This is a genomic window from Sneathiella limimaris (genome assembly GCF_012932565.1).
GTDB classification, from domain to species: Bacteria; Pseudomonadota; Alphaproteobacteria; order Sneathiellales; family Sneathiellaceae; genus Sneathiella; species Sneathiella limimaris.
Genome location: NZ_JABBYJ010000002.1, coordinates 115344 through 173014, shown reverse-complemented (window position 1 = coordinate 173014; position 57671 = coordinate 115344). Strand labels below are relative to the sequence as shown.

51 protein-coding genes (2 of these 51 cut by a window edge) are annotated in these 57671 nt (G+C 46.7%); 39 read left to right on the top strand and 12 right to left on the bottom strand.

Annotation, left to right across the window (positions count from 1 at the left end; translation table 11 throughout):
- The 4 genes from HH301_RS17505 to HH301_RS14420 form a co-directional block, all read left to right on the top strand.
- On the top strand, window positions 1-390 hold the 3' portion of the coding sequence (locus HH301_RS17505; RefSeq protein ID WP_206378348.1) for an ATPase, T2SS/T4P/T4SS family. The gene continues 1527 nt to the left of window position 1, outside the view; the window shows 390 of its 1917 coding nt (coding positions 1528-1917); the start codon falls outside the window, past its left edge; the stop codon is at window positions 388-390.
- Entirely contained in the window at window positions 390-1391 is a 1002-nt protein-coding gene (locus HH301_RS14430) for a type II secretion system F family protein (protein ID WP_169569731.1), read from the top strand. Before HH301_RS17505 ends, HH301_RS14430 begins: the two co-directional genes overlap by 1 nt.
- A 9-nt stretch (window positions 1392-1400) precedes the next feature.
- Window positions 1401-2372: a type II secretion system F family protein gene (locus HH301_RS14425; RefSeq protein ID WP_169569730.1), complete on the top strand. Its 972-nt coding sequence runs from the start codon at window positions 1401-1403 to the stop codon at window positions 2370-2372.
- A 107-nt stretch (window positions 2373-2479) separates the two neighbouring features.
- Window positions 2480-2836 (top strand): Hpt domain-containing protein, encoded by a 357-nt coding sequence (locus HH301_RS14420; RefSeq protein WP_169569729.1) that lies wholly within the window; start codon window positions 2480-2482, stop codon window positions 2834-2836.
- A gap of 70 nt (window positions 2837-2906) precedes the next feature.
- On the opposite strand, the gene HH301_RS14415 is transcribed toward HH301_RS14420, so the two are convergent.
- Together HH301_RS14415 and HH301_RS14410 are read right to left on the bottom strand one after the other, a co-directional pair.
- The gene (locus HH301_RS14415) at window positions 2907-4886 is read right to left on the bottom strand and encodes a tetratricopeptide repeat protein (protein ID WP_169569728.1); all 1980 of its coding nucleotides are present in this window, start codon (window positions 4884-4886) and stop codon (window positions 2907-2909) included.
- Window positions 4887-5003: 117 nt separating this feature from the next.
- Complete coding sequence (locus HH301_RS14410) at window positions 5004-5417, bottom strand: hypothetical protein (RefSeq protein ID WP_169569727.1); 414 nt, start codon at window positions 5415-5417, stop codon at window positions 5004-5006.
- Between the two features lie 129 nt (window positions 5418-5546).
- Here HH301_RS14410 and HH301_RS14405 point away from each other — a divergent pair, with 129 nt between their 5' ends.
- From HH301_RS14405 to phoB, 8 genes are all read left to right on the top strand, one after another.
- On the top strand, window positions 5547-6290 hold the full coding sequence (locus tag HH301_RS14405) for an SIR2 family NAD-dependent protein deacylase (protein ID WP_169569726.1): 744 nt from the start codon (window positions 5547-5549) through the stop codon (window positions 6288-6290).
- Between the two features lie 66 nt (window positions 6291-6356).
- A complete protein-coding gene (locus HH301_RS14400) occupies window positions 6357-7766 on the top strand; it encodes an ATP-binding protein (RefSeq protein ID WP_169569725.1) in 1410 nt (469 codons plus the stop codon).
- Window positions 7767-7865: 99 nt separating this feature from the next.
- Window positions 7866-8897 (top strand): substrate-binding domain-containing protein, encoded by a 1032-nt coding sequence (locus HH301_RS14395; RefSeq protein WP_169569724.1) that lies wholly within the window; start codon window positions 7866-7868, stop codon window positions 8895-8897.
- A 60-nt stretch (window positions 8898-8957) separates the two neighbouring features.
- Window positions 8958-10196: a phosphate ABC transporter permease subunit PstC gene (gene pstC / locus HH301_RS14390; protein ID WP_169569723.1), complete on the top strand. Its 1239-nt coding sequence runs from the start codon at window positions 8958-8960 to the stop codon at window positions 10194-10196.
- Window positions 10189-11499: a phosphate ABC transporter permease PstA gene (gene pstA / locus HH301_RS14385; protein ID WP_169569722.1), complete on the top strand. Its 1311-nt coding sequence runs from the start codon at window positions 10189-10191 to the stop codon at window positions 11497-11499. The genes pstC and pstA overlap by 8 nt, the downstream gene beginning before the upstream one ends.
- An 18-nt stretch (window positions 11500-11517) precedes the next feature.
- A complete protein-coding gene (gene pstB / locus HH301_RS14380; RefSeq protein ID WP_206378347.1) occupies window positions 11518-12318 on the top strand; it encodes a phosphate ABC transporter ATP-binding protein PstB in 801 nt (266 codons plus the stop codon).
- Window positions 12319-12345: 27 nt separating this feature from the next.
- A complete protein-coding gene (phoU, locus tag HH301_RS14375; RefSeq protein WP_169569720.1) occupies window positions 12346-13092 on the top strand; it encodes a phosphate signaling complex protein PhoU in 747 nt (248 codons plus the stop codon).
- Window positions 13089-13769 carry a phosphate regulon transcriptional regulator PhoB gene (gene phoB, locus HH301_RS14370; RefSeq protein WP_169569719.1) on the top strand — a complete coding sequence of 227 codons (681 nt, stop codon included), beginning with the start codon at window positions 13089-13091 and terminating at the stop codon, window positions 13767-13769. The genes phoU and phoB overlap by 4 nt, the downstream gene beginning before the upstream one ends.
- A gap of 34 nt (window positions 13770-13803) precedes the next feature.
- Here phoB and HH301_RS14365 read toward each other — a convergent pair whose 3' ends face one another.
- Window positions 13804-14445 carry an MlaC/ttg2D family ABC transporter substrate-binding protein gene (locus tag HH301_RS14365; protein ID WP_169569718.1) on the bottom strand — a complete coding sequence of 214 codons (642 nt, stop codon included), beginning with the start codon at window positions 14443-14445 and terminating at the stop codon, window positions 13804-13806.
- 19 nt (window positions 14446-14464) lie between these two features.
- A complete protein-coding gene (locus tag HH301_RS14360; RefSeq protein WP_169569717.1) occupies window positions 14465-15325 on the bottom strand; it encodes an MlaA family lipoprotein in 861 nt (286 codons plus the stop codon).
- A gap of 289 nt (window positions 15326-15614) precedes the next feature.
- On the opposite strand from HH301_RS14360, the gene HH301_RS14355 reads away from it, so the two are divergent.
- From HH301_RS14355 to HH301_RS14335, 5 genes are all read left to right on the top strand, one after another.
- Entirely contained in the window at window positions 15615-16568 is a 954-nt protein-coding gene (locus HH301_RS14355; RefSeq protein WP_206378346.1) for an ArsR/SmtB family transcription factor, read from the top strand.
- Between the two features lie 24 nt (window positions 16569-16592).
- A complete protein-coding gene (gene metF / locus HH301_RS14350; protein WP_169569716.1) occupies window positions 16593-17519 on the top strand; it encodes a methylenetetrahydrofolate reductase [NAD(P)H] in 927 nt (308 codons plus the stop codon).
- Window positions 17520-17565: 46 nt separating this feature from the next.
- Window positions 17566-21261 carry a methionine synthase gene (metH, locus tag HH301_RS14345; RefSeq protein ID WP_169569715.1) on the top strand — a complete coding sequence of 1232 codons (3696 nt, stop codon included), beginning with the start codon at window positions 17566-17568 and terminating at the stop codon, window positions 21259-21261.
- A gap of 70 nt (window positions 21262-21331) precedes the next feature.
- On the top strand, window positions 21332-21781 hold the full coding sequence (locus HH301_RS14340; protein ID WP_169569714.1) for a YHS domain-containing (seleno)protein: 450 nt from the start codon (window positions 21332-21334) through the stop codon (window positions 21779-21781).
- Between the two features lie 69 nt (window positions 21782-21850).
- Window positions 21851-22783: an ornithine cyclodeaminase family protein gene (locus HH301_RS14335; protein ID WP_169569713.1), complete on the top strand. Its 933-nt coding sequence runs from the start codon at window positions 21851-21853 to the stop codon at window positions 22781-22783.
- Here HH301_RS14335 and HH301_RS14330 read toward each other — a convergent pair.
- A complete protein-coding gene (locus tag HH301_RS14330; protein ID WP_169569712.1) occupies window positions 22780-23940 on the bottom strand; it encodes an adenylate/guanylate cyclase domain-containing protein in 1161 nt (386 codons plus the stop codon). The two genes, HH301_RS14335 and HH301_RS14330, sit on opposite strands and share 4 nt — an antisense overlap.
- Window positions 23941-24083: 143 nt before the next feature.
- Here HH301_RS14330 and rfbA point away from each other — a divergent pair, with 143 nt between their 5' ends.
- A complete protein-coding gene (gene rfbA, locus HH301_RS14325; protein ID WP_169569711.1) occupies window positions 24084-24953 on the top strand; it encodes a glucose-1-phosphate thymidylyltransferase RfbA in 870 nt (289 codons plus the stop codon).
- Window positions 24954-24985: 32 nt separating this feature from the next.
- Here the strand turns inward: rfbA and cysN are convergent, their stop codons facing one another.
- On the bottom strand, window positions 24986-26881 hold the full coding sequence (gene cysN / locus HH301_RS14320) for a sulfate adenylyltransferase subunit CysN (protein WP_169569710.1): 1896 nt from the start codon (window positions 26879-26881) through the stop codon (window positions 24986-24988).
- Window positions 26881-27789 carry a sulfate adenylyltransferase subunit CysD gene (gene cysD / locus HH301_RS14315; protein WP_169569709.1) on the bottom strand — a complete coding sequence of 303 codons (909 nt, stop codon included), beginning with the start codon at window positions 27787-27789 and terminating at the stop codon, window positions 26881-26883. The genes cysN and cysD overlap by 1 nt, the downstream gene beginning before the upstream one ends.
- Window positions 27790-28057: 268 nt before the next feature.
- Here cysD and HH301_RS14310 point away from each other — a divergent pair, with 268 nt between their 5' ends.
- The 5 genes from HH301_RS14310 to HH301_RS14290 are packed head-to-tail and all read left to right on the top strand — an operon-like array spanning window position 28058 to window position 33220.
- Window positions 28058-28699: a paraquat-inducible protein A gene (locus HH301_RS14310; protein ID WP_169569708.1), complete on the top strand. Its 642-nt coding sequence runs from the start codon at window positions 28058-28060 to the stop codon at window positions 28697-28699.
- Window positions 28696-29331 carry a paraquat-inducible protein A gene (locus HH301_RS14305; protein ID WP_169569707.1) on the top strand — a complete coding sequence of 212 codons (636 nt, stop codon included), beginning with the start codon at window positions 28696-28698 and terminating at the stop codon, window positions 29329-29331. Before HH301_RS14310 ends, HH301_RS14305 begins: the two co-directional genes overlap by 4 nt.
- Entirely contained in the window at window positions 29324-31036 is a 1713-nt protein-coding gene (locus tag HH301_RS14300) for a PqiB family protein (RefSeq protein WP_169569706.1), read from the top strand. Before HH301_RS14305 ends, HH301_RS14300 begins: the two co-directional genes overlap by 8 nt.
- Before the next feature lie 2 nt (window positions 31037-31038).
- The gene (locus HH301_RS14295; protein ID WP_169569705.1) at window positions 31039-31668 is read left to right on the top strand and encodes a PqiC family protein; all 630 of its coding nucleotides are present in this window, start codon (window positions 31039-31041) and stop codon (window positions 31666-31668) included.
- A gap of 22 nt (window positions 31669-31690) precedes the next feature.
- Window positions 31691-33220, top strand: a complete 1530-nt coding sequence (locus HH301_RS14290) for an alkaline phosphatase family protein (protein WP_169569704.1) — start codon at window positions 31691-31693, stop codon at window positions 33218-33220.
- Here HH301_RS14290 and HH301_RS14285 read toward each other — a convergent pair.
- Both HH301_RS14285 and HH301_RS14280 read right to left on the bottom strand, forming a co-directional pair.
- Window positions 33217-34185: a 2-hydroxyacid dehydrogenase gene (locus HH301_RS14285; protein ID WP_169569703.1), complete on the bottom strand. Its 969-nt coding sequence runs from the start codon at window positions 34183-34185 to the stop codon at window positions 33217-33219. The two genes, HH301_RS14290 and HH301_RS14285, sit on opposite strands and share 4 nt — an antisense overlap.
- A 21-nt stretch (window positions 34186-34206) precedes the next feature.
- Window positions 34207-35076 (bottom strand): alpha/beta hydrolase, encoded by an 870-nt coding sequence (locus HH301_RS14280; RefSeq protein ID WP_169569702.1) that lies wholly within the window; start codon window positions 35074-35076, stop codon window positions 34207-34209.
- Window positions 35077-35222: 146 nt separating this feature from the next.
- On the opposite strand from HH301_RS14280, the gene HH301_RS14275 reads away from it, so the two are divergent.
- The 8 genes from HH301_RS14275 (at window position 35223) to HH301_RS14240 (ending at window position 44676) form a co-directional block, all read left to right on the top strand.
- Complete coding sequence (locus HH301_RS14275; protein ID WP_169569701.1) at window positions 35223-35687, top strand: MaoC family dehydratase; 465 nt, start codon at window positions 35223-35225, stop codon at window positions 35685-35687.
- 28 nt (window positions 35688-35715) lie between these two features.
- Window positions 35716-36636, top strand: coding sequence for an SDR family oxidoreductase (locus tag HH301_RS14270; protein ID WP_169569700.1), 921 nt, complete (start codon window positions 35716-35718; stop codon window positions 36634-36636).
- 140 nt (window positions 36637-36776) lie between these two features.
- Window positions 36777-37397 (top strand): TetR/AcrR family transcriptional regulator, encoded by a 621-nt coding sequence (locus HH301_RS14265; RefSeq protein WP_169569699.1) that lies wholly within the window; start codon window positions 36777-36779, stop codon window positions 37395-37397.
- A 138-nt stretch (window positions 37398-37535) separates the two neighbouring features.
- Entirely contained in the window at window positions 37536-39776 is a 2241-nt protein-coding gene (locus HH301_RS14260; RefSeq protein ID WP_169569698.1) for an ATP-binding protein, read from the top strand.
- Between the two features lie 156 nt (window positions 39777-39932).
- A complete protein-coding gene (locus tag HH301_RS14255) occupies window positions 39933-41300 on the top strand; it encodes a glutamine synthetase family protein (RefSeq protein WP_169569697.1) in 1368 nt (455 codons plus the stop codon).
- Window positions 41301-41335: 35 nt separating this feature from the next.
- A complete protein-coding gene (gene pdxR / locus HH301_RS14250) occupies window positions 41336-42790 on the top strand; it encodes a MocR-like pyridoxine biosynthesis transcription factor PdxR (RefSeq protein ID WP_169569696.1) in 1455 nt (484 codons plus the stop codon).
- Window positions 42791-42918: 128 nt separating this feature from the next.
- Entirely contained in the window at window positions 42919-43773 is an 855-nt protein-coding gene (locus HH301_RS14245) for a TauD/TfdA dioxygenase family protein (protein ID WP_169569695.1), read from the top strand.
- 42 nt (window positions 43774-43815) lie between these two features.
- Window positions 43816-44676 (top strand): type 1 glutamine amidotransferase, encoded by an 861-nt coding sequence (locus HH301_RS14240; protein ID WP_206378345.1) that lies wholly within the window; start codon window positions 43816-43818, stop codon window positions 44674-44676.
- Window positions 44677-44680: 4 nt separating this feature from the next.
- Here HH301_RS14240 and HH301_RS14235 read toward each other — a convergent pair whose 3' ends face one another.
- Window positions 44681-45439 (bottom strand): DeoR/GlpR family DNA-binding transcription regulator, encoded by a 759-nt coding sequence (locus HH301_RS14235; RefSeq protein WP_169569694.1) that lies wholly within the window; start codon window positions 45437-45439, stop codon window positions 44681-44683.
- Window positions 45440-45700: 261 nt separating this feature from the next.
- Between HH301_RS14235 and HH301_RS14230 the strand changes: the two genes are divergently transcribed.
- Both HH301_RS14230 and HH301_RS14225 read left to right on the top strand, forming a co-directional pair.
- Window positions 45701-47092, top strand: coding sequence for an aldehyde dehydrogenase family protein (locus tag HH301_RS14230; protein WP_169569693.1), 1392 nt, complete (start codon window positions 45701-45703; stop codon window positions 47090-47092).
- A 13-nt stretch (window positions 47093-47105) separates the two neighbouring features.
- Window positions 47106-48284, top strand: a complete 1179-nt coding sequence (locus HH301_RS14225; protein WP_169569692.1) for an iron-containing alcohol dehydrogenase — start codon at window positions 47106-47108, stop codon at window positions 48282-48284.
- Between the two features lie 53 nt (window positions 48285-48337).
- On the opposite strand, the gene HH301_RS14220 is transcribed toward HH301_RS14225, so the two are convergent.
- Window positions 48338-49204, bottom strand: coding sequence for a DMT family transporter (locus HH301_RS14220; RefSeq protein ID WP_169569691.1), 867 nt, complete (start codon window positions 49202-49204; stop codon window positions 48338-48340).
- A 29-nt stretch (window positions 49205-49233) separates the two neighbouring features.
- A complete protein-coding gene (locus HH301_RS14215) occupies window positions 49234-50091 on the bottom strand; it encodes a LysR substrate-binding domain-containing protein (protein ID WP_169569690.1) in 858 nt (285 codons plus the stop codon).
- Window positions 50092-50509: 418 nt separating this feature from the next.
- On the opposite strand from HH301_RS14215, the gene HH301_RS14210 reads away from it, so the two are divergent.
- From HH301_RS14210 to HH301_RS14185, 6 genes are all read left to right on the top strand, one after another.
- Window positions 50510-51478, top strand: a complete 969-nt coding sequence (locus tag HH301_RS14210) for a putative 2-aminoethylphosphonate ABC transporter substrate-binding protein (protein ID WP_420821190.1) — start codon at window positions 50510-50512, stop codon at window positions 51476-51478.
- Between the two features lie 104 nt (window positions 51479-51582).
- Complete coding sequence (locus tag HH301_RS14205; protein ID WP_169569969.1) at window positions 51583-52689, top strand: putative 2-aminoethylphosphonate ABC transporter ATP-binding protein; 1107 nt, start codon at window positions 51583-51585, stop codon at window positions 52687-52689.
- Window positions 52686-54386, top strand: a complete 1701-nt coding sequence (locus HH301_RS14200) for a putative 2-aminoethylphosphonate ABC transporter permease subunit (protein ID WP_169569688.1) — start codon at window positions 52686-52688, stop codon at window positions 54384-54386. Before HH301_RS14205 ends, HH301_RS14200 begins: the two co-directional genes overlap by 4 nt.
- Window positions 54386-55771 carry a (R)-1-hydroxy-2-aminoethylphosphonate ammonia-lyase gene (pbfA, locus tag HH301_RS14195; protein ID WP_169569687.1) on the top strand — a complete coding sequence of 462 codons (1386 nt, stop codon included), beginning with the start codon at window positions 54386-54388 and terminating at the stop codon, window positions 55769-55771. Before HH301_RS14200 ends, pbfA begins: the two co-directional genes overlap by 1 nt.
- 133 nt (window positions 55772-55904) lie before the next feature.
- Entirely contained in the window at window positions 55905-57065 is a 1161-nt protein-coding gene (locus HH301_RS14190) for a 2-aminoethylphosphonate--pyruvate transaminase (protein ID WP_169569968.1), read from the top strand.
- Window positions 57066-57072: 7 nt separating this feature from the next.
- Window positions 57073-57671 carry the 5' portion of a Na/Pi cotransporter family protein gene (locus tag HH301_RS14185; RefSeq protein ID WP_169569686.1) on the top strand. 1108 nt of this gene lie beyond the right edge of the window, so only the first 599 of its 1707 coding nucleotides appear in the window; its start codon is at window positions 57073-57075; its stop codon lies beyond the right edge, outside the window.

The following is a 57671-nucleotide window of genomic DNA, read 5'->3' as shown; positions in this document are numbered from 1 at the left end:
CAGGCAATGAATACCGGCCATGATGGATCCTTGTCAACAATTCACGCCAACAGACCAAGGGAAGCCTTGACCCGTCTGGAAAATATGGTGGGGATGTCCGGAGTTAATCTACCCGCAAAAGCGGTTCGAACACAGATTGCTTCTGCGATTGATCTGATTGTACAGGTTAGCCGAATGCGCGATGGCGTGCGGAGGGTAACGTATATTTCAGAAGTTGTTGGTATGGAAGAAGATGTCATCACCATGCAGGACCTCTTTTGGTACGAATATAAAGGTGAAGACAAAGGTGGCCGCCTGATCGGTGACTTCAAGTCATCAGGTCTGCGTCCCCACTTTGCCCCGAGAGCCGCCTATTTCGGCCTGGATAAAATGCTAATAGGAGCAATGTGATGTTTGCAGGTGAAGACCAGTTGATGCTGATGTTAATTGTTGGCGGTGGAACCTTGTTCGTTACCTTAGTTCTGGGTTTCGCGCTGGTTGGCGGCGATAACGCGTCTGCAAATACCAAACGTCGATTGGCAAACTTGTCCCACGGACATGCCCCTGTTGCTCCAAAAGCCGGTCAGCGGAATAGTGCCCGGATTGATGACCGCCAGAGCAGCATCAAGGTGCTGGATACTTTGGCGCGGAAATTGATCCCAAAACCCGCTGAATTGAAGGCGCGGCTTGAAAAAACCGGTAAAAAATTGACGACTGCCGAATATGCCTTGATCTGCTTGGTGACAATGGCCGTTGTAATTGTCGTGATGCGCTTTGTTTATGATCTTACCTGGCTGCTGTCTATTCCTGTAGGTCTAACAAGTGGACTTATTTTGCCCCATTGGACAGTTGGATTTATGGGCGCACGCCGAGTGAACAAGTTCATGAAGCATTTCCCTGAAGCTATTGAACTAATGGTTCGAAGCCTGAGGGCAGGCATTCCGATCAGTGAAGCCATTGCAACAGTTGCTAACGATGCTCCTGAGCCAATTGCCACAGAATTTAAGCGGGTTTCAGATACTGTAAAGCTGGGTAAATCCGTAGAGGATGGTCTTTGGAAGGTTGCCAAAAGAATTGACCTGCCTGACTTCAAATTCCTGATTATTGCCATCTCCATTCAGCGTGAAACGGGTGGTAACCTGGCAGAAACACTGGCGGGACTTGCCAACATGCTGCGCAAGCGGCGTCAGATTAAGCTGAAAATTAAAGCTATGTCGTCCGAGGCCCGGGCCAGTGCCTGGATCATCGGATCACTGCCTTTCATCATGTTCTTCCTGCTGTGGTTGGCGAACGATGAATATGTGATGACATTGATTAATGACCCCCGCGGTATCTATCTGATAGGCGCAGGCCTGACGATGATTGCGAGTGGTGTCGGCGTTATGGCCAAAATGGTCCGGTTCGAGATTTAGGAGGGCGACATGGATATTACAACCTTACTCCCCGCCTGGATGAAATCAGAGGATATTCTGGCTCTTATTGCTGGCGGTGCTGCGTTTGTTTCTTTTCTGTTGATCTGGAATGCGCTGCTTGTCAAAGATACATTGCCAGAGCGTATTAAGGGACTGGATAACCGCCGCAAGGAATTGCGAGACGAGATTACCAAGAAAAATCCTCAGCGAAGCAACTTGGTCAAGAAAGAAAGCTTCATGCACCGGACGGTCAAGAAGCTGCAGTTGATGAAGGGCGAACGTGCCAAGGGCATTTCCGCACACCTGGCACAAGGCGGTTGGCGGTCTAAAGAGGCGTTGGCAACCTATCTGTTCGCCCGGATTTCATTGCCGATCTTGTTCGGCGGTCTTGGAATGCTATATTTCATGGTTAAAAATCCGTTTGATTGGCCCTTGATGGCAGGTTTTCTGGCGTCAGCAGGTGCCGCTTTCGTGGGGTACATGCTGCCAAGGATTATCCTGAAAAACCAGATCAGCAAACGTTACACTGCGATGCGGAAATCCTTACCGGATGCGTTGGACCTTCTGGTTATTTGTACGGAAGCGGGACTTAATCTGGATAGTGGTCTTGATCGGGTCTGTAAGGAGATTACAAACTCTTCCCCTGAACTGGCAGATGAGTTTGCGTTGACCTCTATTGAACTTGGCTTCCTGCCAGAGCGGAAAGAAGCATTGATGAACTTGGCTGCACGCGTTGACTTCCTTTCGATGAACACGCTGGTCAATACACTGTTGCAGACAGAAAAATACGGTACTCCGCTTGCTGTCGCATTACGTGTTTTATCCGCAGAGATGCGGGATGAGCGTTTGATGAAAGCCGAAGAAAAGGCTGCTCGATTGCCTGCTATTATGACCGTACCAATGATTGTGTTTATCCTGCCGGCTTTGTTTATTGTCTTGATCGGTCCTGCTGTTCTCAAGGCGCTGGACGCCTTCAGTTAATATTAGGCAGCTCTAAGTAGAAAATAAATTTATTTATTTAAGTTTACTTCTTAACTTCATTCATTAAGTTGGTTGCTAGATAAAATAAAACCAAAAAGGCATGGATTATGGGATTATTTGCGTCCGTTTCTGAAAAAATTGGAGATGATGACCAGCTTGCGGGACTGAAGAACGAGCTTGGTGACGAAGTCCTGGTAACGCTAGTGGATATGGCCCAGACTAACATGGAGACCGGGCTGCAGAAGGTTAAAGAGGCGCTGGATGCGGGCGATAGTACAATGCTACGTGAAGTCGCCCATTCCCTAAAAGGATCCACGAGTTCGTTATGCTCTTTGCGGTTCAGCGAGATGGCTGCTGCAATAGAGCAAAATTGCAATGAGATTGAACAGGTTAAAGAGAACTTTGATGAATTTGAGGCCGCCGGTCAGTCCACTATGGATTGGTGGCAGTCTAAACGACCTTAACCTGATTAACAGGAAACAAAAAAGCAGGCGATTATCGCCTGCTTTTTTATTGGGAATTTGGTCCTTGAGATTAATAGGCCACATACCCGGAGGCATAAACTTCTGCGCTTGCAGTATCAGTCGCTGTTGCGACTGATGCCGGCTCCTTTGGCGAAGGAACATCCGCACGCTTTTCTGAAGGGCTTCCTGTCGCGATCGCTTCACCGTCAATTTCAACTTGCTCTGTAACCAGAGGAAGGAAACAGTCGGTATTCCTGCTTTTGAGTGTAGTGCAGAGTTCAGCTGGCGCTGCTTTTTCTGCAAAACCACCAATTCTTACGCGATAGTATGTCCCTTTTTCCTCACCCAGGTCCGCAATTGTATAAACAGGCTTGAAGGACTTGAGGAGATCTTTATGCGCAGTCGTCAGCTCATCCCAGGCTTGCCGTGCCTTATCCAATGTCTGGAAGGAGGCAAGTTGGATGTAGTAAAGAGGCTGATCGACATCGGAAAGATGCTGAAGCCGGACATTTTCAAACTTGAACTGAGAAGCTGGCTCAGAGCTTTCCACTGCTGTTGTTGCATCTTCCGAAGTAATAGCAGCTGTTTGAATTGGAAGTTGAGTATATGTGGTGGTTACCGGCTCATGAGGGGTCGGCTCTGCTGACGCAGCCGGCATTACTTCCTGCTGGGCAGTTGTATCCGCACCAGTTTCAGGCATTTGTGGTTCAGCTTTGGCCAAAACCGTCGGTTCTTCGATTTCCACAACCACTGGCTCAGCAGCTACCTTTGCAACCTCTGGAGTTGTTTCCGGCTTGGCTTCAGCGACAACATTGGTGTCTTCTTTTGGCTCGGAAGTTTTAATCTCTCCAGCATCTGCCATAGCTGAGTGGTAGGCAGGCTCACGCTGGGAATTAATCAATTCAGCTAGCTCTGCCAAAGGCGTTTTCTTTTTCTCGGACTTAGCTGCAGCAGTAGTGCTCAACTCCTGAGTAGCGCTTTTCGCTGCAACAAGAGTTGTTGGCTCTGAAGTTGATTGCATGCCTCGTTCAAGATTGGCCATTTCGGCGGCAGAAGCCAGCGCGGTCGGCTCGGCAGCTGCCGGCACAGGATTCGTGCTGATGTCGGTTGTTTCCTCACGCGCAACGATTGGTGTGTAAGGTTGGCGACTTGTTGCAGGATCGCGTCTGGCGATATTTTCAGCGGATTTCGCAGAGGTTTCCGCTAGGCCGTTGATTTTCGCAGTCGCGACATCATTCGGGGTTTCGTTCAACGCCTGGAAATAAAGGGCATTGTTACGAGCATCCCGTTCGCTAAGATCCATCCGAGAATATTTCATGGCTTCCGCAGATTTACCGGCCATTCCATAGACTAATGCCAGGTTCTGACGATGTTGTGCCGTTGCTTTGGGATGGGCTGTAATAATCTCCAACATGGCAATTGCCTGCTCCAGCCGACCGACAAGCGCAAGTGAGAGAGCCAGGTTGTTCTGATATGTCAGGTTATTCGGGTCAGATTTGATCGCCTTGCGATAGTGGTCATGAGCTTTGTCATGTTCACCAGCTGTATCCATGGCGAGAGCAATGCCACCTAAAGCCTTTGAATTGTTTTCTTCAAGGGTCAAAGCCATTTCAAAGGACTTGGTTGCGAGATAAGGCTTGTCCTGAGACAGGTGAAGATATCCAATTCCATTATGAACTTCCGCTTCATCCGGGAATTTGGCGACAAGTTGCGTGTAGAGTTCTTTTGCCGCTTCAATCTTCTTGGTTTTCCGAAGAATTTCTGCGATTTCCAGAACTGGTTTTGGATTCTTTGGATCTTTGTCGCTAGCCATTGAATAGAAGCGAATTGCCGTTTTTGCATCCCCGCGTTGCCAAGCCCGATCCGCCATCCGCATAATCCGTTCAGCATTAAACGTATTATCCATTTGGTCGGTTTCTTTTGCCACTTGGATTGGCGCAGTCGCAGAGTTGTCTTCCTGCATTGCTGTTCCGCAGCCAGCTACGATCAAGCTGGTGCTGAGAAGCAGCATCTTACGGTTTGCTTTTATGATCTGATCAATTTGGAGCACGGTCGGTCTCCCTCTCTGTTCTAGAACGTTTGGACTGACCGTATCCCATTCATCCTTAAAAACAGTTAAGAACTAGATTTGAATTAAAATAAAATTTTTATCAAAATACGGGTAAGTTTATATATTCATTCGCCTTTTTGGGATGCTGTTGTTTGAACTTGCGGAAGATGGGGGCAAGACATCCTCAGATGGCCCTGTATGAGGCGGGTTTGGGTGCTGAACCGGACTGCTTTGGGGTGGAATGAAATGACTGGGCACAGGGCCACCTCTGTTCACTGGTGCTGGTGGAGCAGCCCTTTTCTCCACAGCTTCATTAACATATCGATCAAAAGTTCCGGCCTGTATTTGGGCGGGAATGGCTGAAAATAGTTCGATTGCATTCTGCCGACCAATTCCGTTAACAAAATTAGCGATCGTGATGGTCAATAATCCAGTTCGCAATGTTTGCTCATCAACGGACTTGGACTTACAGTGAGCCATTGCACTGGAAATGGCATCCGCAACAGTTCGATTTGCTTGATCAGGGGTCATGTCGTGATCCTTTGATGTGTAAACCTGTTTAGTCTGGTTGGAGGACGTATGGCCGCGGAGTTTGTGACGACGGATGCTTTTCATGATAAAAAGTATTTCAAAAGGAAATAAGCAGGAACGGAGATCGGGATGGATGATCTGGAGCAATTGGCAAAGCTAATTGAAAGGAGCAATCAGATCGTTGTGTTTACTGGAGCAGGGATCAGCACTGAGTCGGGTATTCCGGATTTTAGGAGTCCAGGGGGACTATGGGAGAAAAACCGACCAATTGACTTCTCTGAATATATGGCATCTGAAGACGCCCGCCGGGAAGCCTGGCGCCGAAAGTTTGCCATGGACGAGGTGATGGGCAATGCAAAGCCGAATAAAGGGCATGAGGCGATTGCCAGGCTTTATGAACTTGGAAAGCTCAACTGCGTTATCACTCAAAATATAGATGGTTTACATCAGCAATCCGGAATTCCCGAAGAGGATGTCATCGAACTGCATGGCAACACCACATATGCAAAATGCTTGGATTGTCATGAGCGAATGAGTTTGGATGAGGTGCGGGAGATATTCCAGCCAGAAGAGACATTACCCATTTGCCAAAAATGTGGTGGCATTGTCAAAACAGCGACAATTTCCTTTGGCCAACCGATGCCAATACGAGAAATGCAGCGGGCTGAAATGGAGGCCATTGAAAGCGATCTTTTTCTGGCGATAGGATCTTCACTCGTTGTCTACCCTGCCGCTGATATCCCGGTTATTGCAGCCCAGCATGGCGCTAAGCTAATTATAATCAATAGAGAACCAACACAGGTGGACCCAATTGCGACATTAGTTCTCAATAAAGAAATCGGAGAAACTCTCGATCTTGTCACAAAATTGTAAGGCAGAAGGGTGATAGTGTCATACTTGACTAATTTTGTCATTTTTCTGCAATAAATGGGTTTGGGAATGAGCAATATCCAAGGCTTTTTGACAAAGCTATGCATATTTGTCCTGGTTATTACAGTACCAGTAGCTGTGGTTGCGTTTTGGATGGTTAGCCAAGATGTATTGAGCCTTGAATATGGAATTCTTCTGACACTCACACCCGTTGGACCTGCAGTCCTTGTTTTTAACAAGTTGATCCGGGAAATTTCATCTTTGACGCGGCGCATGGGGCATGCCATCGCTGAGCCGATGGAAGAGGTTCGTTCTGATGAAACGGATCGTGCTGGGTTGTTGCCGATAAATGATTTCCTGTTGACCATGCAACAGTATCAGCGGGTGCTGTCCAATCTGCTCGAAGAGACCAAGCTGCGACAAAGCGATACTGCCCAGCTTTTTGATATCTTACCAAACGCTGTGTTGGTTTTGGATGACCGGCGACGGATTGTTCAGCACAATCTTGCAGCTGCAGAGTTTTTTGGCCGCTCAGACATTAGCGGTGATCTCGTGTCTTACTTGCGCCATCCGTCACTGATCAAGGCTGTGGATGCAACGCTTGCGGGCGAGATGCAGGGTAAACGGGTTGAGTTTGCAATGGTGGGTGATGTATCCCGTTACATTGCCGCGAACATTGTTGTGTTCGATGGAGAAAAAAAGGGTGGGCTTCGGGTTGTTGTCACGCTTCATGATCTGACAGCTATCCGGAAAACCGAGCAAATGCGCGTTGATTTTATTGCCAATGCGAGCCATGAACTGAGAACACCACTAGCCATTCTTATCGGTGCCATTGAAACTCTGCTTGGACCTGCGGCAAATGATCCGGCTGCACAAAAACGCTTCCTGTCTATTATGGAGGCGCAGTCCAATCGAATGTCACAATTGATCAATGATTTGCTGTCACTTTCTCATATCGAAATGAATGAGCACAGCCGTCCTTCTGATCCATTGGATATTATCGAGGTTCTGAAATCGGTTGTACATTTGCTGTCTGGCAAGTCTTTGTCATTAAACAAAACCATAGATTTGGACGTGCCCGACAAACCCGTCATTGTTATAGGCGAAAAAGAGCAGTTATCCCAAGTGTTTACTAATCTTGTGGACAACGCGCTCAAATATAGTCATCCAGAATCAACGATTACTGTTCGGTTGCGTGAAGTAAACAATCAAGCCCGGATATCGGTGATTGATCAAGGGGAGGGGATTCCCTCGGAACATTTGCCGCGCCTGACAGAGAGATTTTACAGGGTTGATAGTGATCGAAGCCGGGAAATGGGTGGTACTGGCTTAGGCCTTGCGATTGTAAAACATATTGTGAGTCGTCATAGAGGACAGCTGGAGATCGACTCAGTGCTCGGAAAAGGATCTGTCTTTACCGTTAAACTTCCCAGCCAAACAGCGGAAAGTGCCGGTTTTAATAAGGTTTTATCGCTGTAACAATACTGTCATATAAGTGTAGTACTAGCGTCACTCGTAAGGGGCACTGTCCGCTCACCGGCAGGCATTGCTGCCGTAAGATATTACGGAGAAATTGACGTGTTTAAAAAGACTCTCGGACTGGCTGTCGTTGCAACGGTAGCCATTGCTTCTCAGGCAGTTGCTCGTGATCAGATCAGAATCGTGGGATCCTCAACTGTATTTCCTTTCTCTACAACTGTTGCTGAAACTTTCGGTAACAAGGGCGGTTTCAAAACGCCTGTTGTTGAAAGCACTGGATCGGGCGGTGGCCTGAAGTTGTTCTGTGCCGGTATCGGTGAAGAGCACCCAGACATTACAAATGCTTCGCGTCGCATTAAAAAGTCTGAAGTTGAAAAATGCGCCAAAGCTGGCATTACAGATATCACAGAAGTTAAGGTTGGCTTCGACGGTATCGTTGTTGCAAATTCTAAAGCAGTTAAGCCACTTAACTTGACTAAAAAGCAGATCTTCCTGGCTCTGGCGAAACAGATCCCAGTTGATGGCAAGATGGTCGACAACCCAAACAAAACTTGGAGCGATGTTGATCCGTCATTGCCAAATGTCGCCATTAAGGTTTTTGGTCCGCCTCCAACCTCTGGTACGCGTGATGCTTTTTCCGAGTTGGCTCTGGAAGGTGGTGCAAAAGCATTCCCAAGCCTGAAAGCTCTGCGTAAATCAGACAAAAAAGCTTTTAAAGCAATCGCTCACTCTGTTCGTGAAGACGGTGCATATGTTGAAAGCGGTGAAAACGACAACTTGATCGTTCAAAAGCTGGTTGCTGAACCAGATGCAGTTGGCGTATTCGGCTTCAGCTTCCTGGATCAGAATGCTGATCAGCTTCAGGGTGCGGTTGTTGGTGGCGTGGCCCCAACATTCGAAAATATCTCAAAAGGAGATTATGGTATCTCCCGCTCTCTGTACTTCTACGTGAAAAACGCTCACGTTGGTAAGGTTCCAGGTATCAAAGAATTTATCGCTGAATTCACAAGCGAAGATGCGTTTGGTGAATTTGGATATCTGACAGAAAAAGGTTTGATCCCACTTTCTGAAGAAGAACGTGCAAAAGTTCGCCAGGAAGCGACGTCTTTGACGAACCTGAAAATGATGTAAGTCACCATCAGGGTGGAGGGTTTCCTCCACCCATTTTTTTCTTGGGCACTGGGCATTAATATGAGTACTCTCCCACTGATCATCTTCCTGCTGGCACTCTGCTCTGTAGGATATTGGTTTGGCTCCAAAAAAGCTTTACAAGTATCCGCTGCAAGTGGCCAGGCTATGGGACGACCCCATCAGTTTGGCATGTATGTCGCCGCTTGGGGATTACTTCCCCCGCTTGCCCTTGCTGTTCTTTGGGCAGCTGTTTCGGTACTTCCCATGGACGCGGAAGGTGCCATTTCCCAGCAAGTCAATCAGGTGGTATTTCCTGCTCTCATATTATTGAGTGCAACTCTCGGACTTTATCTTTCTATTCGAAAAATTTCCCCAGAACTCAGAACTCGGAAAACGCTGGAGCGGATTGTCCTTGCAGTTCTGATTTTGGCCTCAACAATTTCCATTTTTACGACCATTGGCATCGTCTTCTCACTCCTCTTCGAGACAGTAAACTTTTTTGACAAGGTTCCTGTTCTGGAATTTTTGACTGGCCTGAACTGGAGCCCACAGACTGCGTTGCGCGCTGATCAGGTTGGATCATCTGGCGCCTTTGGTGCTGTTCCTCTGTTCGTTGGCACATTGCTGATCACTCTGATCGCTATGTTCGTTGCCATCCCCCTTGGCTTGATGAGCGCAATCTACATGACGGAATATGCGAGTGACAGGTTCAGAGCTACGGTCAAGCCAATCCTTGAAATTCTGGCGGGTATCCCGACAGTTGTTTATGGCTTCTTTGCCGCTTTGACTGTTGGCATTTTCTTCCGCGATCTTGGTGATGCGATTGGCATTGATATTGTTTCTGAAAGTGCTCTGGCTGCTGGCGTAGTGATGGGAATGATGATCATTCCGTTCATTTCATCTCTCAGTGATGACATTATTATGGCTGTGCCCCAAAGCTTGCGGGATGCGTCTTATGGGCTAGGTGCAACAAAATCTGAGACAGTTCGAAAAGTGATCCTGCCAGCAGCTCTTCCTGGGATCGTTGGCGCAATCCTACTCGCGGTTAGCCGGGCAATTGGTGAAACCATGATTGTGGTGATGGCGGCAGGCTTTGGTGCCAACCTGACCCTTAACCCGCTCGAATCCGTAACAACTGTGACTGTTCAGATTGTTGGCCTGCTTGTTGGTGATCAGGAATTTGACAGCGCAAAAACTTTGGCTGCATTTGCGCTGGCCATGGTTCTTTTCATTATCACCTTGTCCTTGAACGTCATCGCTTTGGTGGTGGTTCGCAAATATCGTGAAAAATATGACTGATACAGCACAATCATCACATTCAAGATCACTGGTTCGCGGAGAGCAGGAAACACCCCTGCTGGCGAAACGACGAAAAGCGGAAAAACGCTTCAAAGCGTTGGGTCTCACCGCAATTATTATTGCGTTGGCATTGCTGGCAATACTGTTCTACAGCATTGTTTCAAAGGGTTATTCTGCGTTTGCCTATACAAGCATGAAGCTTTCTGTGACGTTCAGTGAGCAAGTGATCGACCCAAAAGGCACACGGGAAGAAGCAGCGCTTAGAGGCGCCTCTTACGGGTCAATCCTTAGGGATGCCTTGCGCAAAGAGTTTCCGGATGTCAGCTCTCGCTCTGATCTACGAAAGTTATTTTCTCTTCCAAGTAAGGGTGCCGCGCTTGAGCTTCGGGATATGGTTCTCGATAATCCGGATCTGATTGGTCAAACGGTGACTGTTGAAATTACGGCAAATGATGATCTGGATATGTTCAACAAAGGCTTTATCAAGCGCGATGTGGCCGAAGCAGATCGCCGTATAAAAGATCAGGAAATTGCCTGGTTCGATCAACTGGATCAAGCCGGCGGCATTGAGCTGAAATTTAATAGCCGCTTCTTTACAAGTGGTGATAGCCGGGAGCCAGAACTAGCTGGTATCTGGGGAGCTATGGTTGGCTCGTTCTATACGTTGCTAACAACATTCCTGATTTCTTTTCCGGTTGGTGTCATGTCCGCCATTTATCTGGAGGAGTTTGCGCCGAAGAATAAATTCACTGACATCATTGAAGTGAATATTAATAACCTGGCTGCGGTTCCTTCGATTGTATTTGGTTTGCTCGGGCTTGCACTGTTTCTAAATGTTGCGCATTTGCCAAGATCGGCGCCAGTCGTAGGTGGTTTGACACTGGCTTTGATGACGCTACCAACCATTATTATTGCAGCACGTGCTTCCATTAGGGCGGTTCCCGATAGTATCCGCAATGCAGCGCTGGGGTTGGGGGCTTCAAAGCAGCAGATGGTTTTTCATCATGTGTTACCCCTTTCAATGCCCGGTATTATGACCGGTACAATCATTGGTCTCTCTCAGGCTCTGGGTGAGACAGCGCCACTTTTGATGATTGGGATGGTGGCATTTATCGTTGATATTCCAGGTGGATTTAACGATCCGGCTACTGTTCTGCCGGTTCAGGTCTTTTTGTGGGCTGATAGCCCTGAGAGGGCGTTCGTTGAGAAGACCTCAGGGGCTATTTTGGTTCTTCTAGGGTTCCTGGTTATTATGAATGCAATGGCGGTTGTTCTTCGTAAGAAGTTCGAACGTCGTTGGTAGTCTTGAGGATTTAGGGAAATGCAAATGCTGGCTGAAGTTGAAGCACCAGATGTCACAGACACAAAAGCGATTATCTCTGCCCGTGACGTCAGCGTCTACTACGGAGAGAAGAAAGCACTAAACGGTGTTAATCTGGATATTTTAGAAAATCAGATTACATCGCTGATCGGACCTTCAGGTTGCGGTAAATCTACGTTCCTGCGGTGCTTGAACCGCATGAATGATACTGTCGAAGGATGTCGGGTAGAGGGGACCATCACTTTGGATTGTCAGGATATTTATGCACCGAATGTGGATGAAGTCTTATTGAGGGCACGAATTGGGATGGTTTTTCAGAAGCCAAACCCATTTCCAAAATCAATCTACGACAATGTGGCTTATGGACCGCGTATTCATGGCTTGGCACGGAATAAGGATGAGTTGGACGATATAGTTCTTTCAAGTTTGGAAAAAGCCGGGTTGTTGGGTGAGGTTCGTGATCGCTTACATGCCACTGGTACGGGCCTTTCCGGTGGACAGCAACAGCGGCTTTGTATCGCCCGTGCTTTAGCGGTTCAGCCTGAAATTATCCTGATGGATGAGCCTTGTTCCGCACTAGACCCGATCGCAACCGCAAAGGTTGAAGAGCTAATCGAGGAACTTCGCCAGAATTATACGATTGTTATTGTTACGCATTCTATGCAGCAGGCTGCCCGTATTTCTCAGAAAACTGCGTTTTTCCACCTCGGTGAAATTGTCGAGGTTGGCGACACGGAGAAACTATTCACAAGCCCGAGCGATGAGCGGACACAAGGGTATATTACAGGCCGTTTCGGTTAACCGCGACCATTTATAGAGGACATAGAAATGAGTGGTGCAGGACATATCGTCAGATCCTTTGACGAAGAACTTCAGGAAGTCCGAAATACTATTGTGCAGATGGGCGGTCTTGCGGAGTCACAGTTGGAATTGGCAACGAAAGCGCTCGTCGAGCGCAACTCTGAACTGGCACAGACTGTCATTGATGGTGACAAGGAAATAGATCAGTTGGAGGTAGCCATTGATAACATGGTGGTTCGCCTTCTGGCGTTGCGCAATCCGGTTGCAGACGATCTGCGTCTGGTGATTTCGGGCTTGAAGATTGCTTCTATTCTGGAGCGTGTGGCAGATTACTCAGCCAACATGGCGAAACGCGTTATTGCTCTTAATCAGGGACCGCAGCTCGGACCAGTCTCAACTGTTCCTCGGATGAGTGAGATGGTCCGGCGGATGATCCATGACACTTTGACCGCCTACGCACAGGCCGACGCGATTCTAGCGCGAGAGGTCTGGCATCGCGATCAGGAGGTCGACCAACTTTATAACAGCATGTTCCGAGAGTTATTGACCTATATGATGGAAGATCCGCGAAGCATTACTGGCTGCACGCATCTGATTTTCATGGCCAAAAATATTGAGCGTATGGGAGATCACATGACCAATATTGCGGAAATCATCATGTATGAGGTTGAAGGCGAGGCACCAACGGAGCCTCGACCAAAAGGAGATAAGACCAGCATGACCATGTTGGACAGTGACGAATTATTGTCTGGAAATGAGGCGTCCAAAGAATGAACGTACTTATCGTTGAAGATGAACCGTCGATGGTGGAACTCCTCAGATACAATCTGGAGAGTGAAGGGTTTGAAGTAACCTCTGCTTCAGATGGTGAAGAGGCTATCCTCAGCATCGAAGAACAGAAACCAGATTTGGTGTTGTTGGACTGGATGTTGCCCAAATTATCTGGCATTGAAATTTGCCGTCGGCTCCGTCGGGATCAGGAATTTCGAAACCTGCCCATTATTATGATTACAGCGCGGGCTGAAGAAACTGACCGTATTCGTGGATTGGATGTTGGGGCGGATGATTATGTCTCCAAACCGTTTTCTCCAGCTGAGTTGCTGGCGCGGATTAGGGCTGTGCTTCGGCGCCATAATCCAAATCTGGGGCAGGATACGATTACCGTCGCTGATGTAACTCTGGATCTGGTGGCCTACAAAGTCAGCCGCGGTGGCCGGGATCTGCATCTTGGTCCAACAGAATTTAAGCTTCTCAAATTCTTTATGGAGCGGGCTGGCCGTGTCTTAACGAGAGAACAGCTGCTGGATGGTGTCTGGGGGCAGGGGGTTTATGTCGAGGACAGAACAGTTGATGTTCACATCCGTCGCTTGAGAAAAGCGCTGAATGACAATGAAGAAGTGGATTTAATCCGCACGGTCAGAGCCGTAGGATATTGCTTTGAAAAGGGCTGAGGCCCTTTTCTGTTTTACCCAAAAATAATCGGAATTAGTTGGAAGCTTCTGCGATGTGTGAGCGAAGCTTTTCAATTAGGGCTGCGACCTTACCACCGTTTTGGCTAATGACGCTTGTAAACTCATCCCGATGGGTGAGGGCCATGCTTACATTCTCAACCATTATATCAATGATTTTAAGCTCGCCGCTTTTGCTTTCGCGTACGCGCCAATCCAGGTTGATTTTTGGACCTTTGGGTCGAATGATTTCAGAATTGACCAAGTATTCTTTTTTGTTCAGCGGTTTGGATTTAATGATTTTCAGGTTTTCGCCTGAATATTCTCCAATACGCTTTTGGTAGGTCTTGATGATATAGGTCTGAAACAGATCCTGATATTCAGCTTTTTCATCATCAGAAGCTTTTCGCCAGTTTTTACCCAAAACAAACCGGCTGATGACATTCATGTCAAAATCGCGCTCAACTAAATACGCGAACTTATCCTGTTTCTCTGTATTAGACAGCGTCTTGTCAGAGAGAATGGAAACAGCCTCAGATCCTAGCTTTTCGACAAGATCAATTGCAGCAGTTTCCATTTTGCTGTCTGCATAAGCATATGAAACCTGAGGAGATACAATCGGAGCAGCAACTAAAAACGATCCACCAACTACAATAGCCATCAAAGTCCGGGACAACATCTGCTGCACTCCTGTTTGATTAATTAGTTTTGGTTGCTGATTTGTTTTCAGCAGAATCGTCGTCTTCGAAAAGAAGAGAAACACGATCTACTGTTGGTTTATCATCTTCAAACTCGAAGGAAATATCCGGAAGTGGAGTAACCGGAGCTTCACCATCGAGAATCAGATTCTGACGATTTTGCCGATAAAGGCTGCGGATGGCTGCATAAAAATCGATAGAGTTCTTTTCAATCTCGTCCAGTTCCTTCATCGACTGAGCGCGGAAATGGACAGCCGTTGCGCCGCCACGATAAAGTTCGAAATTATCAATGTCGTGATTTCGGGCAACTAGGTTGGCTGGATCAATGAAGTGTTCACCCACCATACCAACAGCTTCCCGTGTCGTGTTAGGTCCGAGGATTGGCAGAACCAGATATGGTCCTTCTCCAAAGCCCCAAACAGCGAATGTTTGACCAAGATCTTCCTCATCCGTATCGATTTGGGCAACATCGAACAAGCCGCCAAAACCAAGGAACGTATTGGTGAAGAACGCGCCCATGTTATCGCCGGCGCCATCAAAATCGCCCTGAGCGACATTGTTGAGGAAGTAGATCGGCTGAGACAAGTTTGTCAGGAAGTTTCCAACGCTTTCCTGCACTTTGTCCGGAAGGGCATCGCGGTAGATATGAGCAACTGGTTTTAAAGCAAGCTCATCAAGCGCTTTGTTTACATCGTGAAAGTATCTGTTGAGGGGCTCAATTGGATCACTAACTTCTGCGTTCATCACGCGGGCAGTTTTATCACCTTCAGCCGGAGGAGTTGCACAGGCGCCCAAAAAGCCAACCATAGCAATCGCTACACAACCATTCATCAATTTCGACTGAAACAATTTAGAAATCATATCAACAACCAAGCTCTTCTCTGACCCGCTCGAACAAACTGTACTTTTACACAGTAATCTTACCGAAGTCTTTATATTGTGCCAAAAAACTACACGCACTTATACTTTGATCCGTGTGACTCAACGCACTAGATATCCGGAAATTCATACCATAGCCGTTAAAACGTGACTAGTAACAGAAATTTGTCAGATATGCTTTCAGGGTGTGTGTTGCCAAAAAGTCGCGAAATAGATCTGTACAAAGATATAAATATATGTTTATATGATTTCGCAAAATGGTTACAGATTTATGAGCGATATGGAACAGCTACTTCAAGGGTTGCGGGCAGCGGGTGAGGAGACGCGATTGCGTCTTCTGGTTCTGTGTGGCCATGCGGAACTAACCGTTAGCGAGATCATTCAGATCCTTGGCCAAAGTCAGCCGCGTGTCTCTCGCCATTTAAAACTCCTTTGTGAAGCGGGATTGTTGGATCGTTTTCAAGAGGGAAGCTGGGTTTTCTATCGGTTGGCTTCAAAAGGTGAGAATGCACTTCTTGCAAGGTATTTGGTTGATTTGACCGAAGAGAATGACCCTGTAGTGGCGATGGACCTTGAGCGCCTCGCAGCCGTTCGAAAAGCCCGCCAGGACGTCGCATTTGCTTACTTCAAGAAGAATGCGTCGCGATGGAACGAAATTCGCTCATTGCATGTAGATGAGGGTGAAGTCGAGGCTCGGCTCCTAAAAGTTATAAAAGACCACAAAGCTAAAAAAGGCGCGCAAATTGTCGATTTTCTGGATATTGGAACCGGAACAGGGCGAATCTTGGAATTACTGAGCTCTGAAGCTGAATATGCTGTTGGTGTTGATAATAGTCGAGAAATGCTTGGGTATGCGCGGGCAGCCATTGAGGATAAAGGCCTTCGGAATTGCCAGGTTCGGCAAGGGGACATGTATACGCTGCCCTTTGGAAACAATAGCCAAGATCTGGTGGTCATTCACCAAGTGCTTCACTATGCGGATCGTCCCAAGGAAGTTCTCCAGGAGGCCCGCCGAGTTATGCGTCCAGGTGCGTTGTTGGTGATTGTTGATTTTGGTCCCCATAACGTCAAATCATTACAGGAAGAGCATGCTCATCAACAAATGGGATTTGCTGCAAAAGATATTGAACGAATGTGTAGCGAACTTGGTTTTTCAATCATTTCTACGGAAACCCTGAGCGGGAATCCATTGACCGTAAATATCTGGTCGGCTGAAGCCACCTAAATATCCGAATTTGAGGAGTTCACTATGTCCCCCACGACCGAGTCGCTGAACGAACGGGTCGCCCACGGTTCACTTGAAATCGGGAGTCCGTCTAAGTTGCGAGTGTCTTTCGAATTCTTTCCGCCCAAAACGGAAAAAATGGAAACTGCTCTTTGGCAGACAGTAAAACGTTTGGAGCCACTGGATCCAACTTTTGTTTCTGTGACTTATGGTGCCGGCGGTACAACAAGAGAGCGGACCCACGATGCCGTTTCCAGAATTCGTCAAGAAACAAGCCTTGAGCCAGCGGCTCACCTAACTTGCGTTGGTGCGTCTGTTGCCGAGATCGAGGAGATTGCCAACTCTTACTGGGTAAGTGGCGTGAAGCACATTGTGGCCTTGCGAGGCGACCCGCCAGATGGAGAAAGCGCTTTCACGCCACGAGCAGATGGGTTTGCCGGTTCAGTCGAACTTATTGAGCATCTGAAGAAGATGCATGATTTTGAAATTAGTGTGGGCTGTTATCCGGAAATTCACCCAGAAGCAGCTTCCAGCCTTGCAGATCTGGACTATTTGAAACGAAAGGTTGATGCGGGTGCCACGCGCGCGCTAACCCAGTTTTTCTTCGACCCGGAGACTTACCTCAGGTTTTTGGAGCGAGCGAGAGCCCATGGGATTGATATTCCGATTATTCCTGGCATTTTACCGGTCACGAGCTATTCCAATATCAAAAAGTTCAGCGCGCAGTGCGGAATGCAGGTTCCAGCCTGGCTCACTCACTTGTTTGAAGGTCTTGAAGATGATGCTCCAACACGGAAGCTTGTTGCCTCCATGGTTGCGTCAGAGCAATGTCGGATCTTGCAGCGAGCAGGTGTGACTGATTTTCATTTTTACACTTTAAATCGTGCGGATTTGGTGTATGCGGTATGCCATTCCATGGGTGTTCGTCCAAAACTTGGAAATGGCCAGTAACCCTCTAGTTTAAACAACAATGACATCCAATTTTGGTGCTGAAGTTATGAAAAAATCTGCCACATATCCCCAAATTGAGGCCGCCCTGAAAGATCGAATCCTGGTTCTTGATGGTGCCATGGGAACGATGATTCAATCCTTCAATCTGACGGAACAGGATTATCGTGGGGAAGACTTCAAAGACAGTGCGATCGACCTGAAAGGCAATAGTGACCTATTAAGTCTGACACGGCCGGATGTCATTGAAAATATTCATGATCAGTTTCTGGCTGCAGGGTCGGATATTCTTGAGACGAATACGTTTAGTGGCACGTCTATCGCGCAGGCAGATTACAAGCTGGAGAGCGAAGTCTATCGGTTGAATAAGGCGAGTGCAGAACTTGCCAGAAAAGTGGCAGATAAATGGACGGCGAAGACACCAGAAAAACCGAGGTTTGTTGCCGGCGTTCTTGGCCCAACCAACCGGACGGCCTCCATTTCACCAGACGTGAATGATCCTGGTTTTCGGAATATTACGTTTGATCAGTTGGTCGAGGCCTATCACGAGAACCTTCGGGGCGTGATCGATGGCGGTGCGGATATTATTCTCATCGAGACGGTTTTTGATACGCTTAACTGTAAAGCGGCCATCTATGCGGTGTTGAAATATTTTGATGAAACCGGCGTTCGCTATCCAGTGATGGTTTCAGGAACAATTACCGATGCATCTGGCCGGACCCTCTCTGGTCAAACGGCTGAAGCTTTCTGGGTCTCCATATCCCATGTGCAACCTATTTCAATCGGGTTTAACTGCGCTTTGGGTGCGGAAGATTTACGCCCCCACGTGCAGGCAGTTGCTGCAATTGCTGATACGGGTGTCAGTGTTCATCCAAATGCAGGCCTTCCAAATGAGCTGGGTGAGTATGATGATACGCCAGAATATATGGCAAAAATTCTCGGTGATTTCGCAGCCAGTGGTCTTTTAAACATTGTTGGCGGGTGCTGCGGAACCCGGCCACAGCATATTAAGGCCATTGCTGAGGCTGTTGCGGACAAGAAACCCCGTAAAGTTTTACCTAAAGATACGCTTTGCCGGTTAAGCGGGCTAGAGCCGCTATATCTGGATGAGACCGTCGGTTTCGTGAATGTGGGGGAGCGTACGAACGTTGCGGGATCTGCACGGTTCAAAAAGCTGATCATGAACAGTGAGTTTGACACTGCCCTTGAAGTCGCAAGGAGCCAGGTTGAAAACGGTGCGCAGATCATCGATGTGAACATGGACGATGCCATGTTGGATGCGGTAACGGCGATGCCCACTTTCTTGAAATTGGTAGCGTCTGAGCCGGATATATGTCGGGTTCCGACCATGATTGATAGCTCTAAATGGTCGGTCATTGAAGAGGGGCTGAAAACCACTCAAGGCAAGTGTGTTGTGAACTCAATCTCCCTGAAAGAAGGGGAAGAAGAGTTTGTTAAATATGCAAAAGAAATTCGGCGTTACGGGGCAGCCGTGATTGTCATGGCTTTTGACGAGGATGGTCAGGCCGATAATAAAGATCGTATGATCGAAATTTGCACAAAATCTTACAAGATTTTGACTGAAAAGGTTGGGTTCCCTCCGCAGGATATCATCTTTGATCCGAACATATTCCCGATTGCGACGGGTATTGACGAGCATCGGAACTTTTCCAAGGATTTTATTGAAGCGACCCGTTACATCAAAGAACACCTGCCTTATGCGAAAGTTAGCGGCGGTGTTAGCAACATGTCTTTCTCTTTGCGCGGTAACAATGCCATGCGCGAAGCGATGCATGCCGTATTCCTGTATCATGCGGTAAATGCCGGAATGGATATGGGGATCGTGAATGCTGGTCAATTGGCCGTCTATTCAGATGTTCCGGACAATATTCGTGAGCGGATTGAGGATGCGGTTCTCAATAAACGGGAAGATGCGACAGAGCGCCTGCTGGAAATCGCTGAAGAAGCCGTTGGACAACAAACTGGCAAAGTTCAAGATGATAGCTGGCGAGAAGGCCCTGTCGGAGAAAGGATTACCCACTCGCTTGTAAAAGGAATTTCAGAATTTATCGAGCAGGATACTGAGGAAGCGCGTCAGCAGTTTGATCGCCCAATTCAGGTGATTGAAGGTCCTTTGATGGATGGCATGAACGTTGTGGGAGACCTTTTTGGTTCAGGTAAGATGTTCCTGCCACAAGTGGTGAAAAGTGCCCGCGTCATGAAGCAGGCTGTGGCCTATCTTCTTCCGTATATTGAGGCTGAAAAGGAAGAAGGAGCCGAAAGCGATAGCAAAGGTAAAATCCTTCTTGCGACCGTGAAAGGCGATGTCCACGATATCGGCAAAAACATCGTGGGTGTTGTCTTGCAGTGTAACAACTACGAGGTTATCGACCTTGGTGTTATGGTTCCCTACAGCAAGATCCTGGAGACCGCAAAAGCTGAGAATGTAGATATCATTGGGCTTAGTGGGTTGATTACACCGTCACTGGAAGAAATGGCAACGGTTGCTTCTGAAATGCAGCGCGGCGAGTTTACTACGCCCTTGCTGATTGGCGGCGCAACAACTTCCAAGGTGCATACAGCCTTGAAAATTGCACCGAACTATAAGGGTTCAACAGTTTATGTGACTGATGCCTCTCGTGCTGTTGGTGTGGCGTCCAACCTCATTAGCAAAGAACATCGGGACAAGTTTATCGAAGACATTCAGTCTGAATATGAAACTGTTCGGGAAAATTACTACAAGAAGGCGCGTCCAGATGCACAAGCGAGCCTCGAGCAGGCGCGTGAGAATGCAGCAAATATTGATTGGACAGGTTATGAAGCTAAGAAACCAAGCTTCCTAGGCGTGCGTCAGTTCGATGACATAGATCCCGCTGAAATTTTGAAATATTTCGATTGGTCACCTTTCTTCCGGACCTGGGAACTGGCGGGGCATTTTCCAAAAATCCTTGAAGATGAGGTCGTCGGTGAAACAGCAACCGAGCTCTATAATGATGCCCAGGCGATGTTGCAGAAGATCATTTCAGAGAAATGGCTGACCATTAAAGCTGTCGTCGGCTTTTTCCCAGCTGCGAGCGAAGGGGATGACGTGGTTCTGTATACGGACGAAAGTCGGTCTGAAGAGCTGCATAGATATCACTTCCTGCGCCAACAAATGAGCCGCTCCAACTCTCGGGCAAACTTTAGCTTGGCAGATTTTGTTGCACCTAAGGAAACCAAGATCCCTGATTATCTCGGGAGCTTTGTTGTGACCGGTGGACTTGGAATTGAAGGAAAGCTTGAGGAGTTTGAGAAAACTCATGATGATTACAGCAGCATTCTCTTAAAAGCGCTAGCGGATCGCTTTGCAGAAGCTACTGCCGAATATATGCATGAGCGGGTTCGTAAAGAGCTCTGGGGATATGCGGCTGAAGAAGAGCTTGATAACAGCCAACTGATCAAAGAGGAATACCGCGGCATTCGCCCTGCACCGGGTTATCCAGCCTGTCCCGATCATTCCGAAAAAGTTGGTTTGTTTGATCTTCTGGATGCAGAAAATCGGATTGGTGCTCAATTAACTGAAAGCTTTGCGATGCTTCCGGCTTCTTCAGTATCCGGGTACTATTTTGCACATCCTGAAGCCCGGTATTTTGGTGTGGGAAAAATCTCCAAGGATCAGGTCGAAGACTATGCAAAGCGAAAGAATGTGACTGTCGAGCAGGCAGAGCGCTGGCTAGCTTCAAACCTTGGGTATGATCGTAGCTGACGACAACGTGATTTCACGTCTGAGGCATTTTTCTGTAACTCTGTTCTTAAACCAGTAGGAGTAATAGAAAATGCCTCTTCGTTTGTTGATCTTGTTTGTGGCGATGATCTTTTCGACCCCTGTGTTTGCTTTTGACGAAATAAACACTGGGTATTTCGACGATACTGCTCTGCATGGACATGATGCTACCGGATATTTTCAAGCTGGCCGATCAACAGAAGGGGCAGAGGCTTTCCATTTCCGATACAAAAATGCGGACTGGTATTTTGCTGACAAAGAGAGCCGAGACCTTTTTGCTCTGAACCCTGAACAATATGCTCCTCAGTATGGCGGATATTGTTCCAATCAGATGAGTCTGGGGAATATCGCGGATATTGATCCTGGAGTCTGGCTCATTCACGAGAAAAAGCTGTATTTCTTCGGTCATCAAGAAGGAAAAGACAGATGGGTGCGTACTGGCATCGCGGCCCGAATTGAAGACGCCAATCGGCATTGGCAGGACTATCTAGCGAAAAAATAGCCGTGTTCACCTTGCCCTCGCCTTATGATCTGATTAGGCTCTCCGGCAATCAGAATGAATGGGTGACAGATGCAGTTTATTTCCTTTGAAGAAGCAGATTCAAAACTAACTTGGACGGAAACAGCCGATGCGCTTGAAGCGGGCCATAAACTCGCCAAGGCAGAAATTGGTGATTTGCTCCTGACGAAGGAAGATAAAAGCCTTCTTTCCCGTGGTGCTTGGATTGATGGCGTCGGAATCGCCTTAAAGTCTGTGACTGTGTTTCCAGAAAATGCGTCTAAATCACCTCCGGAGCCGTCTGTGCAAGGCGCTATGTTCATTTTTGATAGCGAGAATGGCGCCCTCAAATCTGTTGTGGATGGGCCGCTAGTGACAAAGTGGAAAACTGCCGGTGATAGTGTGCTCGGGGCAAGGATACTTGCACGCCCTGATGTTAAGTCTTACCTCGTTATCGGGGCGGGCACTGTCGCCAAATCTCTTCTACAGGCATATCGGGAGATCTTCCCAACTCTTGAGAAATTTACGATCTGGAACCGAACAACTGAGAAAGCAACCGCTTTAGCCCAGGAATTGAGTGGTGAAGGCTTTCAGGTCGAAGTCGCTATGGATCTAGAGGATGCGGTCAGGGCCGCAGATATTATCTCAACTGCCACAATGGCAAAAGATCCGATCCTGAAAGGGGAGTGGGTTCAGCCTGGAACGCATGTGGATCTGATCGGTGCATACCGGCCAGACATGCGTGAAGCTGATAATGATCTTATGCAGAAGTGTAAGCTGTTTGTCGATGCGCGGGAAACGACCATCGGTGAAATTGGAGAATTGATGCTCCCTATGTCCGAAGGCGTGATCGCCGAAAGTGATGTGATTGCAGATTTTTCGGATCTTTGTAATGGAGTTGTCGGTCGGCAATCTCATGAGGATATTACCGTATTCAAGAACGGTGGTGGCGCCCATTTGGATTTGATGACGGGGGCCATGATCGTCAAGAAAATGGCTAGCTAGAGAGGATGGTAAACCGCTTGCGGTTTCTTAATTCCTTTTAGCTCATACATGCCTAGTTTCTCGGATGGGATATCAAGGCTGTTGGCGAAGACTTCTGAATAGAGCAGGTTTTGTTCCTCTGTTTTGGTCAAAGCCTCAATTCTGGAAGCAAGATTTACGGCATTTCCGATAATAGTAAAATCCAACCGGTTGGTACTACCGATATTTCCGTATTTTGCTTCTCCAAAATGCAAGCCAATACCGAATTTGAGTGCCTCATGGTTTTCAGGGTCTTCGATCTGTAATTCTTCCATTTTCCGTAAGGCAGATTGTGCTGCTTTATACGCCGCCTTGCACACGGTTTCACGAGAGCGTCGCTTGGTCGTTGGAAAAACAGCAAGGACCGCGTCGCCAATGAACTTGAGGATCTCTCCTTTTTGCTCCGAGATGCTGTCTCCAAGGATTTGGAAGTAAGTGTTTAAGAGTTGCAGCATTTCATTTTCTTCAAGATTACTGCTGAGAGCTGTAAAGTTGCGGAGGTCACAGAACCAGATTGCAGCTTCGATCTTTTCACCGTCGCCACGCTGGATCTGTCCCTCCATAATTCTTTGGCCGGACCTATGGCCAAGATAGGTGTCCAGAAGCGTTACCGCGATTTTTCGAATGGCATGTATCTCAATTATAGGCGCGATATAATAAGATAACTTTTCCAAGAAAATCACTGCTTCCTCGGAAAAGCCTTCTTTGTCATCTGTAACAAAAGTAATCACGGGAATGGAGCTGTCCGTGAATTTCATCGGCAACATCAAATAGTCAATGAGGCTTTCACCGGCGAGTTCAAAGAGGACGTTATGGTCTTTTTCTGGATCCAGCTGGTCCAGTCTGCGGCGAAACGGCTTTTGATGTTTGTGGACCCACTCTGCGGGGCTGCCGTAGTAGCTTGCACTTTCCCGAATACCATGCTGGCCGCCCCATTCAATAGTTTTACCCTCTTCTTTGCTCCAAATGTAAGCCCAGATATCCAGAAGAGGATGAATGGTTTTAAAGCCAATTCGAAGACGGGTGACCGGGATATGGTTTTCATTAAGTTTGTGGCAGAACTGGTCAATAAATTTTAGAACGTCTTTTTCCAGCCGCCCTTCAAACATCATCCAGTCGATAATCTGATCAAATTGCATTCTTTTATATTTATTAAGAACTTACCGATAAGAACTTATCTTTAAATAGAAACATAATGATTGTACTCTGGTGATACAGAGTTTGAACAGTTTTTTCTATTTTTCTAAACTCGAAGAAAGCTTGGGGGCTTGGAGGCGAAACAATGACACATAAAGGTATCATACTTGCAGGCGGAACCGGCTCACGGTTGCATCCACTGACACTCGGGGTCAGCAAACAATTGATGCCGATTTATGACAAGCCAATGATCTACTATCCCTTGACCACGCTTATGTTAGCAGGCATCCGCGATATCTTGATTATCACGACCCCAGAAGAGCAGTCCCTGTTTATACGATTGCTCGGTGATGGTTCTCAATGGGGCATTAATCTTTCCTATGAAGTTCAGCCGTCCCCGGATGGTTTGGCCCAGGCTTTTATTATTGGCGAAAAGCATGTTGGGAATGACCCCTCGGCACTTATTCTTGGGGACAATATTTTTTATGCAACTCAGTTTAGTCGTGTTTTAGCAAGTGCTGCTGAGCGGTCTGAAGGGGCGACGATTTTTGGCTATCATGTTTCCAACCCAGAAGCCTATGGCGTTGCTGAGTTTGATGACGCTGGCAAAGTGATCGGGGTTGAGGAAAAGCCACAACATCCGAAATCCAATTTTGCAATCACAGGCTTGTATTTCTATGATAATCAGGTCGTTGATCTGGCAAAAAACCTGAAGCCGAGTGCACGCGGAGAGCTTGAAATTACGGATCTAAATAGGCTTTACCTAGATCAAGGGCAATTGCATATGGAATTCCTTGGTAGAGGTAGTGCCTGGCTCGATACTGGCACACACGATCATCTCCTCGAAGCTTCTTCTTATGTTCAAACTATTGAAAAACGGCAGGGTCTTAAAATTGCCTGTCCTGAAGAAATTGCTTACGAAAAGGGTTATATCACAGAAGATCAGTTGGAAGAACTGGCCAGGCCGCTCATGAAAAGCGGCTACGGCGAGTATCTTTATTCGCTGATTAAATAAAAAAGGCGGTGATTTTCACCGCCTTTTTTATTTTAGATAAATCCGTTCTCTTTAAGATACGCTAAGATCTGGTCTGCAGCTTCTTCCACGGAGAGTTGATCACCTGCAATTATGATCTCTGCATTTTCTGGGCGCTCATAAGCTGAGTCAATTCCTGTAAAATTCTTGATTTCGCCGGCTCTAGCTTTTGCGTAAAGACCCTTGATATCTCGTTCTTCACAAATCTCGAGAGGCGTATCAATAAAGATTTCGATAAACTCATCGGTTTCAACAAGACCTCGAGCCATTTGCCGTTCACTTCTGAATGGTGAAATGAAAGAAACAAGTGTGATCAGACCTGCGTCGACAAAGAGCTTCGCGGTTTCTCCGACACGGCGAATATTTTCCACCCTGTCAGCATCAGTAAAACCGAGATCTTTGTTAAGACCATGACGGACATTGTCTCCATCCAGCAAATATGTGTGTTTACCAGACGCCTGAAGTTTCTTTTCCAATTGGTTTGCGATCGTTGATTTGCCGGAACCGGAGAGACCTGTAAACCACAGGATCGCAGATTTCTGACCTTTCTGTTCAGAGCGGGCTTTCTTATCAACATCCACTGACTGCCAATGGATATTTTCTGCGCGCCGAAGTGCAAAATCTATGACACCAGCGCCAACTGTCGCATTTGTAAAGCGATCAATTAAGATAAAAGAACCTGTCTGTCGGTTCTCGTTGTAAGGATCAAATGAGATGCTTTTATCTAATGCGAGGTTACATACACCGATTTCATTGAGCTCGAGAGTTTTAGCAGCAGTATGTTCCAGGGTATTTACGTTGATTTTGTACTTGAGATTAGAAACTCTGGCAGATGTGCTTGTTGTCCCAAGCTTTAAAATATAGTTCCTGCTTGGGAGTAGCGCTTCGTCACTCATCCAAACCAACTTGGCTTCAAACTGGTCGGCAGTGGCTGGGCGGTGCTGAAGCGCGCAAAGGACATCACCACGGCTAATATCGATTTCATCATTGAGTGTGATCGTAACTGCCTGACCAGCGAAAGCCTCGTCAAGATTGCCATCAAAAGTAACAATTTCCTTCACGGTACTGGTTTGGCCGGAGGAGGGTTCAACAATACCATCACCAACTTTAATGGTTCCGCTGACAATCGTTCCAGAAAATCCGCGGAAATCCAGATTGGGCCGGTTGACCCACTGAACAGGCATCCGAAATGGTTTGCTTGCCAGATCTTCATTGACCTGAACGCCTTCAAGGTGTGCAAGCAGACTTGGACCTTCATACCAAGGCGTGTTTTCACTGCTCTTAATGATATTGTCACCGTTCAGAGCAGAGAGAGGAACTGGTGTGATGGTTTCAAAACCAAGGTCTTTAGCAAAGCTGAGATAGTCTTGTTGGATTTGGAGGAATATCTCCTCTTTAAAGTCGACAAGATCCATCTTGTTAACGGCGAGGATAATGTTCCGAATTCCCAAAAGTGAGACAAGGAAACTGTGACGCATGGTTTGGGTTAAAATGCCTTTACGGGCGTCAATAAGTATGACCGCAAGATCAGCCGTAGATGCACCCGTGACCATGTTCCGCGTATATTGCTCATGCCCTGGTGTGTCTGCGACAATGAATTTGCGCTTATCTGTTGCGAAAAATCGATAAGCCACGTCAATTGTAATGCCTTGTTCCCGCTCAGCTTGCAATCCATCAAGAAGAAGGGCGTAGTCAAGATTGCCGCCTTGAGTGCCGACCCGTTTACTTTCACTGGCCAAAGTGGCGAGTTGATCTTCAAAGAGAAGCTTTGAATCCCATAGCAGTCTTCCAATCAGTGTGCTTTTCCCGTCATCAACGCTGCCGCATGTGATGAAGCGAAGCATGCCTTTTTCTTCCTGTGCTTTCAGGTAGGCGGCGATATCTTTGTCTGCTTGTATAATTTCGTTCATCAGAAATATCCCTCCTGCTTCTTTTTCTCCATTGAGCCGGACTGATCCTTATCAATGAGGCGACCCTGTCTTTCGGAAGTTCTGGCGACTAGCATCTCCTGAATAATTTCGGGGAGGGTTGAAGCAGTAGATTCAATGGCACCTGTAAGGGGATAACATCCCAATGTTCTGAAGCGAACGGACTTCATCTGCGGAGTTTCATTCTCCGCCAGTGGCATGCGATCATCATCAACCATGATTAACATACCATCCCGTTCGACGACTGGACGTTCCTTGGCAAAGTAAAGAGGAACGATAGGAATTTTCTCAAGGTAGATATATTGCCATATATCCAATTCGGTCCAGTTAGAGAGAGGAAATGCTCTGATGCTCTCACCTGAGCGAACACGAGAATTGTATATGTTCCAAAGCTCAGGCCGCTGGTTTTTCGGATCCCATCGATGGGTTTCCGTTCTAAATGAGAAAATTCTCTCCTTGGCACGGGATGCTTCCTCATCCCGACGAGCGCCGCCAAACGCGGCATCGAATTTATAATGATTAAGAGCCTGCTTCAAAGATTCAGTCTTCATGATATCTGTATGAAGAGCAGAGCCATGAGAAAAGGGGCCTATGTTCTGCTTTACGCCATCCTGATTGATATGAACAAGCAGATCAAAATCATACTCTTTGGCCATACGGTCCCGAAATTCGATCATTTCCCGAAATTTCCAAGTGGTATCTACGTGCAACAAGGGAAAAGGTATGGGTGATGGATAAAATGCTTTGCGCGCCAAATGCAGAAGAACAGAACTGTCCTTACCAATGGAATATAGCATCACTGGCTTTTCAAATTCGGAAGCGACTTCACGGAAGATGTGAATGCTCTCTGCTTCGAGTTTGCGAAGATGTGTCAGGGTGGCCGTAGGCATTAAAATCTCTTCGATAGAACTTAAATTACAAAACTTTGATCATTCGGACTAAAGATATTTAGGAGAGAAAACAAGTACAATCAATATAATAAAACACAAAATATTTGTGAAATTTGGGTAATACTTATAATAAATGTATATTTATCACATTCCTTTAAACTCAGACCAGAAAGATAAGACAATCGTGACCTTCTAATCTGTCTGGGGTAAGGTGATGTTTCAGATTAGGGCGTTATATAATTTTGGTCATCCTGTCGGGGGAGGGCATATGGACCTAGAGAGACTTCAGCCTATAGAGCTAAAAAGTAAGCTTATCCTTTGCCCTGAATGCGATCTTATTCATCAAGCGTCAAAGATTGACAGAGAACATTCGGCTATTTGTGCGCGCTGTGGTGCCGTTCTTTATCGGGAGCGGGGGTATCATGTGGATCGTTCTCTTGCGTTCGCCATAGCCGGCTTAGTTTCTTTCTTTGTGGCAAATAGTTTCCCTATTTTACGGTTCCATATGCAAGGAAATGAGCAGGTAAATATACTGATTGATGGCGTGATCAGATTCATGCAAACAGATTACTGGCCGCTCGGCGTGTTGGTGTTGTTCGTTAGTGTGGTTGCTCCGTTTCTAATCCTAAGCTTTCTGGTCAGTTTGCTGTTGCCATTGAGGATAGGCTTGGTTCCGAAGTTTGCCCGCTGGCAGGTTAGAAGTCTAATATTGTTAAAGCCTTGGGCTATGGCCGAAATTCTGATTGTCGGTATCATGGTGGCATATGTGAAGCTTGGAGATTTCGCCATAGTTGATGTTGGGGTTTCACTTGGGGGCATCGTGGCAATGGTCCTCGCAACGGTTCTTGCTTTTGCGAACTTGGATTTTCAGGTGCTGTGGTCACGCCTAGAAGAAATAGAGCGATCATGAGATCGCTTGGACAGGGTATTACACAAGGGCTGGCGACCTGTTTGGTATGCCATCAGGTGGTCAATCTGGTGGATGCTGATCATGGGCATCATGCCTGCCCTAGGTGTCATGCTGAGGTTTATTTTCGTAAACACAATAGCTTAGCAAAATGCGGAGCATATTTGCTTGCCGCATTTCTGCTTTACATACCGGCTAATATTTTTCCTATAATGACCCTGGTTTCTTTCGCACGGGAGAGTAAAGAAACCATCTTGAGTGGGGTTTATCAGCTAGTGTTATCGGGTCAGTGGGGGATTGCATTTGTTGTTTTCTTCGCAAGCATTGTGGTTCCAATATTCAAGATATTTGCACTTGGATATTTGGCTTTGAGTGTTCGTCAAGGAGCGCACCATTTTCCGTTGCTAAGAACCCGTTTGTATCGGTTCGTTGAGTGGATTGGCAGGTGGTCAATGATCGATATTTTCATGATCTCCATATTGATCGCGCTAGTCCGCTTTCGCGAGATTGCAACAATTGAAGTTGGGCCGGGGGCGTTGGCGTTTGCGGCTGTTGTCGTTTTAACAATGCTTGCTGCGAATGCATTTGACCCCAGGTTAATCTGGGACCAACAGGTAAGAGCTAATCATGAGTGACCAATCACAGATGAGCGAGCCGCCAAAGCCATTGGTGAAACCGGGATATGCCGGTCTGCTGAGCATTTGGTTAATTCCGCTTTTGGCGATAGGTATTGCTGGCTGGCTTATTATACAGTCCTATCTGCAAGAAGGCGCCGAAATCAGTATCTTCCTACCAGACGCCAAGGGAATTGAGGCTGGCGTCACAACGCTGAAGTATCGAGATGTCAAAATCGGTACGGTTGACCGCATCGAAATCCCTGATGAGCGCCGTGGCGTTCTCGTTTATGTCGAGATTCAAAAATGGGCTGAAAAATATCTGACGAATACAGCGCGGTTTTGGGTCGTGTCCCCGGCGATTAGTCTTGAAGGAATTTCAGGTTTAGAAACTTTGCTATCAGGTGCTTACCTGGAGATCGATCCGGGTGAGGGAGGAAAAAAACAGTTTTCCTTCAATGGCCTTGCAACCCCACCTGTTTTGACAACTAAAAAACCCGGTAAGGAGTATATTTTAAAAGCGGCGAAGCTTGGCAATGTAAAGCGAGGCACTCCTGTAAATTATAAAGGTCTGAAAGTTGGAACGATACTGGGGTACCGTTTGTCGGAGGACAAGCAGCTTGTAGAGCTCGTAACGTTTATTGAAGAACCTTACACGGAGCTGATTCAGGTAAATACGCGGTTTTGGGATGCTGGGGGAGTGGGCGTTCAAATTTCCCCATCGGGGATTGAAGTTGCTGCAGACAGCCTATCGGCTCTTTTGTCAGGCGCAATTGAATTCCTTCCTCCCTTATTTGATCAAAACTCACGGATAGCGGAATCTGGGCATGAGTTTAAGCTATTCAAGGACCGACAGGCGATGTCTGATGCCCGATTTACCGAGAGAAAGAAGTATATTCTTTTCTTCGATAATTCTGTTAGCGGTCTGGAGGTAGGATCTCCGGTTGAGTTCAAGGGAATTAAAGTTGGCTCGGTGCGAGAAGTCAGTTTAGAGATCCATGAAGACACTGGAGAATATTACATCCCTGTAATCATTGATATTGAACCGCAAAGACTGAAAGTGCACAGGCGGAGTGATGCCCTTCTAAGAACAAAGATTGGTGAAAAGCTCAGGAATAAAGCCGTATCCGCGCTTGTTTCAAAGGGATTGAGAGCACGCTTGAAGTCGACAAATTTCCTGACAGGCCAACTGATTGTCGATTTGGATCTATATCCGGACCGGCCTGGTCAATATGTTGAAATCATTACCGAACTTGAACAGTTGCCGACCCTTCCAACGGAGCTTGAGGAAATCACAACATCATTAAGCAGACTTGTTGAGAAAGTTGAGCGGTTACCGATTGAAACACTAACAAATTCAATGGTAACGACAGCACAGGGACTTGAGAAAATTTTTGCAAGCGGTGAGTTAAGTAGTGCTATCAAAGAGATCCAAAACGTAGCGGTCTCAATTGGAAACGTGGTCAATAGTGTTGACCGTACAACTTTGCCTCGTATTAACGAAGCTGTCGAAGGTGGCCAGAAAGCCCTCCGACGTGTTGATACAGCCTTGCAGTCTGCTACGACCATGTTTGAAACAGCTAACTCGACAATTGCGGACGGATCACCACTAAAATATGACTTGTCTGTTATGCTTCGCGAGCTTGCAGCCGCGAGTCGATCTGTCCGAAACCTGACGGAGTTCCTTGAACGCAATCCAAACGCGCTGATCAGTGGAAAGAAATGATCATGACGAAGATATCGACATTGAAAACATACGCATTTGCTATGCTATTGTTTCCACTCCTGATGTTATCAGGATGTGAAGGACTTGTCGGTCCATCGACACCAACGGAGTTCTACAGATTGACTGCGGTTGATCTTTCAGGGCAGGCAAAAGGGCTTGCACTTTCCTCTGAATTGAAAGTTGGCGTTGGGCCGATCAGCATTCCTGGATATGCAGATCGCTCACAGATTGTCTCCAGTGGAAAAGGGGGAAAGCTCATCGTTGACGATTTGCATCACTGGGCAGAACCCATTCACGAAAACATTGAACGGGTTATGGTGAGTAATATTTCCTCAATCCTGAGCCGCGCACAGGTTTTTAGCTATCCTGCAAACTTCACCCCAGAACCATCCAGTTATCAGGTTGCCATTGAAATCATTGAAATGATCTTACTTGAAGACGGAAAAGTTCAGCTCGCAGCCAGTTGGAATGTCAAAAAAATGCTAAACAATCGGCTGATGAAAAGGCAGGCGATTAATTACATCAGTCAAAAATCTGCAACAGATTTAAACGATTATAGCCAAATCTTGAGTGGTTTATTGGGGCAATTGGCTTTAGACATAACGGCAAGCCTTCAAGAAGTTACAAACTGATCAATTCTGGGAAAAGTACGATATGAATGTTTTGTTTATCACCATTGATCAGTGGCGAGCCGACTGGCTTGGGGCAAATGGAAATCAAATAGTCGAAACCCCTAATCTGGATAGGCTGGCGAAGGCAGGTAGCTTGTTTAAGAAACATTTCACTTGCTCTGCACCTTGTGGTCCTTCAAGGGCGACACTCCATACCGGTATGTATCCCAGCAATCACCGGGCTGTTAGAAATGGAACGCCTCTAAATGCAAACCTGACAAATCTGGCAAAAGAAGCACGAAAGCAAGGATATGAACCCACCTTGTTTGGATATACAGATATAACGGCGGATCCCAGGTATAAGGATCGGGGCGATCCTGATCTGGCGACATATGAAGGCGTGATGGAGGGGTATTTTGTTGGTGCACGCCTCAATGAACAGAGTAAAGCTTGGCTTACGGATCTGAAGTCCAAGGGATATGATATTCCAAAAGCGGGCTATGATATTTATCATCCAGACCCAGATTTTGAACTACCTGAAGATCGCCATTTGTCCTATGCTCCGGCTCGCTTCAAGGCGGCTGATAGTGAGACCGCTTGGTTGACGAACCGGGCTCTTGAGTTCTTACAGGCTCAGTTTGGGGATCCTTTCTTTTGTCATGTCAGTTACCTTCGGCCGCACCCCCCGTTTATTGCGCCGCCTGAATATCACGACAAATATGATCCAGATGATATGGCGGAACCGAAGCATTTTGGGGATGTGACAACAATATCGGAGAGCCACCCATTTCTTCAGTATTCCATGGATACTATCAAACAATCGACCTTTATGATGTCTGAAGAGGGTCTCACCAAAGACCTGACAGAGGCTGAAGTGCGCCAAATTCGTGCTACTTATTCAGCCTTGGTGAGTGAAGTGGATAGTAACGTCGGTCGTTTGCTGGATATGTTGGAAAAAACGGGTGAGTTGGATAATACCCTTATTGTGGTAACCGCCGATCATGGGGAGCAGTTGGGAGATCACCACCTGTTTGGAAAGCTGGGTTTCTACGATCAGAGCTTTCATATTCCATTGATTGTTAAGGCTCCTAAATCTTTGAATATTGACCCGTCCGAGATTGAAGAGTTCTCTGAGTCCATTGATATTATGCCGACAATTCTTGAGTGTCTTGGCGCTAAGCCGCCAGCACAATGTGATGGGATTTCTCTACTCCCATTAATGCGGGGAGATAAACCCGAGAATTGGCGCGATGCAGTTCATTGGCTATATGATTTTCGTGATATCGAGCATGGTGATCCAGAAACTGCGTTGGGGCTTGATCATGATGAGTGCAATTTGTTGGTCTATAGAGACCAGAATTTTAAATACGTTCATTTTGCCAGCCTGCCGCCCTTGCTTTTTGATCTTGTGAATGATCCGGATGAGACGCGAAATCTGGCGGAAGAGCCAGATTATCAAGCCGTCGTTCTGGATTACGCGCAAAAGCTTTTGTCCTGGCGCATGAAAAATGAGTTTGGCGCGCTGGATCGGTATGTAGTCTCCGACGATGGGCAGATGCTGTATGGCGATTAGGCGGTTATCGGGTTTGGGATATCCTCACCGGCAAAATAGGCATCAAGGTTGTCGCAGCATTTGAAGCCCATTGCATCGCGGGTTTCATATGTGGCGCTCCCGATATGAGGTAGGAGAAACACATTCTCCAGATCCAAATAACGCTTGTCAAAATTGGGCTCATTCTCAAACACATCAAGGCCTGCGGCTGCTACTCGACCTGACTGCAAAGCTGGAATGAGAGCATTATCATCAATCACAGCGCCCCGAGCCGTATTGACGATCACTGCGTTTTCCGGGAGCAGTTTGATCGTGTTCTCATTAATCAGGTGATGGGTTTGAGGAGTGAGTGGGCAATTTAGTGAGAGATAGCTCGCATTGGGAAGAAGGCTTTCGAGTTCCGTATGATAGATAGCTTCTTCCAAGCCACCTGCCATCACAGGGCGTCTGTTATGATAATGGATCTGCATATCAAACCCGATGGCCCGACGTGCAACAGCCTGACCAATTCGACCCATTCCAATAATGGCTAGTTTTTTACCGGACATATGAAATCCGAGGAAATCAGTCGAAGACCAGCGGCCCCATTTTCCACCTCTCAAGGCTTGCGCTGCCTTGTAGGCAAGACGGGATGCCCCCAACATGCACAAAAGAGCGATATCCGCAGTGGCATCCGTCAAAACGTCGGGTGTATTACCGAGTTTAATACCTTTCTCGTTTGCAGCGGCGGCGTCAATATGGTCGTAACCGACTGAAAAGGTGGTTATAAGGCCAATATTACTTGGTAATTGGTCAATCACAGCCTTAGAGAAGTGGTTAGTTGGATCGCATAGAATCGCTTCGGCTTTTGTTGCATTGCTGATCAGCTCATCAGGGCTGAGGTCATGATCGTCTGGATTATCAATAAGTGTGTAATTTTCCCGGAGACGTTGCATGACGGCTTTGGGAAATTGGCGGGTGACGAGGATTGTAGGCTTTGCAGACATAAGTGTTTGATATCCGAAAAATTAACTGCTGGTTTTCATGAGATTGCGAACCTGCTGGGCGGGACCTGAAGAGGGTTCGGCAAAAGCAGACATTATAGTGAAATGATTGTAAGGGGCTAAGATGCCAGCCGATTTGGAGCAATTCTGCCACTTAGAAGCCAATCGTTCACTCTGGTCAATATATTCCGGGCCTTCTTCCGCCCCTACAAGAGGTAGAAAGACACCGTTTTTCGGCGTGTCCAGATGTATAGGGCTTAAAGTCTCGACGTCGGAAATCGTGAGATTAAGATCCTGCTGCAAGAAACATTTCGAAATCGGTTCCAGATCATACAGACCACTGAGGCCAACAGCGGATTTCACAAGATCCTTAGGCAGATTGGATCCAAATTTTGCCCAATCGGATGCCAGACACATGGCGACGATATGGCCACCAGCTGAATGACCACTGATATTAATTTCATTGCCATTTATTTTAAGCTGCTCAGCTTGTTCATATAGATACGCGAGCGATTGGCGGCATTGGCGGATCAATTCAGCCATATCAATGTTTGGGATGAGCTGGTAATCGACAATTGCTGTCGCAATTCCATGATGGGCAAAAGCACGGGCTACGAAATGAAAACTCTCCTTTGTGAATGCCTTCCAATAACCCCCATGAAAGAAAACTTGGACTGGAGCCGGTGAAGTTCCTTCATTCACAGGATAAAAAAGATCCAGAGACTGGTTTGATGACGGATCATAGACCACTGAGACATGATTAGGGAATTCGTCTCTTGCTGTTTGGCTGAGTGCATTCCATTCCGTCACGAAGTTTTTGAAATTATGTACTTTTGCCTGATTGTTATATTCTGCATCCAGCCCTGGCTGGTCATAGGATTTGTAAACGGTCATTCTTGAAAATTAACTCCCTGGAATTTGGGGGAAGTGTATCGTGATTTACTGGGTATGAAACCGTTTTTTTAATCTTTTGCTTGTTGGTAAACTTGTTTATCCTGACGTCTTCCAAAAAACAAAACACTCCATGAAAAGGGGGAGGCATGACAAATACAATTTCCAAAGAAGAATTTCTCGCATCCGCAGGTGCTGAATATGGTCCAGGGGAATGGATGCTAATCGATCAGGATCGGATCAATAAATTTGCAGAAGCAACTGGGGATTTTCAATTCATCCACGTTGATCCAGAAGCTGCAAAGAAAACACCCTTCGGGACAACCATTGCGCATGGGTTCTTAAGTCTCTCGCTTCTGGCTCACCTCGCGCCTAAAATTACACCAAAACCAGAAAACGTTCAGATGGGCGTGAATTATGGATTGAACAAGCTGCGCTTTCTAACTCCGGTTAAGGTAGATCAGGAAGTTCGGGTCAAAAGCAAGGTTTTGGATGTAACTGAAAAACGGCCTGGCCAGATCCTTGTCACAAGCGAAGTTACGCTTGAGATTAAAGGTGAAAAGACACCAGCTTTGATTGCTGAGTGGCTGGGCATGACCTTTCTGGGTGAGTGATTAATCTTAAATTTTATTAGGAGTTTTTATGTCTATTCGTTTTGATGGCCGTGTTGCCATTGTCACGGGCGCTGGTAATGGTCTTGGACGTTGCCACGCGATTGAGCTTGCAAAGCGGGGCGCAAAGGTTGTTGTGAATGATCTGGGCGGAAGCCGTGATGGAAGTGGGGCTTCCAGTGATGCTGCTAAGGCAGTTGTTGCTGAGATCGAAGCTGCTGGTGGTGAGGCGATGGCCAATGGCGCTGACGTTACCAACTATGATCAGGTTGCTGCCATGGTGCAGGACGCCAAGGACAAATGGGGCAGCGTTGATATTTTGGTGAATAATGCTGGAGTGCTCCGCGATAAATCTTTTAACAATGTGGAGCTGGACGATTTTAATTTTGTGCTGAACGTCCATTTGATGGGCAGTGTAAATTGTACCAAAGCTGTTTGGCCGATTATGCGGGAGCAGAATTATGGCCGGATCGTGATGACGACATCCTCAAGCGGCCTTTATGGTAACTTCGGGCAAACCAACTATGGTGCCGCAAAAATGGGCGTCATCGGCCTAATGAACACTCTGGTTCTAGAGGGTGGTAAATATGGCATTCGGGTGAATGCCCTGTCCCCTTGTGCCGCCACTCGGATGACAGAGGATTTGATGCCTGAAAATCTCTTGGATCTATTGAAGCCGGAGTCTGTAACGCCAGCTCTTCTCTATCTTGTCGGTGAGGACGGTCCAAATAGGACAATTATTACTGCAGGCGCAGGCACTTATGCTAAATCCATCATCTATGAAACTGGTGGCATGTGGCTTCCTGAAGAAGATCAGACACCGGAAAAAATTGCAGAAAATTGGGATACGATCTCTGATCCTTCAACCCAAAAGGAATACACAAGTGGCAACGATCAGACGCAGAATATGTTGACGAAAGCTGCAAACGGATTGGGTATTAAACTAAGCTAAAACCTTAGGCATCTGGTACCAAATTTCACAAGAATGGCCCGTCTATTTGCGGGCCATTTTGCGTTTCATAAGTATTATTTAAAATATGTTGTCACCTGCTGCCACCTGCGGCTAGAATTTAGAAAAAATGGGGAGGACAGGTGACAAGAAAAACAGGATCCAGCGCCGAGAAGACGCTGGCTGCAATACGTCGTGCGGGAATCGACCGCCTATATAAGCAAGGTTTCGCCGGTATGACGTTACGCGAGTTGGCTGCAGATGTAGGGATCCAGGCTGGGTCTTTATACAATCATTTCTCGAATAAGCAGGAATTATTATATAGCATCCTGATATTCGTGATGACCGAGTTGCTGGATGAGCTGAAGTTGTCTTTGCAATCTGCAAAAGATCCTCATTCAGCGTTGATGGCATTCGTTGAGTGCCATGTTATTTTTCATTGCGATAAACGTAAGGAAGTTCTTGTGAGCACGACTGAACTTCGTAGCTTAACACCCGAAAATTACAGGAGAACTATTGAGTTTCGTGATCAATATGAAAAGCAGCTCAAGGATATCCTGATCTGGGGAGCTCAGGAGAATTATTGGCAAGCAGTAGACTATAAAATAGCTACAAAGCTAATCCTTGGAATGATGACGAGTGTGGGCGTTTGGTACCGGACCGATGGTCCCGTTGACAAAACAGGTATTGTCAAAATTTATCAAGCTACGGTTGATAATCTCCTCAAAAATGAAATGCAATCACTGAGAATGCACGCTTTATGATTGAGGGTTAAAAAACAAGTTTCTGTATATTTTTAGAGTTTGTGAATATTTTTTGGCATAAAATCTCGTTGTCTTTTCTATTATCAGGCTTGGTATTAGAAATCTGGTTCGGCAGCCTGAATAACTATTGATAAGTAAATGCTTGAAAATTATCTAATTACTGCTCAATCCCGCCTAAAAAATAGAATTAGAGAACTTGTTTTCCCAGTATCCCTATTTGTAATTTTGGCGTGCTCTGTTCTTGTCTACGCAATTGTTAAGAGTGCCGAAACTCAGGATAGGGTCGAGATAGATACCTCTATCGATTTGGTCAGCGCGTTGCTGAAAAATCAGGAAAACCATCTCAGGGATATCGTGTTTGATCACACTTACTGGGACGCTGCAGTCATTAATTTGGTCTTAAAACCAAATAAGAGCTGGGCAGATGATAACACTGGTGTTTATTTAACAGACTATCATGAATTGTCCGGTAGTTATGTCGTCGATCGCGATGGAAAGACAACTTATGCTGCCGAGGATGGTGAAGCTGTCGATACGCAAATCGAAGATCGATTTCCGGGAATAAGCTCCTTCCTCAATATTGTTAAATCTGGTTTTCAGCCTGAAGTTTCCGAGAGCGTTGGTAGTGTATTCATGAAAGACGCGGATGGCGCAGTTCATCTGGTCGTCGGTGCCGTTCTTCAAAGTGATTATGTAGACCTTTCAGATGATGAAGGGGACAAAGCGACAGCGTTGCAAAATATGCTGATCCTGTCGAAGGCTATCAAGGGGCCATTTCTCATAGAACTATCTGAGCAGTTTAATATTCCTGAACTTACAATTAGAAATGAGGTGGAAGAGCCGAAAGAAAAATTCGGGTACCTGCCCATAAATGGATCAGATGGTCGCATTCTAGGGTGGCTTGAGTGGAAACCAACTTTGCACACGGAAGAGCTCGTCAATTCTGTATTTAAGAATGTTTCTCTAATCTTGGTGGGTCTTTTGTTGCTGACCCTTTTTATCGGATACAAGGCTGTCAAACTAACCAGGGAACTCGATTCAGGAATTAATGAGTATAAAGCAGAGCGAAAGACATTGCTCGAATATGAACGTGCAATTTCTGAGTTGGGGCGCGGAGAGTCCTTGTATGAAATGTCGATAGACCTGGCTTTTGAGCAAATTGCGGGGAGTGCCGTAAGGAATTTGCTTGTTGATCAGGTTGGCGTCTGGGAATTGATTGAGGAGCCACGCCAGATGGTTTGCATGTCTGTCTATGGGCAGACTACGCACGCGCAACAAAAAGGAGTTGGAATTCCCCTTACAGATTTCCCAGAATTGGAAACTGTTTTTGAGGAACGCCGCGGATATACTACCAGTAATATTCTAGAAGACACTTTATTGAAAAAAGCTGCAGAATTGTGGCTGGGATCATCAGATCCTGTTTCTGTGCATTTGGTTCCTGTGTTTCGCAGAGGGGTCGTTGAGGGTTTTGTTCATTTTGCCAGCTGGAACCCTGATTTTGATTGGTCAGAAGAAAAAAGAAGGTTTGCGCGAAGCCTGGTGAATATGATCGCTCTGATCCTTGATACACATGCGCAAAAAGAAGTTGAGCTGGAGCTCCGCAGGGCCAAGAATATGGCGGAAAAGGCGAATATTGCGAAGACAGAATTTCTTGCAAATATGAGCCATGAACTTCGAACACCCTTGAATGCGATAATTGGCTTTTCGGATATCATCAAGCAAAACATTTTCGGGCCTGTTGGGTCGCAAAAATATGTGGACTATGTCGAAGATATCAATGTTAGTGCACGGCATCTTCTGAGTTTGATTAACGAAATTTTGGATGTGGCAAAAACGGAATCCGGTACTTATCGGATTTATCCTGAACCTCTTGAATTGGTCAGCGAATTACAGACTTGCAGGCGGCTTGTTGAAGGACGTTTTCCTGGAAAGTCGATTGAGGTAACGATTATTCCTGACCCAGACTTAAAGATTGTCGAGGTCGACCCCAAATCGTTTCGACAGGTTATCCTCAATATCATGACAAATGCAGCCAAATTCACAAAGTTGGATTGCAAGATTGATGTCACTATCGAAGCGGCAGGTGACGTGTTCACGTTGAGGATTGTGGATAATGGTGTTGGCATTCCAGAAGATCAGATCAAAGAAATCTATAAGCCCTTCCGACAGGTTGAAAACGCCTTTAATAAACGATTTGAAGGAACGGGTCTTGGTCTTGCAATTACGCGTGCTCTTGTGGAACTTCACGGGGGAACAATAGAAATTGAAAGTGAATTGGATCAGGGAACGACAGTCATCATCAACCTGCCTGTCCAGTGTAAAGCCGTCTCTGACCAGGAAGAGCTGACAAAAGAGCTGCCGCGTGCCGTCGATATGTGATTTTGGAGAAATGACGTTTTTCTGTTGAAAAAATGTGGGTATTGGGCCCGATGCCAAATTATTTGTTTGAATTGCAACTGTATTCTTGAGCTTTTCAAATAAACAGATACTCTGTCGATAAAATTTCGATAATCCATTTTCGACAGGTAGAGGCATATGGAACCCAGAGACGTAAGAACAATCGAAGACGCAAAAGCTATCGTTGAGGAACGAGGGCTTGAATACGTAAAAGTTGGCGTGTTTGATGTTGACGGCGTTATGCGCGGCAAATATCTCAGCAAATCCAAATTTTATAGCATTCTTGAAAAAGGGTTCGGATTTTGTGACGTAGTTCTAGGCTGGGATGTAGAAGATCAGCTTTATGACAGGGAAAGCTACACAGGTTGGAAAACCGGTTATCCGGACGCCACAGTAAAAGTCGTCATCGATAGCTGCCGCGAAATTCCGATGGAAGATAATATGCTTCTGTTCCTTTTGGAATTTGGAGATCGTGCAGAGAAAGTTTGCCCACGGGGAACATTGAAGCGGATGATTGCGAAAGCCAATGATATGGGTTTTGCGGCAACGGCAGCCTGTGAGTTTGAATTTTTCCTATTCAATGAAACACCGAAATCTGTTCGTGAAAAGAACTACAAGGATCTTGAAAATTTCACGCCTGGTTTCTTTGGCTATTCCATGCTCCGGGCTTCAACAGAGTCAGAATTTTATGAGCAGCTTCTGGAACTTTGCCTGATAATGGATATGCCACTGGAAGGTCTGCACACAGAAACAGGTCCTGGAGTCCTGGAAGCAGCAATTGGCTATGATGAAGCTTTGGCAGCTGCTGACAAAGGCGCACTTTTTAAGACTTTCACCAAAATTCTGGCGCAAAAGAATGAATTGATGGCGACCTTTATGGCCAAGTGGTCCCCGGATTATCCAGGGCAAAGTGGTCATATTCATATGTCCCTGCAAAAGGAAGATGGCTCCAGTGCGTTTTACGAAGCAGGTAAGCCAGAAAACATGAGCGATGCCATGCGCCATTTCATTGGTGGCCAACAAAAACTTATGCCTGAACTTCTGGCTATGGTTTCGCCAACGATTAATAGTTACACCCGTCTCATTCCAGGTTTTTGGGCACCAACAGAAGCAAGTTGGGGTGTTGAAAACCGGACTTGTGCCTTGCGCGCTATTCCAGGTAATGAAAAATCCCAGCGCGTTGAGTATCGGATAGCTGCAGCGGATATGAACCCTTATCTAGCTGTAGCAGCTGCTTTGGGATCTGGCCTTTGGGGAATTGAAAATAAGATTGAGCCGACAGAAGGTATTGTGGGCAGTGCCTATGATAAGGAATTCCCAGAAGAGCTTGCCTTGCCAAGAACTTTGGGCGAAGCGGCTGAGCGGCTCAAAAATTCTGCGGCGGCAAGAGAGCTGTTCGGCGATGAATTTGTTGATCATTACGCCATCACTCGTGATTGGGAAGAGCGGGAATTTCGAAAAGCAATTACCGATTGGGAGCTACAGCGGTATTTCGAGATTATCTGATTTTAAAAATATCTGGAACTGGGGCAGGGTAGTGCATGCTGTTTAACTTGGATCGGCATTCGAATATCAGTATCCAAGAGCAACTGCGAACTGCCATTGTCTCCTCCATTTTGGGTGGGCAACTCCGCGCTGGTGCTTTGTTGCCCTCCACACGATCCCTTGCAAAGAAACATCAAATCTCCAGAACGACTGTCGTTTTGGTCTATGAGAAACTGGTGGAAGATGGATTTATCGTCTCTGCCAATCGTTCTGGGTTTCGAGTAAGCCCCGAATTGCCTTTGATCACAGCAAGCGCACCTCTCAAGCCGGACAGTGAGAAACCGAAAACCAATCTTGACTGGGCCAGTCGATTTTATTTAAGGCCAAGTGAACAGCGGAATATAACCAAGCCATTAAACTGGCAATCATATCGCTATCCTTTTGTTTACGGGCAACCAGATCCAGCCCTTTTTCCGCTAGCGCAATGGAGAGAATGTTCACGTCAGGCGATGAGCGAGCTTTCCATGCGGAACTGGTCTAGTGATGCGATTTCTGAAGATGATCCCCAACTGGTTAGCGAGATCAAAACCAAGCTTTTACCAAAGCGCGGGATATTTGCAAAAGATGATGAGATCTTGATTACTGCCGGAGCCCAGAACGGCCTATATCTGATCTCAGCCTTGCTGATGGGCGGGGGCGCTAACGTCGCTATTGAAGAACCTGGATATCCAGATGCGAGGAATATCTTTCAAATAAATGGGGGCAATCTCTATCCCACGACTTTGGATGATCAAGGAGCGATCCTTGGGGAGGCCGCCTATCAGTCTGACTACATCTTTTTAACACCCTCTCACCATGCGCCGACAACGGTGAGTATGAGCATGGAGCGACGACGAGCCTTTATGGATCTTGCGTCACGGGAAGACAAAATCATTATTGAGGATGATTTTGAGTGTGAGATGAATTATCTGGGGGAAGACGTCTCCGCCTTGAAGGCAGAAGATGTTGATGGCCGGGTGATATACCTTGGTAGCTTGTCAAAGTCTATGTTCCCGGGTTTGCGCTTGGGGTATGTGGTTGCTGATGCCAAGTTAATAAGGGAGATGAGGGCGTTGCGGCGGTTAATGATGCGCCATGTTCCCAGCAACAATCAGCGGACGACTTCTCTATTTCTCGCTTTGGGGTTTCATGATGCTTATGTCCGTAAACTGAACAGGGTTTACGCAAAACGGTCAAAAGTGATGGCCCGAAGTCTGGAGCAGTATCTTCCTGAGATGAGTGAACGTCCAACTTTTGGGGGGACGAGTTACTGGTTGGAAGGATACTCACAATTAAACTCACATGAGTTAGCTGAGCGTGCCTTAAAGGAAAGTATAGTGATCGAGCCGGGGAGTAATCATTTCCTCGAACCAGTTGGTAATGAGCGGTTTTTTAGGCTTGGTTTCTCGTCAATTTCAGAAGATCGGATTGAGGAAGGAGTTCAAATTTTATCCTCTCTGTTGAGAAAATGACTATTCTGGTATGAGCTAATATCAGAAACTGGACCTATAGTTATTAAAGCTTCTCATCTACCTAGTAAGCATAAGAAAGTTCCGGGAATGATCCATCGGAAGAATTAATTTAGTCAGAGAGGTCTGCAATGGGATATACAACGATTGAAGTGGAACCAATGGCTAGCGCGCTAGGTGCACATGTCCATGGTGTTGATTTTTCAAAACCCCTTTCCGATGAACAATTTCAGGACGTACATGACGCGTTGGTCGAAAATTCAGTCATTTTCTTCCGCAACCAGGAATTGTCTCCTGAAAATCAGCTGGATGTGGCGCGTCGGTTTGGAACTCCGGAAGTGCATCCAATTGTTGAAGGTTCCAACAAGCATCCAGAATTGATTGAAGTTTTAAAACCGGCCGGCGAAGGCGCTTCCTTCGGGACAGGTTGGCACACAGACAATACTTTCTTTGAAAAGCCGAGCATGATTACGATGCTATACGGTATTGAAACTCCACCTGTTGGTGGCGACACGATGTGGGCTAGTATGGAAAAAGCCTATGATCATCTGTCAGATGGTATGAAAGAATTGCTCGATGGTCTTGTGGCAATTCATTCTGCGAAAGTTGCATTTGATCCTCGGAAAACAGCAGAAAAATATGAAGGGCGTCATTCGCTTAAGTATAAGTATTCGGAGGCCGTCGAGGAAGAAGTCGAGCATCCACTTATCCGTACGCATGATGTCTCTGGCCGGAAAAGTATTTTTGTGAACCCAATGTTCACGATCCGGATCAAAGGCATGACTGAAGCTGAAAGTGCCCCAATTCTGAAGTATCTATACGACTTCTCCACACAGCCTGAATTCGCTTGTCGCTTCCGGTGGGAAGATAAATCGATTGCCATGTGGGATAACCGTTGCACACAGCATTATGCGATGAACGACTATGTTCAATATAAGCGTCTAATGCGTCGGGTCACGATCGGCGGTGATGTCCGTCCAAGCTAACTAGTAGCGAGTTTTTTTGTTGTTTAGTTTGGGGGTACAGGGATGGCGCGCCGGAAAATGAAAATCTTGGTTCTGGATGGATATCCGGCAGACCACCGTGTAGAGCTGGCGGCCCATAGGGGTACGCTCGCTGGTGAATTATATGCAGCCCGGCTGATTGAGTGTGAGCCGGATTGCGAAACACATGTCATGTACCCTGCAGATGAAAACTGTGAGCTACCTATTGGTCAGGCATTGAGCGGTTATGACGGGATCGTCTGGACCGGTTCCAGCCTGACTATTCATGATGATCAGGATCCGCGCGTTGTCCGTCAGATCCGTTTTGCCCAGGCCGCTTTTGAGGCAAAGGTCCCCATGTTCGGAAGCTGCTGGGCAGCGCAAATGGCGGTGACAGCAGCAGGTGGATATTGTGCTTTAAATCCAAATGGCCGTGAGTTTGGGATCGCTCGAAAGATTGAGCTGACACCTGCCGGACGAGGGCATCCCATGTATGCCGGAAAGACAAATGTCTTTGATGGATTTACCAGTCATCAGGATGAGATTACGCATGTCCCAAGCGGTGCAACCATATTGGCCGCAAATGCCTTCACCAGTATTCAGGCTGTTGATGTGACGTATAAAGGCGGAAGTTTCTGGGCGGTACAATATCACCCTGAATATGATTTGCATGAAGTCGCCAGTCTCTGCCGTTGGCGGAAGCAAGGATTGACGGAGCAAGGGAACTTTGCCTCCATCAAAGAGGCCGAAGGCTTTATTGGGAAATGGCAGGCTCTGCACGAAGATCCTAAGCGGTCAGATCTTCGCTGGCAGCTGGGGATTGATGACGACGTCCTGAATACAGATATCCGGTATCTCGAACTTCGAAACTGGCTAGCAGCTAAAGTCTATCCCCGCTTGAACTGATAACTCAGTCAGCAATCAGTACTTCGGTTGAACTTAATTGGTCCGCCAGATCCTTCGGAGGTGCTTGATCTGAGATCAGGATATCCACTTGATTGAAATCTGCGACTTTTACTGTGCCGGGGCGATTGTATTTTGTGTGATCAGCAACGACAATCACCTGACCAGCTTGCGGGAGGATTGCGCGTTTGAATTCAGCTTCAGCCAATTCGAAGTCTAGATAGCCTTGCTTAGCTTGCACTGATCCCATGGATAGAATGGCTTTCTGCACAATGAACTGACGAGCAAATTCAACTGCCGTTGGACCGTAAGCCGCGCTGTCATCTGAGCGTATTTCGCCACCAGCCATAAAAACCCGATTATTGTTGCGAGAACAAAGCTCCCGAGCGACCTCGGTCGAATTCGTGACAATTGTGAGGTTCCGGTAATTGATCAACTCTTTAGCGACATAGCAGGATGTGCTGCCATTATCGATAAGAACGGTATCGCCGTCTTTGATCAGGGTTGCAGCTCGCCTTGCAATTCGTTGTTTTTCGTCTCTTTGTTCCTGCAGTCGGCTCATGAATGGTGGTTCATGAGAATTATGGGGTAGCATTACACCGCCATGAATTTTCTCGACAGTTCCTGTTGCGGCTAAATGGCGAATATCCCTCCGAATGGTTTCGTCAGAAACATCCAAGGCTTCCGCCAGTTCGATCACACTGCATGACTTACGAGCTTGCAGGAACTTCATGATTTCTAACTGGCGTTTTGACTGTTTAATCATTGGAAAACAACTCATCTTGCGGGGACGACTGAAGCCAATCTACCATGAGATGAGAGAATTGAAAGTGTAAATGTGGAATTCCAAAAATGGAACACTGATTTTGTTGGAAAATTGATGATTGCTGTTGTGTTTTATGTATTCCTTATGGACCTGTTTGAAAAAATGGTTGAGATAGGCTCCTGAAAGTGACTAAATACCGCAATTGAACGGAGTGACCCCAGCTCCTCCTTTTTTCTCAAAGATAACGGATGGATTGAACGTATGCCTGAGAGTTTGAAATGTTATACGCCTGTTGATGGGAGCCTGTATCTGGAAAGACCTTATATGTCTTCAGATGAGATCCCAGAGTTAATCCAGAAGGCGAAGGCTGCTCAAAAAGAATGGGTTCAAAAATCAGTGGCGGAACGTGCGGCAATCCTGACCAAATGTGTCGACGTGTTTGTGTCCAAAAAAGACAAAATTTCTGAAGAACTGGCTTGGCAGATGGGTCGTCCAATTCGCTACGGCGCTGGAGAGGTCGGCGGTTTTGAAGAGCGGGCTCGATATATGATCGAGATTGCTGCAAAGGCTTTGGCGCCTGTTGAGATCGAAGAAAAAGAGAATTTCACACGTTATATTAAGCGGGAAGCCCTTGGTGTTGTCTTTACAATTGCCCCATGGAATTTCCCTTATATGACTGCTGTAAATTCTATTGTACCCGCGTTGATGGCTGGAAATGCTGTAATCTTAAAGCATGCAACTCAGACGCATCTTTGCGGCGAGACAATGCGCGATGCGTTTGTGGAAGCAGGGCTGCCTGCAGATCTTTTCCAGTTGGTTGTTGCAACACATGATTTCGCAGCTGACTTGATTAAATCTGGCGGTGTCAATTTTGTTGCCTTCACAGGATCTGTTCCTGGTGGCGCAGCCATCGAGGCGGCTGCCTCTGGTCAGTTCATCGGTGTGGGTCTTGAGCTTGGCGGTAAGGATCCGGCATATGTCCGCGCAGATATTGATCCTGTGTTTGCAGCCGAAAATCTTGTGGATGGTGCCATGTTCAATTCTGGTCAGTCCTGCTGTGGGATTGAGCGGATTTATGTTCATGAAGATGTGTATGATGATTTTGTCGACGCGGTAGTGAAGACAGTTAATGACTACAAGCTTGGCTCTCCCCTGGATCCTGAGACTACTCTTGGGCCTTGTGTGAATGCAAAAGCAGCCGATTTTGTTCGTGGCCAGGTAAAGGACGCTGTTGCGGCTGGTGCGAAAGCGCTAATTGATCCAGCGAATTTCCCGGCTGACAAAGAAGGTACAGCTTATCTTGCGCCTCAGGTCGTCGTCGATGTTGATCACAGCATGCGCATTATGACAGAAGAAAGCTTCGGTCCAGTTGTTGGCATCATGAAAGTTTCCTCCGACGAGGAAGCAATCCGGTTGATGAATGACAGTGAGTTTGGTCTGACAGCTTCAATCTGGACGATGGATGAAGATAAAGCCGTTGAAATTGGAGATCAGATTGAAACAGGAACCTGGTTTATGAACCGTTGTGATTATCTGGATCCAGCACTAGCATGGACTGGTGTTAAAAATTCTGGTCGAGGTTGTACATTGTCTTCCGTCGGCTATGAAAGCCTGACACGTCCAAAATCCTATCACTTACGACACACTATTTAAGGGTCTGAATTATATGTCTGAGACGATCAACCAATTGACCGGAAACTGGAACTACCCAACTGCGGTTCGATTTGGTGCTGGGCGCGCCAAAGAAATCGGGGCCGCTTGTAAAGAACTGGGGATGACTAACCCTCTCTTGATTACTGATCCAGGATTGGCTTCATTGCCAATGGTTCAGGATGCTGTTGCATCTTGCGAAGCGGAAGGGTTGAAATGTGCGGTCTTTAGTGAGGTGAAGCCCAACCCGGTTGGTGAAAATGTGGATGCAGGTGTAAAGGTCTATCATGACGGTGGGCATGATGGCGTTATCGCATTTGGCGGTGGATCTGGTCTGGATGCGGCCAAAGCCGTTGCGCTGATGGTGGGGCAGGATGGCTCTGTATTTGATTTTGAGGATGTTGGAGATAATTGGACACGTGTGAAGCCAGAAGGTGTCGCGCCGATTGTTGCGGTACCAACAACCTCAGGAACCGGATCAGAAGTGGGCCGAGCTTCGGTAATTACTGACATGGCAAACCATGTGAAGAAGATTATTTTTCATCCCAAGATGCTACCAAGCATTGTGGTTGCTGATCCAGGATTAACCGTAGGTCTCCCGCCTCATATTACGGCTGCCACGGGCATGGATGCTCTTTCACATAATCTTGAGGCATACTGCTCGCCTTTCTACCATCCAATGGCGGAAGGGATAGCGATTGAGGGTATCCGATTGGTGAAGGAATATTTGCCTGCCGCGACAAAGGATGGAACTGATCTTGTTGCCAGAAGCCAGATGATGGCAGCGTCTACAATGGGCGCAACAGCTTTCCAACGGGGACTGGGAGGCATGCACGCACTCGCGCATCCTTTGGGGGCATTATATGATGCGCATCATGGAATGTTGAATGCGATCCTGATGCCATATGTTCTGGTTCGAAATAAAGATGCCGTTTCTGATCGCTTAAGCCGATTGGCCGCATATCTCGGCCTGGCTGATGCAAGTTTTTATGGCTTCCTCGGCTGGATTCTTGAACTTCGCAAAGAACTTGGAATTCCTCATGATTTGAGTGCTTTGAATATCTCGGATGAAAAAGCGGAACTGGTTGGTAAAATGGCTGTTGAAGATCCGTCATCGGGTGGCAATCCTATCCAGCTGACAGCAGCAGAATACACAGAGGTTTTCTTGAATGCTGTTAGTGGCAAGCTAGACTAATATTTGTTCATAATTGAATGAACTTGAAAGGGCCGGTTTTGCCGGCCCTTTTTTTAGGTGCTGGTGAAGATGACGATAATAATCCCAACGCTGAGGACAAAAGAGGCAATAAGCCGCCTTGCAATTGCACCTTCATTTAGAAAGTATCCTCCAATAATGACGGAAAGAGGTATTGATGCTTGGCGCACGGTTGTGACCGCTGCGACATCGCCACCCTGTTCATAAGCCATCAGAATGAGTAAGTAGGATCCATAAAGGCAACAGATCAGTTTGAGATGCAGCATTGGGGCTCTTATGATGCGGGTTACCCCAAAATACTGAGGAAGCGTGTATCCGTTCAAACGGTAAGTAATTGCTAGAAACGGCCAAACGAGTATTTGTACCCAGAAGAATAGAACTGCCGGTTCGATCTCCTTCATAAGGCGGGCATCGGAAAGCGAGTAGATGCCCGTTCCGCACATGGCTAAAACTGCTAGCAAAAAAATTCGCCAATCTGCGAAGATATTTACACCGCGCCGGTATAGCAGAAGAACCGCACCAAAAAGAACAAGAGCGATCCCGACCAAGACTTCCCAGTCATAAACTTTGCCTAAAACGAAAAAGCTAAAGCCCACAATAAACACAGGTGAAGCCCGAATGATGGGGTAATAGGCGGAGAGGTCGCCCCGCTTGAGTGTTGCCACAAGTGAAAGGCTATAAAGCAACTGCCCGGTGACTGAAATGGCGATAAAGAAAAACTGGTCCGCTGTCAGAAAGAAGTCAGCCCCTGTAATCAAGCCATGTAGAAGCCCAACAAATGCAGCTAAAAGGCTTAGCGTCAGAAAGGCGGCTTCTGGCTCTGGATCTTTTTTGATCAATAAATTCCATAAAGGATGCAAGCCAGCGGATAGAAGAACAAGGATGGCGATAGAGAGAGGCAAGTTAGGATCTTTTCATGGAGGGAAGGAAGCTAGGAGCTGTGAACATTAAAGAATGCAGTTATTGGCTTTAGAGGTTTTTTCTCTTTCAGGCAGACAAGCGATTCCGTCATAGTGGCTTTGCAATCGGTCAATTTGAGGGCTTTAAGACGATTGTCATGTCCGAACTCTGGCTCGCTCACAATACCAACACCGATTTCTGCCGCGACAGCTTCGCGAGCAGCTTCCCGCCCTTGAACTTCCATGACGATGTTCATGTGCAGATCCGCATTCCTAAATTCTTCCTCTGTGTGATCGCGGGTTCGAGACCCAGGCTCACGAATGATCAACGGGTAATCGGATAGCTCTTTTAAGGTGATTGTATCAGTTTTCGCGAGCGGATGAGATTTAGCGACAAAAGCGACCAATGGATCTTCGCACAGTGTTATGGCGTGAAATCTTGGATCATTTGGCATGTCTGCAACGATCCCGATGTCATAAGAAAAATCCAAGAGGCCGGCGATGATTTGATCAGCAACACCCATCCTAAGGCTGACAGAAATACCACCAAAACTTTTCTTAAATTTGCCAATTAGGGGTATGATGTGAAGAGGCGTGTCGGCAGCCACATTGATGTGACCTTTTTCCAGACTTTGATGGGCATTCAAAAGATCAATGGCTTGTGTTTCCAGCTGAAAGGATTTTTGGGTGATTTCCAACAGTTGATGACCTAGCGGTGTTAGTTGGACGGTCCTTTTGTGCCGGTTAAATAGGAGGACGTTAAAGCGCTCTTCCAGTTTCTTGACTTGATCGGAGACAGCCGGCTGAGTAAGGCCAAGATGATCAGCTGCCTTTGAGAAGCCGCCTTGGGTTGCAACGGCATGAAAGGCCCTGAATTGGGAGTAGTACATATCTAGAACTTATATATGACATAAAATAAAAAGCTTTGAATTATACTATTTCTTGAGTTACCGTCAGGGTCAAGCATTATTCCAGGTTTTCTGATCATATGCGGCAGTTTGTGAATTAATTTCGCTATGATGTGGATTTTGTGCAGTTTTTTGGTAAAATGCTTTTTCAATTCCAAAAAATCCCAAAAAATAAGCGGATTTGGAGTTGAAAATTGGGAGGTCGTCATAAAACCATAACAGTTTGCGAGCATGAATAAGCCGGCAAGCAACAAAGCGGGTTGTGAGTAAATGCAACGCAAAGCTTATTTATGTTTGGATGATTTAAATGTGCCAATACAAAGGGGATGCACACATGAGATCTAGTCGTTTGAAGTCCATCATTGCGGGCGCCGTTGGCGCAGTAGTTGGGACAGTTGCAATGGCAACAGCAGTTTCTGCTGAAGAATTGACCGTTTACACGGCGGTTGAGGCAGAAGATCTTAAGAAATATGCGAAACGCTTCAACGAAGACTACCCGGATATTAAAATCAACTGGGTTCGTGATTCTACTGGAATTATCACGGCAAAGCTTCTAGCCGAAAAAGAAAATCCACAGGCTGATATCGTTTGGGGCCTGGCAGCAACAAGCCTGATGCTTCTTAAACAGGAAGGCATGCTTGAAGGTTATTCTCCTGCAGGTGTTGATAAGCTGGATCCTAAATTTAAGGATAAAGCAAACCCAACAACATGGACTGGTATGGATGCTTGGGTTGCATCTGTCTGCTTCAACACAGTAGAGGCGGAAAAGGCTGGCCTGCCGATGCCAAAGTCCTGGAAGGATTTGACAAAGCCTGTTTATAAAAACCAGGTGATCATGCCTAATCCAAACTCTTCAGGAACAGGTTTCCTGGATGTGTCTTCCTGGCTCCAACTTTTCGGTGAGAAAGACGGTTGGGCATATATGGATGCCCTGCATGAAAACATCGCTCGTTACACGCATTCCGGCTCCAAGCCTTGTAAGCTGGCTGCTGCTGGTGAAATTCCAATCGGTGTTTCCTTTGCATTCCGTGGTGCAAAATCCAAAGCTAAAGGTGCGCCTTTGGAGATTATCGTTCCTACAGAAGGTGTCGGTTGGGACATGGAAGCAACTGCTATCATTAAAGGCACAAAGAAACTGGAAGCAGCCAAGAAGCTTGCTGACTGGTCAGTAACCAAGAAAGCCAACGAAATGTATAACGAAGGTTATGCTGTAGTTGCTTATCCAGGTGTTGCGAAACCAGTGAAATTCTTCCCTGAAAACATCGCGTCAGCCATGATTGACAATAACTTTGAATGGGCTGCATCTAATCGGAAGCAGATCCTTGCTGAGTGGCAGAAACGTTACGATTCCAAATCTGAAGCCAAATAAGATTTGGTTTAAAGGGTCAAGGCCTTCGCTTGAGTGTCAGGCGAAGGCCTTTTTTAGATGTTTATCGCGGTTCCCCAGCCGTTTAGTAAAGAGCATGTTTTATGATGAATGAAAATTCCGGCACAGTTGGCGGATCCTATCTTGAGGTTCGCAATGTCACCAAAAAATTTGGCAGTTTTACGGCATTAAAAGATATTTCACTGGATGTGAACGAGGGTGAGTTTGTCTGTTTCCTAGGACCTTCCGGTTGCGGTAAAACAACATTGCTCAGGGCAATCGCCGGTTTGGATATTCAGACTCATGGGGCCGTTTTTCAGGCTGGTAAGGAAATTTCGAATTTACCAGCATCAGAACGGGATTTTGGGATCGTGTTTCAGTCCTATGCCCTGTTTCCCAACCTAACTGTTAATGACAATGTGGGGTATGGGCTGGTTAATATCAAAACCGGAAAATCGAAAATTAAGGAGAGAGTAGCCGAGCTCCTTGAACTCGTGGGTCTACCTGAGCAGGGAGATAAATATCCTTCTCAGCTTTCAGGTGGCCAGCAGCAGAGGGTTGCGCTGGCGCGCGCTTTGGCGATGTCACCGGGTCTTCTCCTGCTAGATGAACCGCTTTCTGCGCTGGATGCGAAAGTGCGGGTACACTTGCGCCATGAAATGAAAGAATTGCAGCGTCGCCTTGGGGTTACAACAGTTATGGTGACCCATGATCAGGAAGAGGCCCTGACAATGGCCGACCGAATTGTTGTTATGAATAACGGCGTTATTGAGCAAGTTGGAACGCCAGAAGAAATATACAGAAACCCGGCTAGTGCGTTCGTTGCCGAATTTGTCGGTACAATGAATTTCCTAAATGCAACGAAGGGACCAGACAGAAATATCAAGCTGGGGGATTATACACTCAGCCTGAATGAGGAGGAGCGTCAGAAATTAAACGGTTCTGAAATCCTCGTCTGTATTCGACCGGAAGATATCGTAGTTCGTGGCGTTGGCGAAGAAACTGAAAACTCGCTGCGGGTAGAAGTTAAGGATATGGAGTTCTTGGGCTCTTTCTGGCGGGCGACACTGGACTATGGTGATGGTGCGTCCGAAATTCTAGCTGATTTTTCCATCAATCTGGTCAGGGATCATAATATTCAGCGAGGCGGTGAGGCCTATATATCGGTGCCGTCAGATTGTATTCATATTTTCCCGGCTGAGGCGAACTCATGACTGATCAAGCCTTATATTCAGCGGAAGAGGTGAAGCCAAAGCTCAGTCGCGACGATTGGGTGATGAGAGCTTTCATTCTTGGGATAGGTGTGTGGCTGGTTATCACCTTGTTACTTCCGCTCTATGCCATGCTGTCCAAAAGCTTTCAAAACAAAGATGGCGGCTATATTGGGCTGAGTAACTATGTTGAATATTTTTCTACACCTGCGCTTTTTAACAGCATTGAGAATAGCTTCTTTATTGCTATCGTATCCACCATTATCACGATCTCTCTGGCGTCAGTTTTTGCCTTTGTATTAGCCAGATCAACAATTCCCTTCAAAGGAATGTTCAAGGGAATTGCGTTGCTACCCTTGCTAGCGCCATCACTTCTTCCTGGCATATCCTTTGTATATCTGTTTGGCCGGCAAGGCGTCTTGAAAGATTTACTGGGTGATTACAGCATCTACGGCCCAATCGGTATCGTGATGGGAGAGGTCTTTTACACGTTCCCGCACGCATTGATGATCCTGATCGCAGCATTTTCAATTGCTGATGCCCGTCTATATGAAGCAGCTGACGTTCTTCGAACAGGAAGAATTCGGACCTTTTTTACGGTTACGCTTCCAGGGATCAAGTATGGGCTAATTAGTGCCATTTTTGTTGTCTTCACACTGGTCATTACTGATTTTGGTATTCCGAAGGTTATTGGTGGGCAGTTCAACGTTTTGGCGACCGACATCTATAAACAGGTTATCGGTCAGCAGAATTTTGAAATGGGCGCAGTTGTAAGTGTTGTGTTGCTGATCCCAGCCATTGTTGCGTTTATGGTGGATCGCTTCGTTCAGCGAAAACAGGTGGCGATGCTGACGGCGCGGGCCGTTCCGTATGAGCCGAAACCACATTTTTGGTTGAATACGGCTTTCTTTATCTATTGTTGTGTCATTGGCGTGATGATCATCGGGATTATTGGCATGGCAGGCTACGCGTCCTTTGTCACCTTCTGGCCTTATAATCTGGAGCTATCGCTCAATAACTATAACTTCGACATCATGGATGGAGGAGGGTGGGACTCCTTTTATAATTCCCTGAAAATGGCCGCATATAGTGCGATATTCGGAACTGTGATCATCTTTACCGGCGCGTATATGGTTGAGAAAGCAAAAGGTTTTAGCCTGATGCGGTCAGTAATCCAGTTTCTGTGCATGATCCCGATGGCGGTTCCGGGGATGGTTTTGGGCCTGGCATATATCTTCTTCTTCAATCACCCGGATAATCCGCTCGGGTTTATCTACGGGACGATGCCGATCCTGGTAATTGTGACTATTGCTCACTTTTACACAGTTAGTCATCTGACTTCGATGACGGCATTAAAACAGATGGATCCGGAATTCGAGACGGTTTCCGCTTCTTTAAAGGTGCCATTCTATAAAACCTTTATTCGAGTTACGGTCCCTGTATGTCTGCCAGCTGTTCTTGATGTGTCGATTTATCTGTTTGTGAACGCAATGACGACCGTTTCCGCAGTTATTTTCCTTTATTCATCTGATACGTCACTGGCCTCAATCGCTGCCTTGAATATGGATGATGCAGGAGATGTGGCACCTGCTGCGGCCATGTGTATGGTCATTGTAGCCACATCTGCGACTGTGCGAGTCCTTCACGCCATTTTGTCGAGAGGCTTGCAGATGAGAACACAGGCTTGGAGGAAGCGGTAATGTCCTCAACCTTGCGTCCTCATCAATCAGAGGGGGACGTCAATTTATCTCCCCGACGTCGGGAGTGGGCTGAACAGAATATTGATGAAACCTCTAAATCCCTGCTAGAAAGAGATGCCAAATCTTTTCTCCATCAGTCCGTTTCGACCCCGTGTTTGAATACGATTTCAAAAGCAGAAGGTCCCTACATCTATGATGGTCAGGGACGTAAGCTTCTCGATTTTCATGGTAACAATGTTCATCATATCGGATATGGCCATCCTAAGTTGAAGGAGGCGATTACCCGGCAAATGAACGACCTTCCTTTCGCGCCTCGGCGTTTCACTTGTGAACCTGCTGTGGAGTTGGCAGAAAAACTGGCGGCGGTATCTCCAGGTGATCTATCCAAGGTACTTTATGCAACGGGTGGATCCGATGCGATTGAGATGGCTTTAAAAGTAGCTCGGGCCAAGACTGGGCGCTTTAAAACAATCTCTTTTTGGGATGCGTTTCACGGAGCCGGTTTTGGGGCTTCTAGTATCGGTGGGGAACAGCTCTTTAGGGGGCAGGCGATCGGACCACTACTTCCGGGAACAGAACATGTTGCGCCATATGCCTGCTATCGTTGCCCCTATGGATATGAAGTCAATGCGCAGGGAGAGCCCGATCTGCCAACATGTAAAATGACCTGCGCCAACATGGTTCGCTACGTGCTCGAAAAAGAAGGGAATGTTGCTGCTGTGATTGCGGAACCGGCGCGTGCTGTACCCTATACACCGCCGCCAGGTTTTTGGAAGGAAGTCCGGCAGGCCTGTAATGAAGCAGGTGCACTCCTAATTTTTGACGAGATCCCCACAGGGCTTGGAAAAACAGGACGCTTCTTCGCCTGTGATCATGATGAAGTCGTGCCTGATATTCTTGTTATGGGGAAGGCTCTTGGCGGCGGGATCTTGCCAATCGCCGCAACCTTGTGCCACCCAGATTTGGATGTTTTAGGTGAATATGCCATTGGACATTATACCCACGAGAAAAACCCGGTTACGACCCGAGCAGCTTTAACGACTATTGAAATTATCGAAGAAGAAGGGTTGGTTGAGAATGCTGCAACCGTTGGTGTGTATGCACTTGAGCGGATGCAAGATATGAAGGCTAGATTTCCAGTGGTTGGGGATGTAAGAGGTCGCGGTTTTCTGTTGGGCATGGAACTGGTCACTGATCAAGAAACGAAAAATCCGGCAACTGATACAGCTGAAGAAATTCTTTATAAGTCATTTGATGCTGGACTTAGTTTCAAGACAACAATGGGTAACGTGCTGACGTTTACCCCATCCTTGGTGACGTCTTTGAAAGAGATGGAATTTGCCATGGACGTCATTGAAAATGGACTTCGAGATCTCACTTATTAATATCATCAAAACTTATAAAATCGATCGTAAATAGCAATTTGACTTATTTGTTGGATGGGCGCCTTATAGCTTCAGATTATAGAAATAGCCTGCAATAAGGAGCAGTAGGATGAGCAGTCATTCTATCACGAAAATGGAATATCATACATCTGAAGGGACTTTTCAGGTTGGGGAAGAGCCTTATCTGCTGACACCAGGTCCTTTGACAACAGCAATCTCCACTAAAGCTGCGATGTTGAAAGACTGGGGGTCCTGGGATGATGATTTCAAGGCCGTTACTGCCGAAATTCGTAGTCGTCTTATTGCGATGTGTGGGGGGGAGGGAACATACGATTGTGTTCCCATGCAAGGGAGTGGGACCTTCTCGGTTGAGGCAGCCTTGGCATCGTTCATTCCTAGAGACGGAAAAGCTCTTGTTCTGATGAATGGCGCTTACGGCGGGCGTGCTGCCAAGACGTTAGAATATATTGGTCGGGACTATATCGCGCTTGATAAGGGCGATTATCTACCGCCAATGCCTGAAGAGGTGGAAGCAATCCTGAGCGAAAATCAGGACGTAACGCATGTTGTTGCCATCCATTGCGAAACCAGTTCCGGTATTCTGAACCCTTTAAAAGGCATTTCCGATGTGGTTCAGGCTGCGGGCCGCAAATTGATTGTTGATAGCATGAGTGCTTTTGGCGCTTTGCCTATTGATGTCTCTGATATTCCCTTCGAAGCCCTGGTCTCCTCTGCTAACAAATGCATCGAAGGTGTTCCAGGATTTGGGTTTGTGCTTGCCAAGAAGGCTGCTCTTGAAGCGGCTGAAGGCAACAGTCATTCGTTGAGCCTCGATCTTTATGATCAGTGGTCTTATATGAATAAAACTGGACAGTGGCGTTTTACACCACCTACCCACACTGTTGTCGCGTTTTTGGAAGCTCTTCGTCTGCATGAGGCAGAAGGAGGTGTCGCTGGGCGAAACGCGCGTTATGTTTCGAATAGAGATATATTGGTTTCGGGTATGCGTCGAATTGGTTTCGAAACCCTCTTGGAAGATGAATGGTTATCGCCTATTATCACGACATTCTTTAGTCCACGTGATCACAAATTCGACTTCAATCGGTTTTACAATGAAATCAAGTCACGTGGGTTTATCATATACCCTGGCAAACTGACAGTAGCTGACAGCTTTCGTGTAGGGTGCATCGGTGCATTGGACGCAACTGTTATGAAGGGCGTGCTAAAAGCCGTTGAAGAAAGCTGTGCAGTGATGGGAGTAACCGAATTTGGGCCTCCCGATGGAGTGAAATAGAACGAAATTGCATGCAACAACAGTACTGATAAGCCTGTTTGGTGGCGTCGCCCTACTTTTGTGGGGCCTGAGAATGGTAAATACTGGCGTCACCAGAGCTTATGGGCGAGAACTTGGTAAAATTCTCAATTTCAGTTTAAAGAACCGGTTTAACTCTTTTCTTGGCGGCCTTGGGGTCACCATGTTGTTGCAAAGCAGTACCGCCACAGCATTGCTGACTGCTTCGTTCGCAGGGCGCGGAATGGTCGCGGCTTCGGCCGGTATTGCTGTCATGCTTGGCGCCGATGTTGGTACAACACTGGTTGCGCAGGTTTTGAGTTTTGACCTTTCCTGGCTTGCTCCAGTTCTTTTGTTCCTTGGATTTATACGCCACTCAACCGCAAAATCGACGCGTGCAAAGAACTTGGGCCGTATTATGCTCGGCCTGGGGATGATGCTGACAGCGTTAAAGCTGCTTGTCGCCGCTTCTGAGCCAATTCGGGACTCTGAGGTCGCTCAGTTTGTCTTCAGCTCTTTAAGTGGAGAGCCGGTCATGACGGTACTGATCGGTGGACTTCTGACTTTCGTGGCGCATTCCAGTCTTGCGACAGTTTTGTTCATTTTAAC

What these genes read in the sequence shown, in the direction of transcription:
- HH301_RS14430 (WP_169569731.1), top strand. Translation starts at nt 390, where the DNA reads ATGTTTGCAGGTGAAGACCAGTTGATGCTGATGTTAATTGTTGGCGGT.
- HH301_RS14425 (WP_169569730.1), top strand. Translation starts at nt 1,401, where the DNA reads ATGGATATTACAACCTTACTCCCCGCCTGGATGAAATCAGAGGATATT.
- HH301_RS14420 (WP_169569729.1), top strand. Translation starts at nt 2,480, where the DNA reads ATGGGATTATTTGCGTCCGTTTCTGAAAAAATTGGAGATGATGACCAG.
- HH301_RS14410 (WP_169569727.1), bottom strand. Translation starts at nt 5,417, where the DNA reads ATGACCCCTGATCAAGCAAATCGAACTGTTGCGGATGCCATTTCCAGT.
- HH301_RS14405 (WP_169569726.1), top strand. Translation starts at nt 5,547, where the DNA reads ATGGATGATCTGGAGCAATTGGCAAAGCTAATTGAAAGGAGCAATCAG.
- HH301_RS14400 (WP_169569725.1), top strand. Translation starts at nt 6,357, where the DNA reads ATGAGCAATATCCAAGGCTTTTTGACAAAGCTATGCATATTTGTCCTG.
- pstC (WP_169569723.1), top strand. Translation starts at nt 8,958, where the DNA reads ATGAGTACTCTCCCACTGATCATCTTCCTGCTGGCACTCTGCTCTGTA.
- pstA (WP_169569722.1), top strand. Translation starts at nt 10,189, where the DNA reads ATGACTGATACAGCACAATCATCACATTCAAGATCACTGGTTCGCGGA.
- pstB (WP_206378347.1), top strand. Translation starts at nt 11,518, where the DNA reads ATGCAAATGCTGGCTGAAGTTGAAGCACCAGATGTCACAGACACAAAA.
- phoU (WP_169569720.1), top strand. Translation starts at nt 12,346, where the DNA reads ATGAGTGGTGCAGGACATATCGTCAGATCCTTTGACGAAGAACTTCAG.
- phoB (WP_169569719.1), top strand. Translation starts at nt 13,089, where the DNA reads ATGAACGTACTTATCGTTGAAGATGAACCGTCGATGGTGGAACTCCTC.
- HH301_RS14365 (WP_169569718.1), bottom strand. Translation starts at nt 14,445, where the DNA reads ATGTTGTCCCGGACTTTGATGGCTATTGTAGTTGGTGGATCGTTTTTA.
- HH301_RS14360 (WP_169569717.1), bottom strand. Translation starts at nt 15,325, where the DNA reads ATGATTTCTAAATTGTTTCAGTCGAAATTGATGAATGGTTGTGTAGCG.
- HH301_RS14355 (WP_206378346.1), top strand. Translation starts at nt 15,615, where the DNA reads ATGAGCGATATGGAACAGCTACTTCAAGGGTTGCGGGCAGCGGGTGAG.
- metF (WP_169569716.1), top strand. Translation starts at nt 16,593, where the DNA reads ATGTCCCCCACGACCGAGTCGCTGAACGAACGGGTCGCCCACGGTTCA.
- metH (WP_169569715.1), top strand. Translation starts at nt 17,566, where the DNA reads ATGAAAAAATCTGCCACATATCCCCAAATTGAGGCCGCCCTGAAAGAT.
- HH301_RS14340 (WP_169569714.1), top strand. Translation starts at nt 21,332, where the DNA reads ATGCCTCTTCGTTTGTTGATCTTGTTTGTGGCGATGATCTTTTCGACC.
- HH301_RS14335 (WP_169569713.1), top strand. Translation starts at nt 21,851, where the DNA reads ATGCAGTTTATTTCCTTTGAAGAAGCAGATTCAAAACTAACTTGGACG.
- HH301_RS14330 (WP_169569712.1), bottom strand. Translation starts at nt 23,940, where the DNA reads ATGCAATTTGATCAGATTATCGACTGGATGATGTTTGAAGGGCGGCTG.
- rfbA (WP_169569711.1), top strand. Translation starts at nt 24,084, where the DNA reads ATGACACATAAAGGTATCATACTTGCAGGCGGAACCGGCTCACGGTTG.
- cysN (WP_169569710.1), bottom strand. Translation starts at nt 26,881, where the DNA reads ATGAACGAAATTATACAAGCAGACAAAGATATCGCCGCCTACCTGAAA.
- cysD (WP_169569709.1), bottom strand. Translation starts at nt 27,789, where the DNA reads ATGCCTACGGCCACCCTGACACATCTTCGCAAACTCGAAGCAGAGAGC.
- HH301_RS14310 (WP_169569708.1), top strand. Translation starts at nt 28,058, where the DNA reads ATGGACCTAGAGAGACTTCAGCCTATAGAGCTAAAAAGTAAGCTTATC.
- HH301_RS14305 (WP_169569707.1), top strand. Translation starts at nt 28,696, where the DNA reads ATGAGATCGCTTGGACAGGGTATTACACAAGGGCTGGCGACCTGTTTG.
- HH301_RS14300 (WP_169569706.1), top strand. Translation starts at nt 29,324, where the DNA reads ATGAGTGACCAATCACAGATGAGCGAGCCGCCAAAGCCATTGGTGAAA.
- HH301_RS14295 (WP_169569705.1), top strand. Translation starts at nt 31,039, where the DNA reads ATGACGAAGATATCGACATTGAAAACATACGCATTTGCTATGCTATTG.
- HH301_RS14290 (WP_169569704.1), top strand. Translation starts at nt 31,691, where the DNA reads ATGAATGTTTTGTTTATCACCATTGATCAGTGGCGAGCCGACTGGCTT.
- HH301_RS14285 (WP_169569703.1), bottom strand. Translation starts at nt 34,185, where the DNA reads ATGTCTGCAAAGCCTACAATCCTCGTCACCCGCCAATTTCCCAAAGCC.
- HH301_RS14280 (WP_169569702.1), bottom strand. Translation starts at nt 35,076, where the DNA reads ATGACCGTTTACAAATCCTATGACCAGCCAGGGCTGGATGCAGAATAT.
- HH301_RS14275 (WP_169569701.1), top strand. Translation starts at nt 35,223, where the DNA reads ATGACAAATACAATTTCCAAAGAAGAATTTCTCGCATCCGCAGGTGCT.
- HH301_RS14270 (WP_169569700.1), top strand. Translation starts at nt 35,716, where the DNA reads ATGTCTATTCGTTTTGATGGCCGTGTTGCCATTGTCACGGGCGCTGGT.
- HH301_RS14260 (WP_169569698.1), top strand. Translation starts at nt 37,536, where the DNA reads ATGCTTGAAAATTATCTAATTACTGCTCAATCCCGCCTAAAAAATAGA.
- HH301_RS14255 (WP_169569697.1), top strand. Translation starts at nt 39,933, where the DNA reads ATGGAACCCAGAGACGTAAGAACAATCGAAGACGCAAAAGCTATCGTT.
- pdxR (WP_169569696.1), top strand. Translation starts at nt 41,336, where the DNA reads ATGCTGTTTAACTTGGATCGGCATTCGAATATCAGTATCCAAGAGCAA.
- HH301_RS14245 (WP_169569695.1), top strand. Translation starts at nt 42,919, where the DNA reads ATGGGATATACAACGATTGAAGTGGAACCAATGGCTAGCGCGCTAGGT.
- HH301_RS14240 (WP_206378345.1), top strand. Translation starts at nt 43,816, where the DNA reads ATGGCGCGCCGGAAAATGAAAATCTTGGTTCTGGATGGATATCCGGCA.
- HH301_RS14235 (WP_169569694.1), bottom strand. Translation starts at nt 45,439, where the DNA reads ATGATTAAACAGTCAAAACGCCAGTTAGAAATCATGAAGTTCCTGCAA.
- HH301_RS14230 (WP_169569693.1), top strand. Translation starts at nt 45,701, where the DNA reads ATGCCTGAGAGTTTGAAATGTTATACGCCTGTTGATGGGAGCCTGTAT.
- HH301_RS14225 (WP_169569692.1), top strand. Translation starts at nt 47,106, where the DNA reads ATGTCTGAGACGATCAACCAATTGACCGGAAACTGGAACTACCCAACT.
- HH301_RS14215 (WP_169569690.1), bottom strand. Translation starts at nt 50,091, where the DNA reads ATGTACTACTCCCAATTCAGGGCCTTTCATGCCGTTGCAACCCAAGGC.
- HH301_RS14210 (WP_420821190.1), top strand. Translation starts at nt 50,510, where the DNA reads ATGGCAACAGCAGTTTCTGCTGAAGAATTGACCGTTTACACGGCGGTT.
- HH301_RS14205 (WP_169569969.1), top strand. Translation starts at nt 51,583, where the DNA reads ATGAATGAAAATTCCGGCACAGTTGGCGGATCCTATCTTGAGGTTCGC.
- HH301_RS14200 (WP_169569688.1), top strand. Translation starts at nt 52,686, where the DNA reads ATGACTGATCAAGCCTTATATTCAGCGGAAGAGGTGAAGCCAAAGCTC.
- pbfA (WP_169569687.1), top strand. Translation starts at nt 54,386, where the DNA reads ATGTCCTCAACCTTGCGTCCTCATCAATCAGAGGGGGACGTCAATTTA.
- HH301_RS14190 (WP_169569968.1), top strand. Translation starts at nt 55,905, where the DNA reads ATGGAATATCATACATCTGAAGGGACTTTTCAGGTTGGGGAAGAGCCT.